General features: G+C 42.2%; 54 protein-coding genes, 1 tRNA gene and 4 pseudogenes (1 of these 59 only partly in view). 37 read left to right on the top strand and 22 right to left on the bottom strand.

Annotation, left to right across the window (positions count from 1 at the left end):
- Positions 1 to 94: 94 nt before the first annotated feature.
- On the bottom strand, positions 95 to 295 hold the full coding sequence (locus V7K85_RS16715) for a hypothetical protein (RefSeq protein ID WP_334814740.1): 201 nt from the start codon (positions 293 to 295) through the stop codon (positions 95 to 97).
- A gap of 358 nt (positions 296 to 653) precedes the next feature.
- Positions 654 to 842, bottom strand: a complete 189-nt coding sequence (locus V7K85_RS16710; RefSeq protein WP_334814739.1) for a hypothetical protein — start codon at positions 840 to 842, stop codon at positions 654 to 656.
- Between the two features lie 254 nt (positions 843 to 1,096).
- Between V7K85_RS16710 and V7K85_RS16705 the strand changes: the two genes are divergently transcribed.
- The 6 genes and pseudogenes from V7K85_RS16705 to V7K85_RS16680 all read left to right on the top strand — a co-directional run bounded on the left by V7K85_RS16705 (position 1,097) and on the right by V7K85_RS16680 (position 10,302).
- Positions 1,097 to 2,911: an NACHT domain-containing protein gene (locus V7K85_RS16705; protein WP_334814738.1), complete on the top strand. Its 1,815-nt coding sequence runs from the start codon at positions 1,097 to 1,099 to the stop codon at positions 2,909 to 2,911.
- Between the two features lie 123 nt (positions 2,912 to 3,034).
- A complete protein-coding gene (locus V7K85_RS16700) occupies positions 3,035 to 3,520 on the top strand; it encodes an NACHT C-terminal helical domain 2-containing protein (RefSeq protein WP_334814737.1) in 486 nt (161 codons plus the stop codon).
- Between the two features lie 433 nt (positions 3,521 to 3,953).
- Positions 3,954 to 4,667: a conjugal transfer protein TrbI gene (locus V7K85_RS16695; protein WP_334814736.1), complete on the top strand. Its 714-nt coding sequence runs from the start codon at positions 3,954 to 3,956 to the stop codon at positions 4,665 to 4,667.
- A gap of 1,654 nt (positions 4,668 to 6,321) precedes the next feature.
- Positions 6,322 to 6,957: pseudogene (locus V7K85_RS16690) on the top strand (S-layer homology domain-containing protein); the annotation flags it as partial.
- Between the two features lie 317 nt (positions 6,958 to 7,274).
- A complete protein-coding gene (locus V7K85_RS16685) occupies positions 7,275 to 8,738 on the top strand; it encodes a right-handed parallel beta-helix repeat-containing protein (RefSeq protein ID WP_334814735.1) in 1,464 nt (487 codons plus the stop codon).
- Between the two features lie 322 nt (positions 8,739 to 9,060).
- Positions 9,061 to 10,302: an S-layer homology domain-containing protein gene (locus V7K85_RS16680; RefSeq protein WP_334814734.1), complete on the top strand. Its 1,242-nt coding sequence runs from the start codon at positions 9,061 to 9,063 to the stop codon at positions 10,300 to 10,302.
- 42 nt (positions 10,303 to 10,344) lie between these two features.
- Here V7K85_RS16680 and V7K85_RS16675 read toward each other — a convergent pair whose 3' ends face one another.
- Positions 10,345 to 11,700 (bottom strand): GAF domain-containing sensor histidine kinase, encoded by a 1,356-nt coding sequence (locus V7K85_RS16675; RefSeq protein WP_334814733.1) that lies wholly within the window; start codon positions 11,698 to 11,700, stop codon positions 10,345 to 10,347.
- 283 nt (positions 11,701 to 11,983) lie between these two features.
- Between V7K85_RS16675 and V7K85_RS16670 the strand changes: the two genes are divergently transcribed.
- On the top strand, positions 11,984 to 12,301 hold the full coding sequence (locus V7K85_RS16670; protein WP_041566316.1) for a DUF3155 domain-containing protein: 318 nt from the start codon (positions 11,984 to 11,986) through the stop codon (positions 12,299 to 12,301).
- A gap of 449 nt (positions 12,302 to 12,750) precedes the next feature.
- Here the strand turns inward: V7K85_RS16670 and V7K85_RS16665 are convergent, their stop codons facing one another.
- Positions 12,751 to 13,281, bottom strand: coding sequence for a cofactor assembly of complex C subunit B (locus V7K85_RS16665; protein WP_334814732.1), 531 nt, complete (start codon positions 13,279 to 13,281; stop codon positions 12,751 to 12,753).
- Positions 13,282 to 13,333: 52 nt separating this feature from the next.
- Entirely contained in the window at positions 13,334 to 13,681 is a 348-nt protein-coding gene (locus V7K85_RS16660) for a PadR family transcriptional regulator (RefSeq protein WP_334814731.1), read from the bottom strand.
- 736 nt (positions 13,682 to 14,417) lie between these two features.
- Between V7K85_RS16660 and V7K85_RS16655 the strand changes: the two genes are divergently transcribed.
- The 5 genes from V7K85_RS16655 (at position 14,418) to rpsN (ending at position 18,927) form a co-directional block, all read left to right on the top strand.
- Positions 14,418 to 14,996 (top strand): DUF3611 family protein, encoded by a 579-nt coding sequence (locus V7K85_RS16655; RefSeq protein ID WP_334814730.1) that lies wholly within the window; start codon positions 14,418 to 14,420, stop codon positions 14,994 to 14,996.
- 354 nt (positions 14,997 to 15,350) lie between these two features.
- Positions 15,351 to 16,631 (top strand): serine--tRNA ligase, encoded by a 1,281-nt coding sequence (gene serS, locus V7K85_RS16650; protein WP_334814729.1) that lies wholly within the window; start codon positions 15,351 to 15,353, stop codon positions 16,629 to 16,631.
- 110 nt (positions 16,632 to 16,741) lie between these two features.
- Positions 16,742 to 17,842, top strand: coding sequence for an RIP metalloprotease RseP (gene rseP, locus V7K85_RS16645; RefSeq protein WP_334814728.1), 1,101 nt, complete (start codon positions 16,742 to 16,744; stop codon positions 17,840 to 17,842).
- Between the two features lie 34 nt (positions 17,843 to 17,876).
- Positions 17,877 to 18,548: an endonuclease III gene (gene nth / locus V7K85_RS16640; RefSeq protein WP_334814727.1), complete on the top strand. Its 672-nt coding sequence runs from the start codon at positions 17,877 to 17,879 to the stop codon at positions 18,546 to 18,548.
- A 76-nt stretch (positions 18,549 to 18,624) separates the two neighbouring features.
- Positions 18,625 to 18,927 (top strand): 30S ribosomal protein S14, encoded by a 303-nt coding sequence (gene rpsN, locus V7K85_RS16635; protein ID WP_334814726.1) that lies wholly within the window; start codon positions 18,625 to 18,627, stop codon positions 18,925 to 18,927.
- Between the two features lie 62 nt (positions 18,928 to 18,989).
- Here rpsN and V7K85_RS16630 read toward each other — a convergent pair whose 3' ends face one another.
- On the bottom strand, positions 18,990 to 19,319 hold the full coding sequence (locus V7K85_RS16630) for a hypothetical protein (RefSeq protein WP_012410384.1): 330 nt from the start codon (positions 19,317 to 19,319) through the stop codon (positions 18,990 to 18,992).
- A 111-nt stretch (positions 19,320 to 19,430) separates the two neighbouring features.
- Between V7K85_RS16630 and aat the strand changes: the two genes are divergently transcribed.
- The 6 genes from aat to V7K85_RS16600 all read left to right on the top strand — a co-directional run bounded on the left by aat (position 19,431) and on the right by V7K85_RS16600 (position 22,365).
- On the top strand, positions 19,431 to 20,006 hold the full coding sequence (gene aat, locus V7K85_RS16625) for a leucyl/phenylalanyl-tRNA--protein transferase (RefSeq protein WP_334814725.1): 576 nt from the start codon (positions 19,431 to 19,433) through the stop codon (positions 20,004 to 20,006).
- 70 nt (positions 20,007 to 20,076) lie between these two features.
- On the top strand, positions 20,077 to 21,246 hold the full coding sequence (locus tag V7K85_RS16620; protein WP_334814724.1) for a toll/interleukin-1 receptor domain-containing protein: 1,170 nt from the start codon (positions 20,077 to 20,079) through the stop codon (positions 21,244 to 21,246).
- 42 nt (positions 21,247 to 21,288) lie between these two features.
- Positions 21,289 to 21,426, top strand: a complete 138-nt coding sequence (locus tag V7K85_RS16615) for a BrnT family toxin (RefSeq protein ID WP_334814767.1) — start codon at positions 21,289 to 21,291, stop codon at positions 21,424 to 21,426.
- On the top strand, positions 21,389 to 21,667 hold the full coding sequence (locus V7K85_RS16610; RefSeq protein WP_334814723.1) for a BrnA antitoxin family protein: 279 nt from the start codon (positions 21,389 to 21,391) through the stop codon (positions 21,665 to 21,667). The genes V7K85_RS16615 and V7K85_RS16610 overlap by 38 nt, the downstream gene beginning before the upstream one ends.
- A 138-nt stretch (positions 21,668 to 21,805) precedes the next feature.
- The gene (locus V7K85_RS16605; RefSeq protein ID WP_334814722.1) at positions 21,806 to 22,030 is read left to right on the top strand and encodes a DUF433 domain-containing protein; all 225 of its coding nucleotides are present in this window, start codon (positions 21,806 to 21,808) and stop codon (positions 22,028 to 22,030) included.
- Positions 22,027 to 22,365, top strand: coding sequence for a DUF5615 family PIN-like protein (locus tag V7K85_RS16600; RefSeq protein WP_334814721.1), 339 nt, complete (start codon positions 22,027 to 22,029; stop codon positions 22,363 to 22,365). Before V7K85_RS16605 ends, V7K85_RS16600 begins: the two co-directional genes overlap by 4 nt.
- Before the next feature lie 69 nt (positions 22,366 to 22,434).
- Here V7K85_RS16600 and V7K85_RS16595 read toward each other — a convergent pair whose 3' ends face one another.
- A complete protein-coding gene (locus V7K85_RS16595; protein ID WP_334814720.1) occupies positions 22,435 to 22,998 on the bottom strand; it encodes a Uma2 family endonuclease in 564 nt (187 codons plus the stop codon).
- 100 nt (positions 22,999 to 23,098) lie between these two features.
- Here V7K85_RS16595 and V7K85_RS16590 point away from each other — a divergent pair, with 100 nt between their 5' ends.
- Both V7K85_RS16590 and V7K85_RS16585 read left to right on the top strand, forming a co-directional pair.
- Complete coding sequence (locus tag V7K85_RS16590; RefSeq protein WP_334814719.1) at positions 23,099 to 23,260, top strand: hypothetical protein; 162 nt, start codon at positions 23,099 to 23,101, stop codon at positions 23,258 to 23,260.
- Positions 23,261 to 23,318: 58 nt separating this feature from the next.
- Entirely contained in the window at positions 23,319 to 23,537 is a 219-nt protein-coding gene (locus V7K85_RS16585; protein WP_334814718.1) for a type II toxin-antitoxin system HicB family antitoxin, read from the top strand.
- 64 nt (positions 23,538 to 23,601) lie between these two features.
- On the opposite strand, the gene V7K85_RS16580 is transcribed toward V7K85_RS16585, so the two are convergent.
- Positions 23,602 to 24,408, bottom strand: coding sequence for a DUF3598 family protein (locus V7K85_RS16580; RefSeq protein WP_334814717.1), 807 nt, complete (start codon positions 24,406 to 24,408; stop codon positions 23,602 to 23,604).
- 50 nt (positions 24,409 to 24,458) lie between these two features.
- Positions 24,459 to 25,361, bottom strand: a complete 903-nt coding sequence (locus tag V7K85_RS16575) for a cell division protein FtsX (protein ID WP_334814716.1) — start codon at positions 25,359 to 25,361, stop codon at positions 24,459 to 24,461.
- Between the two features lie 337 nt (positions 25,362 to 25,698).
- On the opposite strand from V7K85_RS16575, the gene def reads away from it, so the two are divergent.
- Positions 25,699 to 26,262: a peptide deformylase gene (gene def / locus V7K85_RS16570; RefSeq protein WP_334814715.1), complete on the top strand. Its 564-nt coding sequence runs from the start codon at positions 25,699 to 25,701 to the stop codon at positions 26,260 to 26,262.
- Between the two features lie 10 nt (positions 26,263 to 26,272).
- Positions 26,273 to 26,476 carry a hypothetical protein gene (locus V7K85_RS16565; RefSeq protein WP_334814714.1) on the top strand — a complete coding sequence of 68 codons (204 nt, stop codon included), beginning with the start codon at positions 26,273 to 26,275 and terminating at the stop codon, positions 26,474 to 26,476.
- A gap of 64 nt (positions 26,477 to 26,540) precedes the next feature.
- Here V7K85_RS16565 and V7K85_RS16560 read toward each other — a convergent pair whose 3' ends face one another.
- The gene (locus tag V7K85_RS16560; protein WP_334814713.1) at positions 26,541 to 30,113 is read right to left on the bottom strand and encodes an NB-ARC domain-containing protein; all 3,573 of its coding nucleotides are present in this window, start codon (positions 30,111 to 30,113) and stop codon (positions 26,541 to 26,543) included.
- A 564-nt stretch (positions 30,114 to 30,677) separates the two neighbouring features.
- On the opposite strand from V7K85_RS16560, the gene V7K85_RS16555 reads away from it, so the two are divergent.
- The 5 genes from V7K85_RS16555 to V7K85_RS16535 all read left to right on the top strand — a co-directional run bounded on the left by V7K85_RS16555 (position 30,678) and on the right by V7K85_RS16535 (position 35,628).
- Positions 30,678 to 30,917, top strand: coding sequence for a hypothetical protein (locus tag V7K85_RS16555; RefSeq protein ID WP_334814712.1), 240 nt, complete (start codon positions 30,678 to 30,680; stop codon positions 30,915 to 30,917).
- Between the two features lie 115 nt (positions 30,918 to 31,032).
- Positions 31,033 to 31,260: a hypothetical protein gene (locus V7K85_RS16550; protein WP_334814711.1), complete on the top strand. Its 228-nt coding sequence runs from the start codon at positions 31,033 to 31,035 to the stop codon at positions 31,258 to 31,260.
- A gap of 103 nt (positions 31,261 to 31,363) precedes the next feature.
- The gene (locus V7K85_RS16545) at positions 31,364 to 32,176 is read left to right on the top strand and encodes a PD-(D/E)XK nuclease family protein (RefSeq protein ID WP_334814710.1); all 813 of its coding nucleotides are present in this window, start codon (positions 31,364 to 31,366) and stop codon (positions 32,174 to 32,176) included.
- Positions 32,177 to 32,229: 53 nt separating this feature from the next.
- Positions 32,230 to 32,892: a GNAT family N-acetyltransferase gene (locus tag V7K85_RS16540; RefSeq protein WP_334814709.1), complete on the top strand. Its 663-nt coding sequence runs from the start codon at positions 32,230 to 32,232 to the stop codon at positions 32,890 to 32,892.
- A gap of 264 nt (positions 32,893 to 33,156) precedes the next feature.
- Complete coding sequence (locus V7K85_RS16535) at positions 33,157 to 35,628, top strand: single-stranded-DNA-specific exonuclease RecJ (protein ID WP_334814708.1); 2,472 nt, start codon at positions 33,157 to 33,159, stop codon at positions 35,626 to 35,628.
- A 375-nt stretch (positions 35,629 to 36,003) separates the two neighbouring features.
- Here V7K85_RS16535 and V7K85_RS36545 read toward each other — a convergent pair.
- Positions 36,004 to 36,279 (bottom strand): annotated as a pseudogene (locus V7K85_RS36545) (two-partner secretion domain-containing protein); the annotation flags it as partial.
- A 301-nt stretch (positions 36,280 to 36,580) separates the two neighbouring features.
- Here V7K85_RS36545 and V7K85_RS36540 point away from each other — a divergent pair.
- Positions 36,581 to 36,835, top strand: a pseudogene (locus V7K85_RS36540) (IS982 family transposase); the annotation flags it as partial.
- Between the two features lie 104 nt (positions 36,836 to 36,939).
- On the opposite strand, the gene V7K85_RS16525 reads toward V7K85_RS36540, so the two are convergent.
- Positions 36,940 to 37,284, bottom strand: coding sequence for a pentapeptide repeat-containing protein (locus tag V7K85_RS16525; RefSeq protein WP_334814707.1), 345 nt, complete (start codon positions 37,282 to 37,284; stop codon positions 36,940 to 36,942).
- Here V7K85_RS16525 and V7K85_RS16520 point away from each other — a divergent pair.
- Positions 37,277 to 37,591, top strand: coding sequence for a hypothetical protein (locus V7K85_RS16520; protein WP_334814706.1), 315 nt, complete (start codon positions 37,277 to 37,279; stop codon positions 37,589 to 37,591). The genes V7K85_RS16525 and V7K85_RS16520 overlap by 8 nt on opposite strands.
- Before the next feature lie 381 nt (positions 37,592 to 37,972).
- On the opposite strand, the gene V7K85_RS16515 is transcribed toward V7K85_RS16520, so the two are convergent.
- Positions 37,973 to 38,644 carry a cadmium resistance transporter gene (locus tag V7K85_RS16515; protein ID WP_334814705.1) on the bottom strand — a complete coding sequence of 224 codons (672 nt, stop codon included), beginning with the start codon at positions 38,642 to 38,644 and terminating at the stop codon, positions 37,973 to 37,975.
- Between the two features lie 637 nt (positions 38,645 to 39,281).
- Here V7K85_RS16515 and V7K85_RS16510 point away from each other — a divergent pair.
- On the top strand, positions 39,282 to 39,749 hold the full coding sequence (locus tag V7K85_RS16510) for a Crp/Fnr family transcriptional regulator (protein WP_334689736.1): 468 nt from the start codon (positions 39,282 to 39,284) through the stop codon (positions 39,747 to 39,749).
- Between the two features lie 372 nt (positions 39,750 to 40,121).
- Here the strand turns inward: V7K85_RS16510 and V7K85_RS16505 are convergent.
- The 4 genes and pseudogenes from V7K85_RS16505 to V7K85_RS16490 form a co-directional block, all read right to left on the bottom strand.
- Positions 40,122 to 41,529: pseudogene (locus V7K85_RS16505) on the bottom strand (HlyD family secretion protein).
- A gap of 6 nt (positions 41,530 to 41,535) precedes the next feature.
- Complete coding sequence (locus V7K85_RS16500) at positions 41,536 to 43,752, bottom strand: peptidase domain-containing ABC transporter (RefSeq protein WP_334814704.1); 2,217 nt, start codon at positions 43,750 to 43,752, stop codon at positions 41,536 to 41,538.
- Positions 43,753 to 43,884: 132 nt separating this feature from the next.
- On the bottom strand, positions 43,885 to 44,046 hold the full coding sequence (locus tag V7K85_RS16495) for a cysteine peptidase family C39 domain-containing protein (RefSeq protein WP_334814703.1): 162 nt from the start codon (positions 44,044 to 44,046) through the stop codon (positions 43,885 to 43,887).
- Between the two features lie 308 nt (positions 44,047 to 44,354).
- Complete coding sequence (locus tag V7K85_RS16490) at positions 44,355 to 44,645, bottom strand: hypothetical protein (RefSeq protein WP_334814702.1); 291 nt, start codon at positions 44,643 to 44,645, stop codon at positions 44,355 to 44,357.
- 451 nt (positions 44,646 to 45,096) lie between these two features.
- On the opposite strand from V7K85_RS16490, the gene V7K85_RS16485 reads away from it, so the two are divergent.
- Positions 45,097 to 45,657, top strand: coding sequence for a helix-turn-helix domain-containing protein (locus V7K85_RS16485; RefSeq protein ID WP_334814701.1), 561 nt, complete (start codon positions 45,097 to 45,099; stop codon positions 45,655 to 45,657).
- 41 nt (positions 45,658 to 45,698) lie between these two features.
- Here the strand turns inward: V7K85_RS16485 and V7K85_RS16480 are convergent, their stop codons facing one another.
- Complete coding sequence (locus V7K85_RS16480) at positions 45,699 to 47,087, bottom strand: cobyrinate a,c-diamide synthase (RefSeq protein WP_334814700.1); 1,389 nt, start codon at positions 47,085 to 47,087, stop codon at positions 45,699 to 45,701.
- A 230-nt stretch (positions 47,088 to 47,317) separates the two neighbouring features.
- Between V7K85_RS16480 and V7K85_RS16475 the strand changes: the two genes are divergently transcribed.
- The gene (locus tag V7K85_RS16475; protein WP_334814699.1) at positions 47,318 to 47,950 is read left to right on the top strand and encodes a glutathione S-transferase family protein; all 633 of its coding nucleotides are present in this window, start codon (positions 47,318 to 47,320) and stop codon (positions 47,948 to 47,950) included.
- A 616-nt stretch (positions 47,951 to 48,566) separates the two neighbouring features.
- Here V7K85_RS16475 and opcA read toward each other — a convergent pair.
- From opcA to fbp, 4 genes are all read right to left on the bottom strand, one after another.
- Positions 48,567 to 49,943: a glucose-6-phosphate dehydrogenase assembly protein OpcA gene (opcA, locus tag V7K85_RS16470; protein ID WP_334814698.1), complete on the bottom strand. Its 1,377-nt coding sequence runs from the start codon at positions 49,941 to 49,943 to the stop codon at positions 48,567 to 48,569.
- Positions 49,944 to 50,133: 190 nt separating this feature from the next.
- Entirely contained in the window at positions 50,134 to 51,663 is a 1,530-nt protein-coding gene (zwf, locus tag V7K85_RS16465) for a glucose-6-phosphate dehydrogenase (RefSeq protein WP_334814697.1), read from the bottom strand.
- Positions 51,664 to 51,861: 198 nt separating this feature from the next.
- Positions 51,862 to 53,007, bottom strand: coding sequence for a transaldolase (gene tal / locus V7K85_RS16460; protein WP_334814696.1), 1,146 nt, complete (start codon positions 53,005 to 53,007; stop codon positions 51,862 to 51,864).
- Between the two features lie 337 nt (positions 53,008 to 53,344).
- On the bottom strand, positions 53,345 to 54,394 hold the full coding sequence (fbp, locus tag V7K85_RS16455; RefSeq protein ID WP_334814695.1) for a class 1 fructose-bisphosphatase: 1,050 nt from the start codon (positions 54,392 to 54,394) through the stop codon (positions 53,345 to 53,347).
- A gap of 745 nt (positions 54,395 to 55,139) precedes the next feature.
- On the opposite strand from fbp, the gene V7K85_RS16450 reads away from it, so the two are divergent.
- The 5 genes from V7K85_RS16450 to V7K85_RS16430 form a co-directional block, all read left to right on the top strand.
- A complete protein-coding gene (locus V7K85_RS16450) occupies positions 55,140 to 55,718 on the top strand; it encodes a Uma2 family endonuclease (protein ID WP_334814694.1) in 579 nt (192 codons plus the stop codon).
- A gap of 565 nt (positions 55,719 to 56,283) precedes the next feature.
- A tRNA-Val gene (locus V7K85_RS16445) sits at positions 56,284 to 56,355 on the top strand.
- A gap of 143 nt (positions 56,356 to 56,498) precedes the next feature.
- Positions 56,499 to 56,759 carry a DUF928 domain-containing protein gene (locus tag V7K85_RS16440; RefSeq protein ID WP_334814765.1) on the top strand — a complete coding sequence of 87 codons (261 nt, stop codon included), beginning with the start codon at positions 56,499 to 56,501 and terminating at the stop codon, positions 56,757 to 56,759.
- A gap of 242 nt (positions 56,760 to 57,001) precedes the next feature.
- The gene (locus tag V7K85_RS16435; RefSeq protein WP_334814693.1) at positions 57,002 to 57,475 is read left to right on the top strand and encodes a hypothetical protein; all 474 of its coding nucleotides are present in this window, start codon (positions 57,002 to 57,004) and stop codon (positions 57,473 to 57,475) included.
- A 166-nt stretch (positions 57,476 to 57,641) separates the two neighbouring features.
- Positions 57,642 to 57,671, top strand: the 5' end (the start) of a protein-coding gene (locus tag V7K85_RS16430; protein WP_334814692.1) for an S-layer family protein. It continues 2,691 nt past the right edge of the window; only the first 30 of its 2,721 coding nucleotides appear in the window; it begins with the start codon at positions 57,642 to 57,644; its stop codon lies beyond the right edge, outside the window.

Genomic DNA, 57,671 nt, shown 5'->3' with positions numbered 1-57,671 from the left:
CTGTTAACCCGCCCACACAAATGGCTCCATCCACACAATTGAGAACCGCTATAAACCTCGTATTCCATAGTTATTGATGGCAATTGAATAAATTTTAACCCAGCACAAGAATTGCTGCGATCGCATCAAAAATTTCTAGCACTAACCCTTTCAAGGTGACTCGTAAAATCTCTTGTTTTTTCTCAGCGCTTTCAGCGCCTCTGCGGTTTAATGTCCTAGTGATTGCTTCCAGAAGAGAAGATTTACCCGCACCATTGGAACCACACAAGCCGTGTGCAAAACGCCAAAATCTCAAGTTGCATCACAGTAACAGAGGAAGTTTGTGAGGATAAGTTGTACTGGGATCATTCACGCTATAGCGTCACATTTACTTTTAATAATTAACAGTACAGATGCACTGTTTGTTAGTTTAGCTATCTAAATATCAGGTTTCTAGTCTTAAAGACTTCAATTTTACAAAAATTTATAATTCTCTGAGTGAATTTTTCTTGTTGCATGAATAATTTTTGCTGTATTCAGAGAAAAACGAAACTTCCGTGGAAGGATAATAAAAAATTAAAACCCGCACTGGCGGGTTTCGTTTCTATAATTGTCCGATTTTGAGTCGCCAAGACAGAATTTTAGTTTGGCTAGTTGCGTAGGCGTAGCCCGTCCTAGACATCGCTTGACCTTGGCCGAGGTATCAACAATCCAATATATGTACCGACAGCAAATTTTGTTAAATCGAGAAATGGAGGGCGACTCTTTTCGTCGATAACTGCAAGAGTTAAAGAACCAATCACCATAATCAGCGTTACAACAGCCAGCACTTCATCTCTTGAAGGAAATTTCTTGGATAACATTTACCTACTCCTGAATTAATTGATTCAATACATTTACTGTCTCAACTGTGACTGGGAGATTTCGCTCAAACTTAGGCTGACATACCCTAACATTGCCTTACATATCTGTAATCTTTAGGTATATAGGACTTACGCAAAAAACCTCTCAAACTCTTATTCCTCCGTGTCCTCTGCGTCCTCTGTGGTTCGATTTTCCGTTACCTGTGCGTAAGTCCTGGTATAGACTGGTTTTTAGGTAATTGTGAGATTAGCCAATGCAACCGTTACAGCGTAAATTTTTGACTGATGTAGCTCGTAAGTATGAGCTTTCTCCAGAGCAGGAGAAGGCTTTTATAGAACTATATAGTAGGGAAAATAAAGATGAACGAGGGGTTGCAGAAGCTCTCTATATTTCTGACAATGCTTTTCGCACTCGCATGACTGGTGTTTATAGCAAGTTCAGTATTCGCGGCAAGGGCCCAGGTAAATTTTCTAAACTGCGCGATTTTCTGATTCAGGAGTACCAGAAATCTAATATTTTAACAATTCCATCTACTTCCAAACCCTCTGCTCCCAAAATAGATGTATATGCACTAGTCCAAGAGGTACGCGAAAAGATAAAACCCATCATTCAAGAACGCTGCGGCACAATGCGGGTGCTAGATATGAGTCAACCCATTGGATTGAATGACATTTACACCAGCGTCAATATATTAGAGACAATCACTGGACAGCAACGATTAGGAATTAATGAATTATTGCAAGAATGTACAAAAGAGGATTTTGACCGCTTTACACTGACGAGGATCACTGCAAAACGAGTGCCAGGACTAGAGGCGGTTGAGAAATATTCCAAGCTGATGATATTGGGTAAGCCAGGGGCAGGTAAAACCACATTTCTGAAGTATTTAGCGATTCAGTGTATTGGAGGTGAGTTTCAGGCTGAAGGTGTACCGATTTTTGTTACCCTCAAAAACTTTGCAGAAGCTGCAAACAAACCTGGATTATTGCAACACATCACTGAAGAGCCGATAAATCATATCTCTTCTATCCGAGATGTACTAACCTATGGCAAGGGATTAGTTTTACTCGATGGGTTGGATGAAGTTAGAGAAGAGGAAAGTAACCGTGTATTAAAGGAAATTCGTGAGTTTTCTGATCGTTTCCCAAACAATCAGTTTGTCATGACTTGCCGGATTGCAGCACGGGAGTATACTTTTGAGAAGTTTACAGAGGTGGAAGTTGCTGATTTTGACGATGACCAAATTTTCCACTTTACCAATAACTGGTTTAAGGATAAAGCTGTAAAACCAGAGACTTTTATCAAACGTCTCAAAGAAAATAAGCGCATCAAAGAACTTGCAGCAAGTCCGCTGCTGACGTTACTTTGTTTAGCATTTGAAGAGTCAGGGGATTTCCCTGCAAATCGTTCTGAGTTATATAAAGAAGGACTGGATGCGTTATTGAAAAAATGGGATGCCAAGCGGGGAATTCAACGCGATCAGATTTACAAAAAGCTATCAGTTCAACGCAAAGAAGATTTACTCAGCAAAATGGCGTTGACTACCTTTGAGAGGAGTGAATATTTCTTCAAGCAGAAAGTAGCAGAACAATACATTACAGAATACATCCGCAATTTACCCGATGCTAATACTGACGAAGAAGCATTGCAACTTGACAGTGAGCAAGTTTTGCGTTCAATTGAACATCATCATGGACTACTGGTAGAACGGTCAAGGAGTATTTATTCATTTTCCCATCTGACATTTCATGAGTATTTTACTGCTAGAGAAATCAAAGAAAGGTCTGCCTTGGAAACTTTGGTAGAGCATATCACTGAGAAACGATGGCGAGAAGTCTTTTTTCTAACCGCAGGCATGATGTTGAAAGCTGATGATTTAGTGCTGTTGATGAAGCAAAAGATTGATGGTTTGTTAGCGCTTGACAAAAAGCTACAGGAGTTTATGCTGTGGATAGATAAGAAAAGCAGGTCAGTTGATACTCCTTACAAACCTGTTGCAGTTCGAGCTTTATACACATTTGATTTAATAGATTATATTCATTTTCTTGATAAAAATCTCAGTTGGTAACTTGCTCTTAACTACGAAAATGCTATCGATCCAGATTATGAAAAGGGTTATGATGATTGGATACAACAATTACAAGAAAGGAGAGCCTTTGGATTTGGAAATGATGACTACAATGACAATTCGATGCCTAATCCTAACGAAATAGATAGAACTCCCTTTAACTGGGATCTTGCAATTGATTTTGAGCTTAACCAGATTTTTTCTCAAAATTTAAACTTAATTAATTATGAAACCCTTACTTTTCAACTTGACGAGGCTATTTACCATACTCTTGATTCCCAGTTACAGCAGAAATTGCAAAGTTTGCATATACAATTATTAGATTTTGTAAGTAATACTTGGGAGATTTGTGAGGATTTGTTGCAGGGAAACGGTCAAGTATGGACTGAACAACTTAGAGATATCATGATTGAGCATCGTAATATCGGTCATGATTGGCAGTTCAGTAACGAGCAAGAAGAATTGCTTCAGCAGTATTATGATGCCAATAAATTACTGATAGATTGCCTAAATAGCGATTGTTATGTTAGCCGTGAAGTACGACAGCAAATAGAAGATACTTTGCTATTACCGATCGCAGAGATTAAACAGCGTCAGCAGCAATCTTAAATACACATATAGCAGATAGTTGATCTTTCAGTCCCACAGGTAAATCATTCGTTAAGAAAACGAAAACATTTTCCAAGTCCTAGCAAATCAATCTAGAATAAAAGTAATAGTTCGCAGTTAGTCCATTCGCCTCGATTCAATGGCTTAGATATGGGGACATAAGTAATAAAACAGCATTTGGGAACAAGATGATACTCGTTTTGCGTCCGATGAATATCTCGCCTCTGATTTTAGTGACGCACATTAGCAGGATACAAATTCTGAGGAGCGATGTCTACGATGGACTATTCGGCGTTGCGATGCCCAGACTCCCCATGATAATAAATACTTTTCTCTTCGGAATACGCCTATAGACAGGTTAATAAACAGTCAGAAACAAACTCAGTGAATCTCCGTCATTACATACATCACATACACAAAGGACAACCCTCTTATGACTCGCCTACATCAATGGAAATCTGGAACTGCTGCACTTATGGCAATAGCAGTTACTACAAGCGTCATTAGCCCCCTATTGGGCTTTGCTCCTGCTAATGCACAATATAGAAATGGGCAATACGGAAACGGGCAATACGGAAACGTTACCATTCCTTCTGGGGTTGCTTTTCCTGTTACCTACGAAAAAGAGACAATTACTATTGCTCCTGGGGAAAGTAAATCTCTAACCTTGAGAATTGCCAATGACATTCTCGACAGAAATAGAAATGTCTTAATTCCTGCTGGTACTAAAGTAAATGGACGGCTAGAACCTGTTGACTTAGATAGTTATTCCAGAGATACAGATCAGAACAAAGGAAAAGGCGTCCGGTTTGTAGCTCAAGAATTAGAATTTTCCAATGGTCAGCGTCAATCGATTAATGCAAGTTCTCGGACATACACCACAACTCAAAGAGTTTCACAGGGGCCTAGCACGAATCAGGTTTTAACTGACGCAGCTATTGGTGGGGGTGCTGGTCTTTTAGGTTCATTAGTTACTGGTAACCGCAGAATTGACGATTTAAAACCTGTTCTGGGTGCGGCTGCGGGTGCGGGTGCGAGTGTCCTGTTGCGGAAAAAACAAGGAAATGCTTTTGTCCTCAGACCTGCACAGGATTTGAAGCTCACACTGAATTCTAACTTGAATTTAGTACCACAATCCCGTTACTAAATTTAACTCAATTCAAGTTGTGACTTTAATCACCTCCGATAGGCGATCGCCACTTTAACTATAGTGGGCGATCGCCTTCATTTTTAACAGTAGAAAATTATATTTAACAGCAACTCTTCTACCTCTATATCGTCTGAATCAGTACTGATATTTATGGGAATACTTATTTAATTGCGTTATCGGTGGAGCTAGGAAAATCGGCTCTATTATATTCTCTATTTAAAAAAGTATTCCAAATTACGGAATATCCTGATATTTTTGTTAAGTAGTAGCGATAAAGGAGCATTTTCTTGTGGTAATTCAAGGTTTCAGTTTAAGTGCATATCTTGCAATTCCCGTAGCGTTAAGTCTTTTGGCTCAGGGAGAAAGGATAAAAGTATCTTTAGTTGAAAATGTCCGTCAGGTATTCACTAACAAGGAAATGAGTCTATCCAACGGCCAGCCAATCGGCACTAAGGCGACTCCGAAAACATACTATGTTAGTGGTACTGGAAACGACGAAAATAATGGAGTTTCCTCTTCATCCGCCTTTAGGACAATTCAAAAGGCAGCAGACCTTACCAACCCTGGCGATACAGTATTGATTATGAATGGAGTCTACACAAATCTAGCCAAAGCTGGGAGTGTAGTAAGTATTAAACGTTCTGGAACTGCAAATGCATGGATTAGGTATAAAGCATATCCTGGGCATTTCCCAAAAATTCAGCATAATACATGGAACGGTATCCTGATCTCAAGTGGAGCTTCATATATCGAGATCAACGGGCTGGAGGTCATAGGGAACAATGCCAATATAACCCTTGATTATGCGATGAGTCAGAAGACTAACAAAGTAAACCCACTTACGAATGGAAACTGCATCAATATTGATGGACGAACCAACGCTCATGTTCATCACATCCGTATTCTGAACAACAAAGTGCATGACTGTGGAGGAGCAGGTATTTCAGCGATTCAATCGGACTATGTGACAGTACATAATAACGTGGTGTTCAATAATGCCTGGTACAGCGTTTTTGGTTGCAGTGGCATTTCAATGTTGAGCAATTGGAATTCTGACAACAACCGGGGATATAAGATGTTCGTGACCAACAATAAGACCTACAACAATCGCATGTACATCCCTTGGATTGCAGTCGGAATGATCACAGACGGTAATGGCATTATTATCGATAGTTCAAAAAATAGTCATAACTCAAAATTGAGTGCATATACAGGACGTACTTTAGTTAAAAGCAATCTTACATTTAAGAATGGTGGATCAGGTATTCATGCATTTTTAAGTGAGCATGTTGATATTGAAAATAACACCGCTGTTTTAAATAATCAGAGTCCAGAAATTAACGATGGACAAATATTTGCTAATATGTCATCTGATGTAAAAATTTCCAATAACATTCTTTACGCTTCTTTTGACAAGGATATTAACAGTAACAATAAAAATGAAAACGTTATTTATCATAATAATGTTTACATTAATAGTTCTAAGATAAATGTTAAGAGTCCTGACGATATTGTTGCAGACTCAGAGTTTTTAAGTAAGCATCCCACTCTAGAAAAAATATCTAGCGATTGGAAATCGCGGCTAGATAAACAAAATTCGCCAACACTGACTTATCTAGAGCCTAAGTCGGCAGATATTGTTTGTGAGCAAATGACTTATCGTTTGCAAGGCAAACTCATCAAAGTCGGATGCTCCCCGCTATCTACTACTTTTTCTGATGTTTCATCTAACTATTGGGCAGCAAAATTTATTCAACAATTATCTGAGCGGGATCTAATTGCCGGATTTCCTGATGGTAGCTTCCGCCCTGAAGAACCGGTGACACGTGCTCAATTTGCGGCTATGGTCAACAAAGCTTTCCAAAATCCACAGCAACGGCAGGCAATCAATTTTACTGATGTGCCCAGCAACTATTGGGCATCCAGTGCGATTGGGCAAGCTTATACGATTGATTTCTTATCAGGTTATCCCGGAAATCGCTTTGAGCCAAACCAAGCTATTCCCCGCCAGCAGGTTTTGGTTTCCCTGGCTAACGGTCTGAAATATAGTCCTGGCGGCAATAGCGAAAGCACTCTGCAATATTTCAACGATGCCTCTAATATCGCTAGCTATGCCCGTAGCTCGATCGCAGCAGCAACTAAAAAGCAAATAGTGGTGAACTATCCGAATGTGAAGTCCCTGAATCCAACCGCAACTGCTACTCGCGCCCAGGTAGCAGCTTTTATCTACCAAGCATTGGTTAGCTCTAATCAAGCCTCAGCAATAAATTCGCCCTATATCGTCTCAAGCCCCAGCAATTAACTGCCCTATGTCGTAACTCAATTCAAGTCGTGACTTTAATCACCCCTGATCGGCGATCACCACTTTAACTATAGTGGGTGATCGCCTTCATTTTTAACCATAAAAATTTTTATTTAACAGAAACTCTTCTACCTCTATATCGTCTAAATCAGCATCGATATTTATTGGAATACTTATTTAATTGCGCTATGGGAGGAGCTAGGAAAGTCAGCTATATTATATTCTCTATTTAAAAGAGTATTCCAAATTATGGAATACCCTAATATTTTTGTTAAGTAGTAGCGAGAAAGGAGCCTTTTCTTGTGGTAATTCCAGGTTTCAGTTTAAGCACATATCTTGCAATTCCCGTGGTATTAAGTCTTTTGGCTGGGGTAGAAAGGATAAAAGTATCTTTAGTTGATAACGTTCATCAGGTATCCACTAACAAAGAAATCATCTTAGCCAACCACGAACTAATCAGCACTCAGGCGACTCCGAAAACATATTATGTTAGTGGTGAGGGAAACGACAAAAATAGCGGAATTTCTACTTCATCCGCCTTTAGGACAATTCAAAGGGCAGCAGACCTGACTAACCCTGGCGATAAAGTATTGATTATGAACGGAGTATACACAAATTTACCCAAAGCTCTGAGTGTAGTAAGTATTAAACGTTCTGGAACTGCAAATGCATGGATTAGGTATAAAGTATATCCTGGGCATTTCCCAAAAATTCAGCATAATACATGGAACGGTATCCTAATTTCAAGTGGAGCTTCATATATCGAGATCAACGGGCTGGAAGTTATAGGAAACAATGCCAATATAACCCTTGATTATGCATTAAGTCAGAAGAGTAACAGATTAAATCCACTTACAAGCGGAAACTGCATAAACATTGACGGACAAGTCAATGGTCATGTTCATCATATCCGTATTCTGAACAACAAAGTGCATGACTGTGGAGGAGTAGGTATCGGAGCAGGGCAGGCTGATTATGTGAAAGTGGATAATAATACTGTGTTCAATAATGCCTGGTATGGTGTTTATGGTTGCAGTGGCATTTCGATCGGGAGCAATTGGAATTCTGACACCAACCGGGGATACAAGATGTTTGTAACCAATAACAAGGTATATAACAATCGCATGTACATCCCTTGGATTGCGGTGGGACAGATCACAGATGGTAATGGCATTATTATCGATACTACCAGGAATAATGAGAATAACTCAAAATTGGATGCATATATAGGACGGACTTTAATTCAAAACAATCTGACATTTAATAATGGTGGTTCAGGTATTCATACATTTTTAAGTGATCATGTTGATATTGTCAATAACACGGCTGTTTTAAATAATCAGAGTCCAGAAATTACAAGTGGACAAATATTTGCCCGTGCATCATCGGATGTCAGAATTTTAAGGAACATTCTCTATGCTTTTCCTGGCAAGGATATTAACAATGGCAATAATAAAAATAAAAATGTTATTTATGATTATAATATCTACATCAATAGTTCAAAAGTAAGTGTTAAGGGAACTAACGATATTGTTGCAGACTCAGAGTTTTTAAATAAGCATTCCACTCTAGAAAAAATATCTGGCGATTGGAAATCGCAGTTAGATAAACAAAATCCGCCAACGCGGACTTATGTAGAGCCTAAGTCGGCAGGTTTTGTTTGTGGGCAAGTGACTTATCGTTTGCAAGATAAACTCATCAAAGTGGGATGCTCCCTGCTATCTTTGACTCAAACTACTTTTTCTGATGTTTCATCTTACCCCTGATCGGCGATCGCCACTTGAACTATAGTGGGCGATCGCTTTCCTTTTTAACTATAAAAAATCTATTTTTCAGCAACTATTTTAACTCTATATTGTCTTAATCAGTATCGATATTTATTGGAATACTTATTTAATTGCGTTAAGAAGTAGTAGGAGAATTATACTACTTCTATTGCCTACTTAATTTGATAGAGATTTGGGAATTATGACTGCATGACTAAAGTAATGGTTCTTACAAAAAGAAGAAACAATTGGGAACCTAATACTTCAGTAAATGTCTAATTAGTTAACAGTAAAAAAACTAATTGTGCTGGAGTAAAAAATAATGTTTACATTAAATCATTGGCAATCTAGAACAGCTGCACTCATGGCTTTGAGCGTCACAGTCGGTACTGTAGCGCCTTTCATTACAGCTTCACCATCTTTAGCTCAAACTACTTTTTCTGATGTTTCATCTAACTATTGGGCAGCACAATTTATTCAACAATTATCTGGGCGAGGTGTAATTGCCGGATTTCCTGATGGTAGCTTCCGCCCTGAAGAACCGGTGACACGTGCTCAATTTGCCGCTATGGTCAACAAAGCTTTCCAAAATGCACAGCAACGGCAGGCAATCAATTTTACTGATGTGCCAAGCAACTATTGGGCATCCAGTGCAATTGAGCAAGCTTATACAATTGGTTTCTTATCAGGTTATCCTGGAAATCGCTTTGAGCCTAACCAAGCTATTCCCCGCCAGCAGGTTTTGGTTTCCCTGGCTAACGGTCTGGAATATAGTCCTGGCGGCAATACCGAAAGCACTCTGCAATATTTCAACGATGCCTCTAGTATCGCTAGCTATGCCCGTAGCCCGATCGCAGCAGCAACCCAAAAGCAAATTGTAGTGAACTATCCTAATGTAAAGTTCCTGAATCCAACCACAACTGCTACACGGGCCGAGGTAGCAGCTTTTATCTACCAAGCATTGGTTAGTTCTAATCAAGCTTCAGCAATTAACTCCCCCTATGTAGTAGCTGTCGGGTCTACTACCCCAACGCCTGTATCAGTCACAATTCCCCAAGGGACTGCTATTGCTGTGAAGTATGACAAGGCAGAAAAAATTCTGGTTACAAAGGATGAAACAGCACCTTTGACATTGACAGTATCCCAAAACGTAGTTACGCAAAACGGATCTGTAGTGATTCCTGCTGGTAGTCAGGTTATTGGTCAACTCAAACCTGCTACAGGCGGTTCTCAATTCGTTGCCGAGAAACTAGTTTTGGCCAGTGGTCAGGAGTATCAGCTGAACGCTACTTCTGAAGTGATTACCAAAACTGAAACCGTCAAGAAGGGTATTAGTACTGGTTCAATTATCAAAAATACTGTATTGGGCGCAGGTGCAGCAACTGCGATATCTGCTGTCACTGGCGATCGCGCCATTGCCACAGAAGAAGTCTTGGGTGGCGCTGGTATCGGTGCGTTGGTTGGTCTGTTCTTCGGTAAGAAGAGTGTTGACTTAATCGCCATTGACCCAAATACCGATTTACAAATGACGATCAATCAAAACTTGTTAGTTTCATTTAGATAGTTATTGGTCATTGGTTATTAACGAAGGACGAATGACTAATGACTAATTCTCAACTTCCGGTAACCAAATAATAAATGTAGTTCCCGGCGTGTCGGGTGAAGTTAGCTTAGAGTTGATTGCAGGGCTGAAAACCTCGATTTCGCCCTGCATTTGCTCTATTAATTGTTTAGCGATCGCTAACCCCAAACCTGTACCGGGTATTTCTGTTTGCGCTTGTACACCCCGATAATGCCGTTCTCCAAGATGCTCTAAATCCTGGGGTGGAATGCCAGGCCCGTTGTCACTGATCACAATTCCCTGAAAATTAGCTTTTTCTTGCCCCGCCTGAATTAAAATTTTGCCACCAGTGGGAGTGTATTTCAATGCATTATCGATGATGTTAGTTAACACCTCTCGTAATGCTTTGACGTTAGCACGTACTAAGGGTGAATTCTGTTGAATTTCAGTTATTAGTTTTAGCTTTCGCTCTTGGGCGATTGCTTTGGCTGATATTAATAATGGTTCTAATATATCTGCTAGTGAACAGTCAACTGCTTTATCTCCCGTTCCCGGCAATAATAACGGTGGTTTAGCAGATTTTTGGATAGTTGCTTCTACAAATACTTCATTTTCTGCCAGATGTAGTGGTGCTAAATCTGCCTCTGTCATATCAATTACTTGATCAAATTGTTGCAGCAATTCTTGGAGGCGATCGCTTTCCCGCACGATACTAGTTGCCACATCCCGGTTGGCATCTCCTGCTCGCAACCTTTTCAATAGCAGTTTGCCAAAAGTCCGCAATGCCGTTAATGGGTTGCGAAACTGATGCAATAGGTTATCCAGCAAATCCCGCTGTTTTTCTTGGAGAATTTGTTGCTCATGCAACTGCTGCTCAAACCATGCTCGCCGCTGATCTAAAATACAAGCGATCGCCAGTGTTTGGGCTATCAGTTGAATCTGACTTTGCTCGTGTTCATTCCATGCGCGGTCTTCCCTACCTGTCACCAGTAACCCCATCATCACACCCTCATAAACCAGAGGTAAAACAATTTGGTTCCCACTAAGTAGGTATTCCTCTTTTAGATGGGGTTGAGACGCATCTGGTATCTCAGACTCCCGTGACGAGGTTGGAGATTCTGACCCTGCTATCAATAACCTTCTCTGATGATTGGGTAATACAAACACATTTCCAACTTGAAGTTGCTTGTGTACTGTCGCTTCAGCAGTCTCCTCCCCTGGCGGTAATAATGCTGTTTCCGGGTAAATTACCACAGGAATCAGTTTGGCCTCACCTGAAGGAGTCTCTACCAATTCTTGTGTTAGGTACACAATACTTAAAGTTGCTCCCAGCCCTTGGGTTAGCAGCGCTATTTGCTCTCGACACAGAGCCAGAAAATCGGAACTGGCAGACATTAACATTTTTTAGCTCTTGCTCAAGATTACAGATTTTAAGGCATGATTAAGAGAGGATACTGAGTTTTTACCTCACTCATTTAATAAAGCTTAACTAAAATCTTCTTAGTCATGGTTTGTACCAAGGGATTATATTTTTAGCTGCTTTTGTTTATTTATCTCCAAAGATATTAATTTTCTTGCATTTAAAGGTTAAAAGCTATTGATATTTTGAACTAGAACTTATATAATGACGACGGATTTTGTAGCTATGACTACAATCTATAGCTTGAAAGAGGAGGACAATAGGTTGGCAAGGAGACGCAAAAGGAAAAGTCGTCGTCGTCAGGAAGGACGGCGGATTCTGGAACATGTGCCTCAATATAGCATCGAAAGTGGCGAAGAAAAACCTGTGACAGCAGCGAGAAGATTCATTCAAGCTGAAGGTATTTTGCCACCTGCGTTGCTACTCGTAAAGCGAAACGAACACACCACAGACCGTTATTTCTGGGCAGAAAAGGGGCTGTTTGGTGCTCAATACGTAGAGGAAAACCATTTCTTGTTTCCCAGCTTGAGGGTGTTAGAACCTTCGCCAGGTCAAGAACCTCTTGCTTTAGCTAGTCGGTGAACCAGAAATGGTCATCTTACTCATTAAATGTGGCTCCTGACTATTAAACTGGCAAAATTGCTAAGTTTATGCAAAATTTAATTTTTTTTTAGTTTGGAGCTGATTTGCTTTTTAAGGCTAGTCCAGGTAGTTGGAAAGTAAACTTGTCTCAAACCACGCTAGGTTGCATGGGTTGATACTATTTTGATGATGCAGAAGAGAGTAGGTATAGAGCCAAGCGCGTCCAAAAGCGCTAGTGAAGTTGCGCTCTTATGCCGTAGATGCTTAATCAAGCTCTGTCAACAAATTTAAGTTAATGAATTTAAATTTTTTCCCCACGACTTATATCGTGGGGAAAACTGACAAAGCAGCAGTCTTGATTTCCTCCTGACTACTTTCCATTACCTAAAGAGTAGGTCAGGTCAGAAGTCTGCATATCATAGTTAAAAGATGGTCACAAAAACCAACAATTATTCCACAGGCTTGAGCTGTAGAGTCCTCTGTAACTCACTGAGTTCATCTCGATGGGCGACTACAGTGATCTTACTTGAGGAGGTTTGTTCGCTCTGAGTTGTTTCTACTTTGAGCGACACCTTCTCAAGTCTTCCAGATTTTTTCCAATAAAATAGACCACTTAAAGGAGACAGCAGTACCATAGCCAGAACAAGGGTACTGAGGCTAGGAGAAAGCAGGGATACGACTAGTGATAGACAAAGAATACCAGTAGCTGCTAGTAGAGTTAGAAATATAGCTAAGAACCAGCTAGGTCTAACAAAACCTTCAAAAGTCACCTGGTTTTGTTCTCGGTCTACCGCTGCCACTCGGTAAGACCGCGAGCAAAAATATTCTTTTAATTGAGACATTAAAGCAGCTTCGTCTTGCTCAGATACCAGTTTTGCTGTTTCTGTGCGGTCTTTAGTCGAGGCACGAATAAAGAAAAACAGCCCAACCGATAACAACAAGGTTAGCAGAAACGTAGATGGCAGAATAGCAGTATCCATAACTAATTGTTAGTGTTTGACTCCAAGAGACTTATTCATTATCAATTATTCGTTACTTTGTCCTCCCGTTGATGTAGTGTTGCCAATGAAAAGCTAAATCCTGCGCTTGAACTTGCCATTCTGGAGAAACTTGGTACATCCGCCTGGGGCGTCCCCGTCCTTCGAGTTTCTTCCAATATCCAGTGATTGCCCTTTGGTCTTCCAGAAATTTGATTGCACTATAAAGTACGGTATCCGAAAGCCTATAGGTGGGATATTCAGTTTCTAATCGCTCAATCAATTCGGTTCCGTAGGATTCACCTTGTAACAAAACAGTCAGTATGTAACAAACTGCTAGTTCCTGACAAAGGTAAGTTGGCGGAGGATTCTCAAAGAATTGATATATATCCTCAAGTTTCATGGTTAGTGAATGGCTAAAAAAATGCCTTAGGTTAAGGTCTACAATCCTTGTATTCAGTATACATTGCTACTACTAAGTGAGTAATATATATAAAGCTACTTAGACTAGATTTCCAAAGCGTAAACACCAAATAATTACCCACGCCTGTAAAGTTGTGGGACGAGTTTGCGAGTTTTAGGGGCACAAAATAGTGTACCCCTACCCAAGCTCGATACGGTGTGGTGAGGAGCGAACAGACAGTGGCGAAGTCACTATCTTGGTGTTAAGTGATGCCGAGCTAGTTAGAACTGCTTAAGCAATAAAATGCCATCGAAGAAATTTTACAGGTAAAATGCAATTTTGTCTGTAAAACTTAAGAAACACTTTGTTTTACAGTGATTTTCCCAATGCAGATTCTAAGAGCTTAACAAGAAGGCATATGTCTGGGTTAAAGTTGCTACGCCTGTGGACACACCTAAGCAGTAACTATTTCTGATTTCCTGGACTTGAGAATCTCTTATCCCATTTGGCAAGTGTGATAGTAAATTTATCAAAGAAGACGCAAATATTAAGAAAGGGAGAGACGCAAAGTGCGATACTTCTCAACAAGGCTTTCCCTGTCCCCCGTACCCCTACTATTAAGCAAGCTACGCGTAGGGTCTCCCTTTGGAGAAGTTCTGTTCGGCGGAAGTTGCCGCTCAGACTTCTCTTTGTGTCTTTGTGTCCTTTGAAAGCCCCCAGCACATTGGTGATCAGTATGTCACAAACTCCCGATGCCCCATCATCTTCTTCAACTCTTAGGGCAATTGCCCAAACTTTTCGGCTTACAGGTTGGATTAGCTTCTGGATTCAGCTAGTACTAGGCGTTGTTTCTAGCATAATTGTGCTGCTGTTCGCCTTCTTTAATCAAAGAACTGGCAGTCCTAGTAATAATCCTGGGACTGGCTTTGGCGTATTTTTAGCAGTTTGTGGACTGGTTGTTTTGGGTGGGGGGATTTATTTAGCTTACCGTTACACTAGAATTGGCAAGCAATTAGAATCCTCCAATCCCAGCAACCGTCCTCGGAAAAGCGAGACTGTGCAAGTATTACGCTTAGGACTATGGGTGAATTTAGGAGGAACGCTGGTGACTCTTTTGGGGGCACAAGCCATCGTTGGGACGCTGGTAGGAAGATCCATATCTCCCCAAGCTATAACTACCCAATTTTTTGACCCCACCCGGATTATTAGCGGTCTAGATATGCTTGTGGTACAGGCAAACACTAACACTGTTTCAGCGCACTTTGCTGGGGTTGTTGCCTCACTTTGGTTGCTCAATCGCATCAACAGACCTTAATGTCAGCGCAGAGTCAGGGAGAGTAAATAATTTCCCCTTATCTTTTTTTATTTAGCAAATTAATCGCATAGTCCGATCCTACTTTTCCATAACAAAAATGGTAACTCTCAGAGTCTGGCTCAGGTTACTGAAACGACAGTGACTCAAGATACCAGATCATGATTTGTTAAACGCATTATCTGCTTTCGTAGCCCTGGCAGTGATGCTAGGGTAGAATTTTGATCATACGTTAAGACTGATTTTTCTAAAAAACTTTGTTTTTCCAGTCACAGCAAACCAAAATTACTATATGCTGGATGCTTATGTGTTAACTGTATTTACAGGAAGATTCTAAGCTAGAAACTAAGAAAATCTGTGCTGGATATTAAGCAAATACGGGAAAATCCGCAATTAGTTCAAGAACGATTAAATAGTCGTAGTGGTAAATACGACATTGAACCGATATTACAGTTAGATCGGCAACAACGGGAACTAGAGGGGACGCGCAGTCAACTCCAAGCTCGTAGCAACGAAATCGGTAAAATTGTCGGGCAAAAGATTAAATCTGGGATCAATCCTCAAGACCCAGAAATTCAAGTTTTGCGGGATGAAGGTAACTCTGTTAAAGCTACGTTGAGCCAACTGGAACCCCAGGAAAAAGACCTCAAATCTGAAATTGCCCAACTTGTGTTGGCACTTCCCAACTTACCAAGCGACTCTACACCTCTTGGAAAAAATGAGGAAGATAACGTAGAAGTGCGCCGCTGGGGTGATGAGTACATTCCCCAAAACCCGAATATTCTCCCTCACTGGGAAATAGGCGAAAAGCTAGGTATTCTGAATGTTGAGCGAGCTGTAAAAGTAGCCCAAAGTCGCTTTGTGACATTGATAGGCGCTGGTGCGGCATTGGAAAGGGCATTAATTCAATTTATGCTGACTCTCCATACTCAAGCTGGGTATGTGGAAGTCAGTCCGCCGCTGTTAGTGAATACCGAGTCTTTGACGGCGACCGGTCAGTTACCCAAGTTTGCTGAAGAAAGCTTTAAATGCGCTGATGACGACTTGTGGCTGATTCCCACGGCAGAGGTTCCAGTTACAAATCTCTATCGGGGTGAAATTATCGCTGCTGAAGACTTGCCTATCTACCACTGTGCTTTTACTCCCTGTTTTCGCCGCGAAGCTGGTAGTTATGGGCGCGATATGCGGGGATTAATTCGCCTGCATCAATTTAACAAGGTGGAAATGGTGAAATTTGTCGAACCCACTACGTCTTTTGATGAACTGGAGAAATTGGTGGGAAATGCAGAAGCAATTTTACAGGCGTTGCAGTTGCCTTACCGAGTCGTAAATTTAAGTACTGGAGATTTGGGATTTGCCTCTACCAAAACTTATGATTTAGAAGTTTGGTTGCCCTCTTCTGGCAAATACCGCGAAATTTCTAGCTGTTCCAATACTATAGATTTTCAGGCGCGACGGGCTGATATTCGCTTCAAAGAGGCGGGGAAGAAAGGTACCCAGTTTGTACATACTCTGAATGGTTCGGGTTTGGCGGTGGGACGGACTATGGCAGCAATTTTGGAGAATTATCAACAACCTGATGGGAGGGTGAGGATACCAGAAGCCCTGCAACCTTATTTGGGACGTGAAGTTTTGTAATTAGTCATTAGTCCTTTGTCTTTTACTAATGACTAATGCCCAATGCCCAATACTCAATGCCCAATTAGAATGGAGATAACTATAGCTTAATATCTTCACTAATTTACTCTATGTCAGTTTTAGCAGCGATCGCAGTCTTGGCTGTTCTGATCTTGGTACACGAGTTGGGACATTTTGTTGCAGCACGTTCTCAAGGCATTCTGGTTAACCGTTTTTCTTTGGGTTTTGGCCCAGTTCTTTTTAAGTACCAAGGTTCACAAACCGAATATGCTGTCCGTGCCTTTCCCTTGGGCGGCTTTGTGGGCTTTCCCGATGATGACCCCGATAGCGATATTCCACCCAATGACCCGAATCTGCTGCGTAATCGTCCAGTTTTAGACCGGGCGATCGTCATCAGTGCCGGAGTGATCGCAAATTTAATATTTGCCTATTTGGTGTTGGCTCTGCAATTAGGTATTGTCGGCATTCCCAAGGAATTAAACTTTCAAGCTGGTGTCCTTGTACAGCCTGTTAATCAAGAATCTGTTGCCTACCAAGCAGGAATTCGGGAAGGAGATATTATTTTGGCTGTGAATGGTCAGGAACTCCCTGCTTCTGAAAAGTCAACGGCTTTGCTGACAAAAGAAATTCAAACTCATCCTAATCAGCAAATCGAACTGAAAATTCAGCGTGAAAACCAACAACAATCCCTGAAATTAACACCAAAACTGGGAGCCGATGGCAAAGGTGTAGTTGGTGTGGCACTTAGTCCAAATGCTACAGCAGTTTATCGTCGTCCTAATAGTCCTTTTGAAATTTTCGATATTGCTGCTAACAGGTTTCAACAATTATTTGTTGGGACACTCAGCGGTTTTGGGCAGTTGATTACCAATTTTCAACAAACTGCTGGACAAGTTTCTGGTCCAGTTAATATTGTCAAAATAGGTGCAAAATTAGCTGCTGATAATAGTGCAAATCTGTTGTCTTTTGCCGCAATTATCAGCATTAATTTGGCTGTGATCAACATTTTGCCTTTACCAGCTTTGGATGGCGGACAACTCGCTTTTCTGCTGATTGAAGGTTTGCGTGGTAAGCCTGTGCCTGCCCGTATTCAAGAAGGTGTCATGCAAACCGGTTTGGTATTACTCTTAGGGTTAGGAATTTTTCTGATAGTTAAAGAAACCACCCAATTAACTAGCGAATTGCAATGGGTGCAAAGATTGTTCCAGTGAGCGTTAACTGAAAATAGGGAGTGGGGAGTAGGGAGTGAGGAGTAGGAAAGAGAAACTTTCACCTTTAAGGCAACGATCGCTAGAAATTTCAGCTCGTCTGAAGCGTCTTTATCCAGATGCAACTTGCTCTTTGAACTACTCAACGCCAGTACAACTGTTGGTGGCAACTATTCTTTCTGCTCAGTGTACTGATGAGCGCGTGAATAAGGTAACACCAGCTTTATTTAGTCGGTTCCCTGATGCTGCTAGTTTAGCGATCGCTGACTTGGTAGAATTAGAAAGCTTGGTGCGTTCAAGTGGGTTTTATCACAATAAAGCCAAGAACATTCAAGCCGCCTGTCGGATGATTGTCACTGAGTTTAACTCTGTTGTCCCCAACCAAATGGAACAGTTGTTAAAGCTTCCAGGTGTGGCGCGGAAGACAGCAAATGTAGTTCTGGCTCATGCTTATGGCATTCATGTTGGGGTGACAGTAGATACTCACGTCAAGCGCCTGTGCGAACGTTTGGGTTTAACTCAAGCAAAAGACCCGGTTCGGATTGAGCAAGATTTAATGGGTTTATTGCCGCAGCCTGATTGGGAAAATTGGTCAATTCGGCTGATTTATCACGGTCGTGCTATTTGTAAAGCCCGCTCTCCCGTCTGCGTTGCTTGTGAGCTTGCCGATTTGTGCCCTGCTGCGAATAAGCCAATGGTTATAGGGTAAGTGACACGAGTAACTCCAGAATTGATGGAGAGACTGTAGAATGGAGAATGGTGTCTTTAAATAAATTAAAAAATGTATGGCAAAAAAGAGCTTGATTGAGCGCGAGAAAAAGCGCACCAAGTTGGTAGAAAAGTATGCTGACAAGCGGGAAGCTCTTCTGGATGAGTTCAGAAGTGCAGAATCTCCTCTGGATAAGCTGGAAATCCACCGGAAGATTCAACAGCTACCCCGGAATAGTGCGCCCACCCGCCACCGCAACCGTTGCTGGCTGACTGGTCGTTCTAGAGGTGTTTACCGCGATTTTGGGTTGTCTCGGAACGTGCTGCGAGAATGGGCGCATGAAGGTCTTTTGCCTGGAGTTGTTAAGTCTAGTTGGTAGTCATTGGTCATTAGTCATTAGTCATTTGCAAAGGACAAAGGACAAATGACTAATGACAAAAATTATTGACCACAACATTTATCAATTCCCAGACTCTCTAAGAGTAGATCGCTGACGGCGTTGGCGATCGCAAACTCTCCATAGAAGCTATTGGAAAAATCATACGACTGCATCTCTGTGACAATGGCAATTACCAGAGAACCAAGGTCGTTTTCTCCTTCCATCCGTTGACGCACAAAAATCTGTGCGGCTCGTTGGGCAATATTTTGGTTGACTGCTTCGGGGATAAATTCTGTATCTAGCCACCGTTGTAAGCGCTCTCGTAACCATTCACCTTCGAGTAGGGGGTTTTCAGGCGGTGGTAGGGTGATGGGTGGAATTGGTTGAGTCATCTTTTTTATCTTAAACGCAGAGGGACGCGGAGGGAAACGCAGAGGAACGCAAAGAATGATTGTTAGCATCAAATTGCGTTTCTAAGAGTGTTTTTTTATATTTATTTATTTATGCAATATGATCTCGCCGCTATTGTTGAAGGCTATGCACAAGGCTATTTTCTCATGGCTGATGAGCGCGATCGCCTGAGTTGGTACGGAAGTCGCGATCGGACTTTTATTCCTTTGGATGAGCGATTTCGTTACCCCAAGTCTTTACAGCGCGTTCTAAATCAAGAACGGTTTACTGTGGATATTAATCGGGACTTCCAAGCTGTGGTAGCTGGGTGTGCTGACAGAGAGACAACTTGGATTTCACCGGAATTGCAAAAGATTTATTGGCTACTTTACCAGAATGGTTATGCTTATAGTTTTGAAACTTGGCAGGGTGACGAATTAGCTGGGGGAATTTTAGGGATTATCATTGGTGGCGCTTTCATTGGCGAGTCGATGTTTTACCGCATTCCCGAAGGTTCAAAGGTAGCGATGGTGAAGTTGGTGGAAAGATTGCGTCAGAGGGAATTTGTGTTTTTTGATGCCCAAATGATGAATCCCCATTTGGAGAGGTTTGGTGCTTATCGGGTTGGGGATAAAGAATATCAAGTTTTACTCAAGCAAGCGTTGCAATGTCGTTGTAACTTAATATAAAAAGTAGATACAAAACTTTTAACTTGATATAACTGAATCAAAAGTAATACACCTTTTAGCAGATATGCGAGTGGAATCTAAAGAAGTTTTTCTTTCCTATGCTTGGGGCGGTGATAGTGAGGAATTTGTCAATCGATTGGATCAAGCATTTCAGGGAAAGGGCATTACTATTGTCCGTGATAAACGTGACTTAGGTTATAAAGGGCTGATCAAAGAATTTATGAAACGTATTGGTTGCGGTAAATGTGTAATTGCAGTAATCAGCGATAAATATTTGAAGTCACGCAACTGTATGCTTGAACTCGTAGAAGTCTCAAAAAACGGTCAATTTTACGATCGCATTTTCCCAATTATCTTCCCAGATGCCAAGATTTATGATCCTGTTGATCGAGCAGACTATATCATTCATTGGGATAGTGAAATTAACAAACTAGATTCCAAACTCAAAATGTTGGTTTCAAATGCTAATTTGGCTAGCTTTCAACAGGCAGTAACTCAATATACAGAGTTCAGAGCAACATTTGATATCATCATTTATATGCTTCAAAATATGAATACATTAACTCCAGATATTCATAGTGACTCAAATTTTGAGGCATTATTTGAGGCAGTTGAGCACAAGTTATCAGATTCAGATCTAACTTCCAATGCGGTTTGTTCAAACTCAAGCGGCTTAACTGCTAAGACGTTAAGTACAAGTGGCAGAATTACAGACCAACAATTTGTTGGCAATCAGGCTACTATTGTCGATCAGCTTGCCTTTTTCGTTCAGCAGATTGGCTTTCAAAGCCCAAGGCAAGATTATACTAGATCCCAATTTGAGGCTTATTGCAATACTTGGAAAAGCCTACAAAGATTGCGATTAATAGGAGATGACCTATGGGCCAGAGTGAGTGAGGATACCCTTATTAAGTTTGCTGAACAACTAAAACCAACTAAACAAGTAGCGCATGAAAATGAAATTTTCTTTGAAGAGTTAGATCGTACACAGTTGTTTTCAATCTTAGAGGAATTTGAAAATTTTAGATTAGGAAAGCGGTGTTTGATCGAAATCCGTTCTAGAGACGATTTTGAGGAGTTTTTGCGTGAAGGTTCTATTCATTTAGAGAAAATTACTAAGCAAATTGAGCGAAACCAAAAGTATAAATGGGAGTATGAGCAAATCCTTGACAAAATACGAGTATCCTTTCGAGAAAAACTATCAGGTAAACCTAGCGATGCCGTCCTAGATGCAGGCTGATAAAGCTCTGATGAGCGTTTTGATTATGGCGAAGATCGCTGGATCGGAATCGGCTTTTTAGGCAACGGTGTAGCGGTTGTCGTTTGGACAGAACGACAGAACAACATAGTCCGCATTATCTCAGCACGAAGGGCAAACCGATATGAGCGTCAACGACTTGAACAATACCTCACGTACTGATTGGGCTGGATTAGAGGCAATGACGGATGAGGACATTGATTACTCAGACATTCCACCGTTGAGCGATGAGTTTTTTGAAAATGCCACGCTGAGGATTCCGGCAACACAAGCCAGTGATCTGATTCAGTTAGATTCAGAAGTAATAATGTGGTTTCGTGAACAAGGTGCAGAGTACAAAACACTGATTAACTCAGTTTTGCGCCGTTACATTGAAAACAGTGGCGATCGGGGTGCAGGCTGACAGCGGATGCAAAAGTAATGATAAATAGATACAGCATATTGTTCAATGATCTGATGAAGATCACTTTTTCTACTCACAATTCCAGAGTTTGCCTACCTTACATATACTAAGTTAAAGACTATCTCCGAGTGAAACCTTATGTCAGACTTACTTGGAAGAATTACAGTTAATCCTAAACAATGTGGTGGTCGTCCCTGTATCCGGGGCATGAGAATTCGGGTATCAGACGTACTCGACTTGTTTGCGGCTGGACTGAGTGCCGAACAAATCCTAGAAGAAATGCCCGATTTGGAAGCGGATGATCTCAAAGCATCACTTGTGTACGCTTCACGTAAGCTCAATCATCCCGTTTTGGTTGTATGACGATCTGGATAGATGCACATCTGTCACCTGCAATTGCAACTTGGATCACCATCACATTCGGCATAACGGCATTAGCTTTGCGTGATGTTGGGCTGAGAGATGCCGAAGATCCTGAGATTTTCGAGGCAGCGAGGGCTAAAGGAGTCATCTTCATGACCAAAGACAGTGACTTTGCTGACTTAGTAGATCGTTTTGGAACACCGCCACAAGTTATCTGGTTGACGTGTGGCAATACGTCAAATGACCGATTGAAAGAGATTCTGAATTCAACATTGCCAGAAGCATTAAAGCTTTTGCAATCTGGCGAAGCGTTAGTCGAAATCAGAGGGGATTAAGGGTACAGGTTCGCCGTAGACTAGGTTTCCTAGCATCAACCCAACATCTTCTTCCACATTCAAAAACAGTCACTCCCGCAACCAACTAAATAAACCTTCTACTGTTAGGCTGAAATCTTTAGCAAATTCCGGGACTGGTAATTGTGTTCCTAGTTCTTCATAAAAAGTGGTTGGTTGATCTGGCAAGTAGACAAACACAGATTGTTCTTCAGGATCAATCAGCCATCCCATCTGAGTTCCATACTTCAGGCAATGCAGAATATTCTTGGTAACTTTAGTTTGACTTTGATCAGGAGATAAAATTTCAATTGTCCAATCTGGGGCAATTGAAAAGACATTAGCAACCCCACCATTTTCTTTACGGGGAATTCTGTCGCACATAAACACAGAAATGTCAGGTACAATTGAGCGTTCGCCAAAGGTACAGCGCAGCTCACAGAAAGCCCGTGCAATCTGTTTGGATTTGACGACCAAGTTAATTGCAGGTGCTAACTCGGTCTGAATTGCGCTGTGTTCTCCTTGCGGCATCGGTTTTTGGATGATACGCCCATCAATGTATTCACTAGCAGGTTTTGTCTCTGGCAGATCCAGGAATTCACTTAGAGTCAGGGGTTTAGCAGGGGTCTGTACCATTTAAGGTTTCCTTACTAGGGGTAAGTTGTACTACTGCTATTTGTTATTCTACAGATGATCAATCAGTTAAGAAAATAGGGTAGAGAAATCGACAAAATCGATGCCCAGGAAAATTCGAGAGTTAAAAGCCCAGATTGTGCATGAAGGGTTCGTTTATCTGTCTAAGCGTGGCAAAGGTAGCATGAGCGTTGGCGACATCCTTTCTCAAAAAAACACTGACAATTTCGGGCAAGGATGGAGACAATGTGCCAGTGTTACTTAGAAAAGCAGTTAGCAAAGTTATTAACTGAACTCGAAGAATTAAGGGAGGACGAGGATTTATGAGTCGATACACCATGATTATTCAATGGTCTGATGAAGATCAGCTTTTCCTAGTCACGATTCCAGAGTTTGCTGATCGTGTTATCATGCCTTGCACTCACGGCAAAACTCGTGAGGAAGCTATTTATAATGGTGAAAAAGTGATTGAAATGTATTTGTCAGCTTGGCAAGCAGAAGGTGAATCTATCCCTGAACCCAGTACGCTTCAAATTGCCTGATTACCATTCCAATACCGGTTGGTCGAAATTACCGGGGATAAGCGATCGCAAGCTAACAAATCCCTTACACTTTTTCTTCAGTAACTAATGTCAGACTAACCCATTCGCCTTTCTCGTTGTAGCTGCGAATCATCCGCTGGCGCAGGTTTGGTTGGATTAACCAACCCACTTCTAAGAATAAGGGTTGACGTAACTGCACCTTGAGTGGTGAAGTTGCAGAAGCACCATCAGGTAACAATAATACTTGTACCTGCTTTTGGGGATCTTGGTCAAAGAGAATGATAGAACCTTTGATGGTAGCAGTTGAGGTAATTGTGCGTCCCCCAAAAGAGGTACTTTGAATTAATCGCCCAGGATCATCAAGTTGTAATTTTAGGGTTGTAGAGTAAGTATCAGTCCGCAAATCTCGATATATTGTGACTGCTTGGCCTTGCCATTCTCCCAACAAGTCATTTATCTGGAAGGGTGGACGTTCTGCTGTTTGTGTTCCAGCTAAATGTTCTCGAATTAAGGTTAGTTTACTTAGATTACCAGTCTGATCAAACAGTTGCACCAGACGCAAGCGGCAATTTTCATGAACAAAAGCCAGTTCTGCACCGAATTCCGAAAATGGCCCTAGCTGAATTAAACCTTCAGAAAATGAACCTTTTTCAAAAAACAGCAGACCTCCTCCCACAGAACTAAATTCTCTAATCATATCATCTCGTTCCGGACGGCTCAGAGTTAAGCGCACTGTCTGGTTATTGTTTAAACCTTCTAGAGAAAGACGGCTAGGAGTATCGTTGAGAAGTGTCCCTTGGGGAGAAAAATTGGTAAATGAACCTTCCCATACACCAAGATTTTGCAGAAAACATTCCCATTGCGATTTCATAGCGATTTCTTCCTTTGTCCTACCAATGCTCAATGCCCAATGCCCAATGCCTAACCTTTAGCAAAACGTTGGACAGCAAATAAGCTCCCCATTAATCCTACAGCTGCACCGAAACTCAAAAGAATCAGGGGCAATAATAAAATTTGGGCTGGAGTGAGTTGCACCCTGTTGGTGATGACTTGGATAAACTCAGGTTGATTGACTAGCAACTTACCGAGAAACTGTTGAATCACAGAAATGAAACTCCAAGCGATCGCACCACCAACTAAACCAAAGGTAATTCCTTGTAAAATAAACGGCAGGTAAATCCAAGCAGAAGTTGCTCCCACTAGTTGCATAATTTCAATTTCCTGGCGTCGCGCCATGACAATCAGGCGAATTGTGGTGGTAGTGACTGCGATCGCTGTTAAAGTCAGAATAATCGTAATTGTTAAACTAATCCAGTTTAGACCTTGGTGCAACTGGGCAATACGTTTGACTGCTTCATCGACATATTGCACCGCATCAACTCCCGGTAACTTAGCCAACTGCGTTGCTAAAGTTGGTACAATTTGAGAATTACGGGCTTTTACCTTCATCTCGTCAACCAGAGGATTCTCACCTAGCTGCTGGGTAGCACCCTCAATATCAGAAATTCTCATTTCTTTAACTAACTTAGTCCAAGCTTCCTCTTTAGTAATGGTTTGTATCGCCGCCACCTCTGGCATTTTTGCTATCAGTGGCTGAATGCTTTCGACTTGCGTATCCGGTTCGAGAAAAACTGATACTTCTAACTGGCTACCGAACTGGTAAAGGAGTTTTTCGACTTGCCAAGAGGTTTGCAAACTCAAGCCAAATAAAAACAGTAACACTGTAACAGTACTTACTGCTGCCCAATTCATCCAACCTCCCCGCAATAAACCGAGGAAAGTTTCTTTGAGCAGGTAGTCAAGTTTTGTGAGAGATTTAAACACACATCACCCCAATAAGTAATTCAAAATTCACGCATTCAAGAACGCAATCACAGCAGTTTATTGGAAATTAGCTCTGTGTCTGAGACTTTCCGCCGTGCCTCTGCGTGAGATAACACCACCATTTATACTCGACAGTGCAAACTTTGGGTGGGTCAAGCCCCAAAAACATCATCAGTAGTGAGGACAACTGACTAGTGACCGAAGAAAAGGGGATTAGGCAACTAAATTTATTTATGAGGATTGTTAATGCGTGAATTTTGAATTCAAAGCGAAGCGACATGACGAGCTTGATAGAATTAAAGTAGTAGGAATTTTCACCATCTAGCCATCGAGACTCATGCCCTCTGAAATTGCTGTAGAGAAAAAAAAGTTAAAAAATCCACCTTTGGAGCTTCATTATTTAGGTAATCGGGTGCTGCGTCAAGCTGCAAAGCGGATTTCTAAAGTAGATGACGAACTCCGCCAACTGGTGCGCGAAATGCTGCAAACTATGTACAGCAAAGATGGCATTGGTTTGGCTGCACCCCAAGTGGGAATTCACAAACAACTAATTGTCATCGATCTGGAACCAGAGAACGCAGCTAATTCGCCCTTGGTATTGATTAACCCCACTATTAAACAAGTAAGCCGCGACATCTCTGTTGCCCAAGAAGGATGCTTGAGTATTCCCAATGTATATCTAGACGTGAAGCGCCCCGAAGTCGTGGAAATTGCCTATAAAGACGAGTATGGTCGTCCCCGGATATTAGAGGCTAATGACCTCCTGGGACGCTGCATTCAGCACGAGATGGATCACCTTAACGGCGTGGTATTTGTAGACCGTGTAGAAAACTCCTTGACTTTGGCCCAGGAGCTATCTAAGAATGGCTTCTCGTATCAAGCGGTGAAACCAATAGCATAGGGGGCTAGTAGTGTATTTAACTCCAAAAAGCGGTTTATTTTTGGGTGGTTGTTGTGTAAGTGCGATCGCAGCCGTAGGTTCGATTTTTGAACTCAGTTATGGACAACCAGATTTAGGCTTCCAAGTCACGGCGATTATCCTGGTATTGAGCATTCCACTCACAGGATTCTTTTTCTTTGCCGCAGTGAAGGACGCAAGGGCTAACATGAAATAAGCATCAGGTACATAAAAAAGGTAAAGGGGATGAAAGAAAAACCTAAAGTTCACCCTTTTACCTTTTATTTTTGCTCTCCATCTTCCACTGCCCCTAAAGCTTTTAGCGTCACTAACTGCGCTGCGGTTAACCCTGTCACCCCGGTGATATTCATTCTTTCATAGGGTCTAGGCGATCGCAGTGTTTTCCAACACTCCCCTGTCTCAATATCCCACAGTTTGATTGTTTCGTCTTGGCTACCACTAGCTATATTTCTACCATTCGGACTAAATGCGACTGACCAAACTCCCATTGTATGTCCGAACAAAGTCATCAAGTCTTTGCTGGTATTCACATTCCAAAGCTTGACTGTTTGGTCTACACTACCACTGGCCAGTTGCTGACCATCGGGACTGAATGCTACAGACCATACCCAATGGCTATGAGATTGAGCAATTCCTAGGCTTTTTCCTGTGTCCACTTCCCACAGTCTTACTGTTTTGTCTAGACTACTACTCGCTAATATCTTACCGTTAGGGCTAAAAGTAACAGATCTCACAAAATCTGTGTGTCCAGAAAAACTTTTTTCGCATCTACCTTCCGAAATATTCCATAGTCTGATGGTTTTTTCGCTACCACTGGCGAGGATCTGCCCTTGAGGATGAAACGCCACTGACCTGACAAAATCAGAATGCCCAGAAAAAGTGGCTAGGCATTTACCTGTATGAGTATCCCATAACTTGACAGTGCGATCGCCGCTACCACTAGCTAGTAATTGACCATCGGGACTAAAAGCTACTGACCACACTCCTGTGCTGTGTCCCAAGAAAGTAGATAGGCATTTACCCGTATGAGTATCCCATAACTTGACAGTGCGATCGCCGCTACCACTAGCTAGTAATTGACCATTGGGACTAAAAGCTACTGACCACGCTCCTCTAATATGTCCCTGAAGAATTTTCTGGCATTTGCCCGAGTCAACATTCCATAACCTAACACTGGCATCATCGCTACCACTGGCAAGAATTTTACCTTCAGGATGGAAGGCTACAGACCAAACCCGACTAGTGTAACCTTGGAAGGTCTTTTGACATTTACCCTCAATCACATCCCATAATCGTAAACAAGAGTCGTCACTGCCACTGGCAAGCATCTTACCGTCTGTACTGAAAGCCACAGACCAAACTCGACTACTGTCACCTTGTAAGGTTTTCCAACACTTAGCGATCGCAACATTCCATAATTTTATAGTTTGATCGTCACTACCAGTGGCAATAGTTTCTCCATCAGGGCTAAAAGCTACCGAGCAGATACCCAAAGAATGTCCTTGTAAAGTTTTCTGGCACTTACCGCGATCGATATCCCATATTTTGACTGTTGTGTCATCGCTACCACTAACGAGGATCTGCCCATTAGGACTAAAAGCCACCGATCTAACACCGAGCGAATGTCCCTGTAAAGTTTTTTGGCACTGACCGTGCTGAATATCCCATAGCTTAATAGTTTGGTCATCACTACCACTAGCTAGCAATATACCGTCCGGACTAAAGGCAACTGACCTGACAAAGTTACTATGAGAGAGCAAAGTTTGACTACACTCACCTGTATGGACAGCCCATAATTTCACGGTTCTATCATCACTACCACTAGCTAACAACGTACCATCTGGACTGAAGGCAACTGACCTTACAAAATCGGTATGGGAGAACAGAGTCTGGTTACATTCACCTGTGCAGATATCCCAGAGCTTAATAGTTTGATCTTCACCACCACTAGCTAGCGTAGGTTCAGTCGGATGAAAAGCAATTGACCAAACCCAACCCGTATGTCCTTTTAATGTGAAAATTTGTGTAGTGTCACCCACTCGCCACAATCGAATTTCACCATTAGTATCACATGTAGCTAAAATTTTTTGATTTGGACTAAAAGCTATTGATAAAATACTCCCAAAAGTTTCTGTAAAAATTGATTTTGATAAGTCAGAACCAGTAAAATTAACATCATGTAAATTCACACCTTGTAAATATGCTTGCCACACTGGTAAATAAGAAAAGTTATAACAACTTAAATCTATGTTTAATTGAGTTAAAAAATTAACAATATTACCACTTAAGTATCCTGGCTTATTGACTAGTCTGTCTCTTTGTTTGTCTAAAATTTGAGTTAGCTGATATTCAATATTTTTAGGAGTGAGAAAAATATTAACTAATCTTTCAAGCAGTGGTTTAATAATCAAGCGGATTTGAATTTCATACACATAATCTTTGGCAGTAGCTCCCATCAGCGCATGGCTGTTGCATAGATTAATTTTACCGTTAATAATCTCTTGACAAATTTCCTCTATTAATAGGTCATTAATGTATTCCATGACCACAGGTTGCAAGGTAAAAAATGTAGATTTATCGCCGCTTTTTTGCTCAATTAGCGAGCGCCTACGTAGAGATTCTAAAGCTTCTAGCAATTTCCGTTTTGGTAGAGGATGTACAATATCATCTAGCAATTCGTCAATGGAAACTAACTCTCGCTTGATTCCTAGCCAATAAATAATTTCTTTTTCTAGGTCAGAGGTGCGCTCAAATTGCTGATCTAATAAATTACGAGTGTCACCAAAAATAATCTCTCCCTGCTCAATAAAGGTAGCAATATTTCCGGCAAATAATTCTCTTATTGGCTCAGAAACTAATTTTAATGCTAAGGGATTACCTGAATAATTATCAACTAGCTTTGCCCAGTCTTGCTTTGAGCCAAATATGCCTTTATCTTTAAGAATTTCTTGCCCTTCTATTTCTCCTAAGCCAGGTAATAATAGCGTTCTGACTGGTGATGTTTCTCCCTCTAAAGGAGCAAATTCTTTAGGTTTTTCACGAGAATTCAATACCAAACAACTTTGATGCGCTTCTTCCCCCACTCGTTTGAGTAGTTGACCATAAGCCTCATATCCTTCTCTATATTCCCCAGCGCGATCGCCTCCTTGTAAAATAGTCTCGGCATTATCCAAGACCAAAAGACAACGCTGTTTTCGTAAATATTTAATCAGCAAGGTTATTTGACTATCTACGGTTTCTGGTAATTCAATTTCTTTTTCATCAGATAAAAATAGGATCGGGTTAGCCAAGAGTTCTTTGAGAGGTGGGGCATTGCGGAGCGATCGCCAAATAATATACTCAAAATCATACTGCACTTCCTCTGCTAGTTTTACAGACAAAGTGCTTTTGCCAATTCCTCCCATTCCTAATAGTGCTACTAATCGGCATTTATCCTTGACAATCCATTGCTTGAGGACAGATAGTTCTGCTTCTCGTCCGTAAAAGTTACCACTGATACTAGGTGCTTCGCCCCAATCTGGAGGCTTGCCGGCAATGGGTTTCACACTAACTAAAGATGCTCGATACTCACTTTCAATCACTTGCTGTAACTTAGTGAGTTTTCCCGGACCAGCACCACTGATGTGAAATTTTTTGTAAACTTCGCTCAATCTTTTACGTACCGCTTCGGCGCTAATACCCAATTCTTTGGCGATCGCATTTGGCGATTTGTCTTGAACAGCATATAACAACACCTCTAGCTCACTGCTAGACACACTCCGTTCTTGGGCTAAAGCCAAAAGAAAATCTTCGGGAATCTCACTCATACTCACACCAAGACAAACTACACTCACATTTTAGCTCACTAGGTGAGAAATAATTCTGCTCACAGTGACGCTTAAACTATTGTCTGATAATGAAAATGCGTTGTTGAGTCAGTATCTTGAAATAATTTTTTCAATTTTACTTGACTAGGTAACTAAGTTACTTTATAGTAAGTTTAACACAGGCGATTTTAATAACTTAGTAAGTTTGCGGTTGAATTACCCAAACTTAGTGAGTAAGGGGTAAAGGCAAAGGCTGGAACCGTTAATCGATTTTGAAAAAGACAAGCATTCAAAGTCTGTAGGAATTGCATTTTAGGGGTTGATGCGCGTGGTGTGCGTTCTGCATCATCACGAGCATTGAGCACCTAAGTTTAATTTCAAAATTATCTTTGCAATTCATTTAAAAGTTTACTTTCACCATTTGTAAATACCAAAACCACTGTTGTTGGTGTTCAAACTTGATTCAGGTTTGGTATGCCTGCTGCGTGCCTTGACTAGCTAAAAGCAACGCAAATATTGGCTCCTTTTTTAGGACAGTCGAGGTAGCCGTAGTTGCTGCTTAGATTTAACTCTCAAAACAGGACAAAAACTATGAAAATCAATCTCAAAGATGATGAAAATCTACTATTCAAGTGGTTTTGTCAGGGACTCAAGTATTTTCTGCTGACTCTGCTTGGTTTGGCGATCGCTCTTGTTTTATCTCACGTTTTTGGCGCTGTCTCAATAGCAGGGATGCTGTTATCCACAAGTCTATGGATATGGTTTATGAGGATAGCAGTATCTCTGTTCTGTCTATTTGCGATCGCCATGATAATTGAGTCTTGGAGTTGATTCCTCACTCAATTATCAGCAACAAGATTGCAATTTTAGGTTCGTAGTGAAGTTTAATCAACTTTCTTGGGTTAAGTGCAAGTTAAGCCAATACTTTTCACTAGGAGATTATATCATGCCAAACAACAGCAACGGCTCTGGGGGAGAAACACTTTCGCCACTTTTAGTCATCTTAGTGGCAGGGTCTATTTCTTTGGCGATCGTTAACAAAGCTAATCACCCAGCATATTTTGATATCGTTAAAATATCTATGGTCTACAGCTTTGGCTCAATCAAGTCCCAAGAAAAAACTAGACAACATTCCAATGACCAGGATGATATAGATAAGGACGAGTTGAAATAGCAGACATGAGAACTATCTGTGAAGACAGTAAAAAATACCTGTTTTTCACAGATAGCTTGCCAAAGGTGAGTTGCAGATTATAATTTGCTTCTAAAATAGAAGAATGCTGTCAACTCCCACTCAACTCCTGCGCCTGTCTCAAGGACAACTGAACTTACTAGAAGCTTGTCCGCGTAAATTTCAACATACCTACCTAGAACAACTCAATTCGCCCTCAAATCCAGAACAAGAAGAACGGCAAACTTTGGGTAGTCGTTTTCACTTGCTAATGCAACAGCGAGAAATGGGTTTGCCAATTGATAGTTTCCTGCAAGCAGATGCTAAACTGCAAAGCTGGATGCTAGCTTTTGCCGATGCAGCCCCAGAAATTTTAACGGCTGCATCTGATAATCAAACTTTTCGTGAAAGTGAACACTTCCGCACTCTGCAAGTTCAGGACTATTTGCTGACGGTTGTCTATGATTTATTGATTGCAGATAACCAACAAGCACAAATTCTCGACTGGAAAACTTATCCTAAACCACCCCATAAACGCAAGTTAGAATCCAACTGGCAAACACGGCTTTATCTGTATGTATTGGCAGAAACTAGCGACTATTTGCCAGAATATATTTCGATGACTTACTGGTTTGTCCAATCTGAGGGCAAACCGCAAAATATTAAGTTTAATTACAATACTGCTCAACACACATTAACAACAAAGAAACTTAATAAACTATTAAGCCAGTTAACTACTTGGCTAGAAAATTACCAAAATAACCAGCAGTTTCCCCAAGTGGTGGAGGGTAGCAAAACTTGTGATTATTGTCAGTTTGCTAAACGGTGCAATCGCACACAAACTACTGAAGAAGCAGTGAAAGACTCATTGCCAAATTTTGACAGCATTCAAGAAGTCTCACTCAACCCTATACATTAGAGGATGTTTGTAAAATCCAATAGAGGTATAAATAAATTACAACTTCTAAATTTATGTCAAGTTTTGACGAAACTGAAGCAATTTATGTAGGCGAATTAGGAATTGATGACATTGCTCCCATTTACCACTTGGGAGAAGGGTTATTAACCAGCGATTTATATCCTTATTTATACCGCACCTGGGACGAATGGGAGGTGATTGGACTTTACAACACCGATCCAGAATATTGTCTTGTGGCCGAAACAGACGGAGAATTAGCCGGATTCATTTTGGGAACGATCATCACCAAAGCATCCTGGACTTACGGATACATTTTATGGCTAGGAGTTAGTCCGAAGTTTCAGCGTCGGGGAGTAGCAGACAAGCTGGTTGATAAAGTCGTCGCCCGGATGATTGAAGATGGGGCGCGGTTTATGCTGGTAGACACTGACCCTACCAATACTTCAGCATTAAAGTTTTTTAACCGCAAAGGTTTTGGTAATATTCGCCAGCATATTTTCTTGTCGATGAATTTAAGCAAGCACGAATATTATGGCAGATTAATTGATTACGAACACCAAAAAGCTGAAAGAGCAGGTTACAGGCGATGTCTACGACGGGCTACGCCTACGCGTCCAGCAATTCGTGCCCGGAAACCTGATAGCGTCGCCAATGAAGTAGTCCTCAATCCCCTAGTCAATGAATCTCAAACGACCGAGGAGCAATCTCCAATTTAAGAAAAGTTAGGAGTTTGGAATTTGGAATTAGGAGTTTGGAGTTAAAATTCTTAAGAGACCATTTATAAAATGCTCTAATTCCCTCCTTTTTAAGGAGGGTTAGGGAGGATCAAGCTTTAACTGATCCGTATATATCTATAGTCACCTTTTGCTGTAACACACCCTACTTAATATTTTGTTTATAAATAACCTCTAACTTTTTAGTTTCCAATTTTTAACTCCTAACTCCTCACTCCTCACTCCTCACTCCTAACTTAATTTTGTATGCCAGAACAACAGCAGTGGACTATAGCAGCAACCGAACAACCCCCGGAGTGGTTCATCCAAGCGGTGAAACAGCATACACCTGCATCAAGTGGAATATATGCAGCGAAATTGTTGTGGCAACGGGGAATTAAAGATGATCAACAATTAACAGCTTTTATCAACCATAAAGCTTATCAACCAGCAAGTCCCTTTGAGTTTGGGCAAGAAATGCACCTAGCGATCGCCCGGTTGCAACAAGCATATAACGCCAGAGAAAAAATTGCCATTTGGGGAGACTTCGATGCTGATGGTATTACCGCCACATCTGTACTTTGGGATGGATTGGGGCAGTTTTTCAAACAAAATACCCAGTTGATTTACTACATTCCCAATCGCCTCAAAGAATCCCACGGACTTAATAATCAAGGGATTGATAACTTAGCAAAACAAGGTTGTAAATTAATAGTTACTTGCGACACAGGTAGCACAAACATTGAGGAAATTGTCTATGCTAAACAACTAAGCATAGATGTAATAGTTACAGACCATCACACCTTACCCACCGAACGTCCACCCGTCGCAGCGATTATCAATCCCCGTTATTTGCCAAGGGAACATCAGCTGTTTCATCTTTCTGGGGTGGCGGTAGCTTATAAGTTGGTGGAAGCACTATATCAAACCCTGCCTAATGTTGCAAAATATCCGTTAGAGGATTTATTAGATTTAGTAGCAGTAGGATTAATTGCCGACTTAGTGCAGTTAAGTGGAGATTGTCGCTATTTGGCACAGATCGGAATTCAACGACTGCAAGCAGATTTTCAACAGCCAGCCGCAGCGCGTCGGCGTCCGGGGGTGGGGCGATTATTAGAATTGTGCCAGAGAAGTGGCGATCGCCCCACAGATATTTCTTTTGGTTTGGGTCCAAGAATTAACGCCGTCAGCCGCATCCAAGGTGATGCCAGTTTTTGCGTTGAATTATTAACTAGTCGCGATGCCAAACGTTGTCATGAACTAGCCGAAGTTACAGAACTCGCAAACGCCCGCCGCAAATCTTTACAAAAAGATGTGCAAGCGCAAGTAGCACAAAAACTTACTCAACTAGACTTATCAACCACCAGCGTCATAGTCCTACAAGATGCCCAATGGCCTGCGGGTGTATTGGGCTTAGTCGCCGGACAGGTAGCACAAGAAACAGGTCGTCCGACTATTTTGTTAAGTACGGAAGGAGCAGGGGAGGCAGGGGAAGCAGGGGAAGTAGGGGGAGAAATTACTCCTTTATCTTCTAACTCAGAACTCAGAATTCAGCACCCAGCACTCGCATTAGCTCGTGGTTCTGCTCGTTCGGTGAATTCCGTCGATTTATACCAACTGGTGAAAGACCAAGCACATTTGTTACATCGCTTTGGGGGACATCCCTTTGCAGCGGGTTTGAGTTTGTTGGTGGAGAACATTCCTTTATTTACAGCGGCGATTAATCAGCAGTTGCGGCAATCTTTAGGTAGTACAACCCTAACGCCAACCGTGCAAGCAGACTTGACGGTAACAGTAGCAGACTTGGCCAAAGAGTTATTTTTGGAACTGAAACTGCTAGAACCTTGTGGAATGGGTAACCCTGTTCCGAAATTGCTAATTCAAAACTGCTGGTTTGAAAATTCTTGGCATCGCAATCAGCAGGATTGGCAAGGGAAAAAGGTACAGTACATTAAAACCGAGTTTGATATTCGGGATGATTCCAGCAGAAGTGCTTTTCCTGGTATATGGTGGGGACACTACAAAGATGAATTACCTGTAGGAAGGTGTGATTGCATAACAGAACTAGACTACAACACCTTCAAAAAACGTTATGAAATCAGATTAATTGCCGTGCGTCCTAGTGTTAACTCAGCACTCAACACTCGGAACGGGTTAAACCCTAGCTATCCGCTAACACCACTCATCTTAGATTTACGGAATCAGGAACACTCAGGAATCAGGACTCAGGACGGGCTAAACCCTAGCTATCCGCTAACAGCATTGATTATTGAAGATTGTCCCACGAATTGGGATGATTTACGCGCATGGTTGCGGCGATGTCTAACGACAAGCGGCTCTACGTCTGGGCTTGACAATCAGCAACAACTAGCGATCGCTTGGTCTAAACCCAACCTCCAACCACCCAATCAAATTTGGCTGACTCTTGTCGGAATTGCCAAATATCTCAGTCGCACAAATCAACTAGTTACCCGCGTCCAACTTTTAGAGAAAATCGGCATCAGCGACCAAACCTTACTTGTAGGAATCAAAGCTTTAAAATATTTAGGGTTCACAGTCAAACTACAAGACCGTTATTTGCAAATCACCTGGCATCAAAGCGATAGTGCAGAAAACTTTGCCGACGCAGCAGTTGCAAGATTTTTAGCTGCTGTGCGAGAAGAACAATTTCAGCGACAGTATTTTGCCGAAGTGCCTTTATCTACTATTGTTGCGATCGCAAGCTCCGACAATTATTAACCCAAGTTGTGCTCAATTGGTGGACACTAACATCTAAAAAGCACGGCAAGATACAGGGTTCTGCCAAGAACTATGAGACCTAGTGGGTACATTCGCTGTGAGTTCCAACTCCCCTTTGGCATTTATGACCCAACCTGTAGCTTCTACAATGGGTTTTGATGTAGCGGTAGTTGGTTTGGTAGTAACAGATGGAATCTTGGGGTTGTCAATGTTTGGGTCGAGAGTTACCCAATCGACCAGAACAGCATTAGGAGAAAGAAGGTCATAGGGATTGCGGGGTAAACCGCCACGTCCAGTGATGATAAATGAACTAGCTTTTTGCTTGCTTCTGGGGTTACAGCTAGTGTCAATTTGTTGGGACGCATGAACTAGATTTGTGAGCGTCAAGAAAGAACCACCGATATTTAGCAAAGCATTAGGCCCAAAAATAATCCCCGACGGATTAATCAGAAACAGGTTGGCTCTACCATGCTCAAAACTGTGAAAAAGATTACTTCCAGCTTGAGTTCCTGCTTGAATAATTCTGCTATTCCCCTCTAATTTAACAGTGGAATTATTGGGTAAAGTGCTATCAGGCGTAATTTGAGCAACAGCACAATTTGCAAAGAATGCGTATGCACCACCCAGGGCAATACAATTAGCCGCAAACATTGAAGTTATGTTCATTACGATTGCAATTAACCCAAATCCCTATTATGAATTGAAACTGGAAACTCCCAACAATGACAATACCACAATTTCTAATTGCAATTAAGCAAAATTCCTATTAGGGATTGAAACCCGTCAGCCAATCTCAACACCACTACTGAATAATATTGCAATTAACCAAAATCTCTATTAACCCAAGTTGCTAGTTATTTGAGAATGCGATGTCTACGACGGGCTACGCCTACGCAAAAGCAATAAAATCTCCTCCAGTCAGAAAAAACGGACGAGAGTATGCGTTTAGGAAATAATTACCGTCTATACTATCCTCGATGATTTGTTAAAGGCGATTGGGTATAGTGAAGACTGTCAAATAGAAATGAGCGATGCAGAAATTATTACAACGGTAATAACTGCGACGATGTTCTTTAATGGCAATCAGAATAAAGCTTGCAATTAGATAAAAGACCATTATCTCGTTGCCAATATATGAGAAAAATCGCGCTTTAATCGGCGATTACACGGTATATCAATATTGATGAACGATTTGTTTGCTCAAATATGCGATCGCCGCGCTCCTTCAAATATTAAAATAAAGCCTGTATTCATTACCGAACCAGGCTTTTGAGGTTTTTTAGTAAATTTGCACGCAGAACTTCAGCTTAATCACTGAATAGTGAATCCTTCCGGTCTGATTGCATCTTCCAAATCAACCCCCATCAGGTTAACCCCCTGCATGTTTGCATTTGTAAGATTTGTCTTTTCCAAGTCTGCGCCCTGTAGGTTAGCTGCTTGCAGGTTTGCTCCCAGGAGGTTGGCTTTTTCTAGGTCTGCATCAAATAGGTTTGCTCCCAATAGGTTTGCTCCCAAAAGGTTTACCTTGCCTAAATCTGCACCTTGAAAGTTAGCCCCTTGTAAGTTTGTTTGCTGTAAGTTAGCCCTTTCTAAATCTGCATTTTGTAAATTAGCACCCTCCAAGTTTGCCGCTTGCAGGTTTGCGTCCTTGAGCATTGCTCCAGTTAGGTTACACCCGACACATTCATTGGTTTGTAATAAACGTCTAACGTTTGCTGCTACAGATACTATTGGTGATGCAACCGGAGATATTACCGGGGAAGTTACAGACTCCATTGGTGATGTAACCGGAGGCATTACTGGGGAAGTTACAGACTCCATTGACGATGTAACCGCAGGCATTACTGGACCTAGTTTTTCCGTAGGTATGGATGGTGTTAGTGTTAAAGCTCTAACGCTGGGCTGGTCAAGCAGAGAAAATCCTGCTACAAGTACCAGAAATACTGCTGTTACAATCCACTGAGTTAATTTTTTTGGATTTGGTTTATTCATTAGTTCCTTCCGATCATCATTCGTAGTGGTAAGCTTGCTTTTATAAGAGCGCTCAATAATCTGCTTTATTCTCACTTTAGATAGATTGATTGATAACATCAAATATTATTTTGATTCAAATTGATAAATTGAAGTGATAAAAAAATATTTTTGGATGGGAAACGATAGGCTGATTTTTTGGTTATATGAGGGACATAGCATCCATCAATAATTTTCAGTAGCTAATTGCATAGACGCGTAGTAGCTTGTCGTCAGACATCGTATCCCTAGGTAACAAGTTTTCAGGGCAGGTGCGATGGTACGGAGCGCCCACCGTAGGCGTAGTTTACCGCCGTAGGCGATCGCCTCATACCTAATTGGAAATCATTGCCAGACTAGGTAAAAGTCGATATGTTTCACTTTTAATCAAGATTGAAAGTCCCAAGTAAATTAAGACAAACGGGAAGACTTTTCGACCATAGCGAGTTAAAACGGGAGTCATCAGAGGATTACGAGTCAGGTTATAAGAGAGTAAGCACCACGCCCCAACACTGAAATAGCAAGCACACAGAATTACACCCAAACTTGGAAGATTGCTACTGGCAAACAAGGGTACATAGATCCCAATGTTGTTTCCTCCATTGGCAATGGTGACAGCGGAAACGCGGTAAGTTTGAGGATCGCGGATGGTTGCTAATAGTGATTTCTTCTGGTGTCCAGATTTAGTAGCAGTTAAGTCAACTGACACAGCTTGCACTGTCTCTGCTTCCTCTTCTCGACTGATGAGATTACTGATACCAATGGCGATCGGAAGCAAACCTAGCAAACCAATCCAGGTACTTGGAATAATCAAACCGCCGAAGAAACCAGGGAGACTAGCACATACTAAGGTAGTGAATCCCAGAAATTCACCGAGAACAATATGCTTAGGACGAAAGCTGCGATTAACTTTTCCGAAGAAAGCTGTCAAGTATAAATTGTCGTCAAAGGTGGTTGCAAAAGCCGCAGAGATTCCAATAAGAAATGTACTAATTAGCCAACTCATAATTGTTGCTCACGATAATTCAATGCTGTTTGTCCTAGTCCTTCTGTGCTTCTCGATGTGAGGGCAGTTCAGGAGATTTTGTGACTGTTATTACCTAACGACAACTGATCGAGGTTCGCTAGTCATCAGCCAGTTCCCCAGTTTTTAGAGGCGATTGCCTCCAATCAAATTGGTGAATTTTTTCTCAGCAAGGTACCTTGGGAGCTCATGAACTCAATATTATGGCTTTCAACCAAATAAGAGCAAATACTCTTGTTTTTTGAAATGATAAATAAAAGTGATTGATAACTTTACCATAATGTTATTATCGTTCTTATGCTCCACATGGAAACGAGAGAGTACCTAATACTGAGCTATTAGATATCTCCGACAATGAATATAGAGACGTTACATGTAACGTCTCTACAAGGGTTTCAGGTAACGCATCATTAATTTCTGGAGATGTCTATTGTTTGAGAAGCTTCTGTGCGTAGTTTACCGCCGTAGGCATCGCTCCTATTGAAGAGATACTAAGTGGTTTTCTATCGGTAAATTTTGAGATATTTTTGGCGGCTAGCGTTCAACATCGGTTAATATAACTAATTGCGTGGCTTCGGTTTTAAAATTTACAGTAATGTTTGATGTTTAACTTGTAATTATGCTAACCAGTGTTGACCGTTTATTATTTGTTCGGCGAGTCCCGATTTTTAAGGAATTGCGGGATGATTTTATTGTGCGGCTGACTTCAGTAATGAACGAATTGTCATTTCCAGCTAATTACACCATCTTTCGACAGGGAGAAGAAGGGCGATCGCTCTATATTGTTGTGTCAGGTCGAGTTAAAGTTCACATTGGAAATAAACAACTTGCAGAGGTGGAACAGGGAAAATACTTTGGTGAGATGGCAGTATTTGATACTCAACCTCGTTCCGCCACCGCAACGACTTTAGAACCTTGTGAATTTTTAGAACTGACGCAAGAGCAACTTTATGATGCGATCGAAGAAACTCCCGAAATTGCGGTGAATATCATTCGTGAGTTATCCCGTTTGATTCGCAGATTGAATGACGATATGAATGTAACGAATTCTCCACGAATAAATCTGGGGGCTTTTAGTAGAGAGTGAGAAATAGCGGTTTGGTTCGTATGCAGGTTCCAAAACACTACTAAGTATAGTTTCGCGTAAAAGCAGACAAGGCAAATTTTGCCGCCATGCACAGCCTGAAACCCTTGCTGTGAAAGAGCTACAAAAATAAATTTTCTATGAATCACTAAAAAACGGGGAAAAAGCTTGTTTTGGCTGTATCAATAAAACTCTAAGTTATTTAATACGGCATTTGAAAACGTAGCCACAAGGGTTTCATAAATTACGTGCGTTTGCCCTGAAGTAAACCGTAGGTAGTTACGACAATGCGATCGCAGTGACTTTTGCTCACTTTTTTTGAACTTGGACGTTGCCTATCGCTACTCTTTTTAAGAGCCTAATTCATCGATAATCTTACAAGTCTGCGATCAACCGCGCTTTCCTGAGAAAGAATTCCAGCACAGTCTCTTCTCTAGAAATAATATCGACTGTACCCTCCATTCCCAATTGGATAGCACACTGATGTTTGTCCCTACCTAGAGAAAGGCTTTCTGGCTCAATTGTTACCCCATAGAAGCCACCAACGGCTGCCATCTTTTGACTGCCAGATGTTGCGGCGGTAGCATTAGCACCATTCCCTTGAGGTGCGAATGCCTGCGGCACGGCTGTGCCTAATGCATCCGGGGAAATCGTCTTAACCTTACCTTTGAGAGTACCGTAATCTGGATAAGGACAGGCTGAAACCCGCATTTGTACTGTTTGACCTTGTTTCAACTTATTTTTATCCTGAAGTCCTACCACTGCCTTAACCTCCAGGGGAACGTTACTGGGGACAATCTGAGCAATCTCCTCTCCAGCAGGCACAGTTTGACCGGAGTTTCGCAGGTTTAATTTAGAAACGATACCATCTGCTGTGGCAGTAATCACAGTCTGGCTGAGGTCAATATTTATTTGTTGGAGTTCACGGGTGTCGCTCTCTAGCTGTTTTTGGATTTCAATTCGTTGCTGGATTAGGGCAAGGCGTTCTTTATCTAAAGTAGCAATGCTAGCTTGACCTGTAGCCTTTTCTTGGGCAATGCGTTGAGAAGCGATCGCAACTTGTGCATTACTGGGATTGAGCGCAGTTTGGACATTTTGCAATTTAGCTTTAGCTGCCTGAAGAGCTTGTGATTGCTGGCGAACAGCTAGTTGTGCTTCCTCAAATTGATCTTGAGACAAAGCTCCTGCTTTGGCTACACTCTCATAGCGATTTCGTTTGGACTGGGCTGCTTTTAAACTGGCATCCGCAGCATTTACATTGGCAGAAGCTTCTTCAATATCAGTAACAGTGGTAATTTGCTTATCTTGATAGTCACGGCTGCGACCGCTTAATTCAGCTTCAGCACCAGCAATAACACGTTTGACGCGCTCAGTTTCAGCTAAAACTTGGTTATTAATGGAATATAATCTGGGCATTAATTTGAACCAGTTGTAAACGACTTTGCCCAATGTTACTTTGCAGTTGGCTCTTTTTGGTTTGCAGCTTTGAGTTATCAATAGTGGCAATGATATCCCCTTTTTTGACAACTTGATTCTCTGCAACAAAAACGCGCATCACCTGACCCTCCGTAGCCGCTTGAACCAGCCGCAATTCACCAGCAGGACGGACAACAGCCTGTCCTTTAACTGTCACTTTATATTTGGTAACAGAGGCGAGTGGAACGCCTAAACCCACAGCACAGACAAGAACTAGTCCGCCCAAAGTAGTCCAACGACCAAGTGGCGGGAGAAACTCGTTGTCTTGAATTGGGGGCAAGTAGTCTGAGTTGGAATGGCTAATCATCCTGTTTTATTTACTGATTGTGCTTAATTTGCCGTTAGAGTTAGAAGATTTAGGCACTAAACCATTTGTGAATGGGTTAATACCGTCTAAGAAGTCTAGGTGTTCGCCAGCTTGATGGCGCAGAGCCTCTGGAGTGCCTTGGATTTTTAAGCGCCCTTCTTTTAGCAGTACAATCCAATCAGCCCGCCCGATGACTTTAGGGCGATGGCTAATCATAATTGTGGTTTTGCCCTGCCGATGGGACAGAAGTTGATCTAGCACTTCGGCTTCACTCACTGGGTCGAGAGCGCCAGTGGATTCATCTAAAATTAATATCGGCGGATCAGTAACTATAGCTCTAGCGATCGCTAATCTCTGTCGTTGTCCACCAGAAAGATTCGCGCCAAATTCGCCTAAAACAGTTTGATATTTATCGGGCAGTTTACTAATAAACTCATCTGCACCAGCAATCTCGCAAGCCCGAACAATTTGTTCAAACGTAATTTGGGGATAGCTGAAGCGGAAGTTTTCAATAATTGAGCGACTCCAGAAGTGAGGTTCTTGAGGTACTAGCACCACCTGTTGCCGCAGACATTCCATTGAGAGGTCTTGCTGATTATAGATGCCATAGCGGATATTGCCAGATTGGAGGAAATATAAACCAGCAAGCAGTTTGGCAAGGGTGCTTTTACCACAGCCGGATTTACCAATCAAGGCTATGACTTGACCACCAGGGATAATCAGCGAAAAATCTTGCAGCAGATCAACTCTACCTGCGTGATGGAAATTAAGGTTGGTGCAAGTAATATCTATATTCCCCTTAAGTTCTGCCCAAGGCTTTTTCTCGTCTTTTTCGTCTTCTGGAGTAGCATCAATCACCTCCGTCAAGCGTTGGATGACAATCTGGGCAGTGATGAACTCATCAACTAAGCCGATGACTGAACCCAAAAAGCCAAGAAAGTTGCCACTCATGCCAGTAAACGCTAGCAACTGACCGATGCTTAAAGTGTTATTAATCACTAAATATGACCCTAACCACAGTAAGGCAATACTAGTAAAAGTAGAAATAATACTGGTGATTGTGCCGCTGTAAAGCCCCAGCTTCATCGTACTCCAGCCCAAGTTAGCAAGCCGACCATAATTTGCCTGATACTCTTGCCAAGCTTGGGGAGTGGCTTGGGTAGTCTTTAGCACCTGGACACCGCGAAAAGTTTCAACGAGAAAGCCTTGATTTTCTGTACCCAACACGATCGCGCTGCGGGTTTTCTGGCGCAAAGCTGGGAGAAAAAGCAGGTTGACGAGGGTGACAATAATAAAGGCAGCCAGGGAAACCAAAGTCAGTCCCCAACTGTAGAACAGCATGAAGCCCAAGGAAACCAAGGCGATAAAAAATTGGCTGGGTAAACCAAGGACAATTTGGGAAACTAGCTCATTGATGTGATCTACATCGGCAATCCGGCTGACTACTTCTCCACTGCGCCGCCCTTCAAAGTACGAAAGGGGCAAACGCAACAGTTGTCGCCCGTATTCTAGAATCAGTCCTAATTGCAGTCGTTGACCAAAGTGACCAATTAGGTGAGACTGGACTAAACCGATCGCACTGCTAAATAGATTCATCGCGATCGCTCCAATTGCCACCACGGTTAGCAGCTGGGTATCTCCCCGCACTAACACGTCGTCGGTGAGCAATTGCATCATTAAGGGAGAGACAAGCGAGAGTAGCCCGATGACAATGTTAATTGCGATCGCTTGAATCAGAATAGCGCGGTAGGGTAAAACCCGCATCAGATAACGCCCAAAGCCGCCAATTTTATCATCTGATTGCTGATAAAAGCGGCTGTCGTCTGGCGTTAGCAGCAGCATGATGCCATTGCCCCACCCTTCGAGCAACTCCTCGCGGGTGAGATAGCGGATGCCTACACCAGGGTCAGCAATTACATATTTTTTCCTTTTTTGCCCGTATAAAACGGCCCAGTGGTAGCCTTTCCAGTGAATGATGGCGGGTAGAGGGGCTTTATTTAATTGATCCAGTAGTTGTGCAGAGGCTTTAACTTGACGCGTATTAAATCCTAAAGTTTCTGCACCCCGTCTTAAACCCAGCAAACTGGTTCCCCGCGAACCTGTACCAACTACTTCCCGCATTCGATTAATCGCAAAAGTGCGTCCGTAGTGTTTGGCAACAGTGGCAATGCAAGCAGCACCACAGTCTTCTTCACTGTGTTGCAATACACTTTGGTAGCGCATTTTTCTTAAAGACCTATCCTATTTTGTTTTTGAGCATAAAAAATCCCATGTAGGAGCGATCGTTGTACGCCCCTACAGGTTTAATGTGTATGATCTTAGAAACTGTAATCAGGTTGTTTGCTCAGATTAAAGCTAAGGTTCAGTGACCGTAAAAACAGTCGTGCTGCACGGTTTCGGTTCTCTGTATTCGACTAATGGCAAAGGTGCGGTGCGTCTGTAGTGTTTGGCAATAGTAGCAAGGCAAGCAGCACCACAGTCTTCTTCGCTGTGTTGAAGTACACTTTGGTAGCGCATTTTTCTTAAAGACCTATCTTATTTTGTTTTTGAGCATAAAAAATCCCATGTAGGAGCGATCGTTGTACGCCCCTACAGGTTGAATGTGTATGATCTTGAAAAGTGTAATCACATTCTTTGCTCAGATTAAAACTAGTAATTCATGTCATTAGTTTTAACGGGTTGTGAAAGTTCGTAGTAAGTGACTTTAGCGCTTGAAAATTAGCGATAAATCGCTCACTATAAACCTCTCAAATTTAATGACATGAACCACTAATGTTCAGCTTTTAACTTAGATTTATAAACCTGTGGCTACTCAAGAGAGCTGCCTATGCCGGCTTGATGTACCGCGTCGATACCCATGCACTCAGAGAAGAACCGAATTTACGGAATCCGTTCTTCACGATAGCTGGTATCTGCAAGTTGTAGCGCTGACCGGGATACCAGCGCCCAATACTAGGGTAGCCGATGCCCGGACCAGAACGAATATTTAGGTAACTAGAGACACCCTTAGTTGTGTACGTTTCATAAGAGACCCCTCCCTGCATAATTTCTGCTTCTTCAGGTTTCAATTCAACAATTAGGGATTCATCATGAAGATAGTTGAGCGTTTCCATCATTTTCTCCTTCTCTGTTATTAGAGTTTCTTAGATTGATGTTGATATGGAATTAGTGATGTATTGTCTAACTCCATCTAAATTATCTGAGATTAAATCTATAAAAACAAGGGTTTTAAACTAACTTTTTACGCATAAATCAATGACTTATGTTTTCATTATTCAAATATTTTAAATTAAATAAAATACTTTGGTTTTCTAAACTAAAGTCTTATAACATCCTTTGACTATTCCGAATCATGAAATTTAAAACACAGACTATATCTTCGTCCTTTCTGGTTGTTTACTACGCCAAGGCTTAAAAAGCTGTACTTATGCTAAGTCGCTTGATAATTATGAACTTTTGTAACTATTTGTGGAATTCATAGACTTTTGATTCCGATAAGTAAGCAGAGGTTCGCCAATAAACTAAACGAACTTCCAAAGAGTGCAAGTTCTACTAAGAGGAATCGTTATGGAAAATCCAGGTTTGTGCTTAACACCTTTTCAGCGCAGATATCTAATGAAAAGCTTAGAAACCGACTTACGTGCAGAATACCGTCGTCGGATTGAAATTATGCTACTCTTCGATGCAGGTCAATCCCAGACTCAAGTCTGTGAAGCTTTGGGATGTTCTCAAGAGACAGCACGCTACTGGATTATGATCGCCCAAACAGGACAGGCTCACAAATGGAGCGATCGCTTGATTGGACGACCTAAAACTGTGAATCAGCAATATTTAGGTCGCTTAAAAGAATTAGCAAGTCATAGCCCCCGTGATTATGACTATTCATTTGAACGCTGGACAGCGCAATGGTTAAGCAAGCATCTGGCAAAAGAATTGGGGATTAAGGTTAGCAGTTGCCACGTTAACCGTTTGCTTAAAGAGATGGGGCTTTCCATTCGACAGGTTAGCGAAACTGCCAAGAAAAAGACTTATAGCACTAAAGATTCCGGCATTACTATTGGCGATTTGCAGTCTTTTTCAGAGTTTGATTCCCTATTGTCGCTGAATCTTATCAAAACTAGTAACTAATTATGCCGTTAAATTTTTAAGGGACGGGGTTGGGGGATCTCTTATGCGTAAGTTCTACATTCTTTAAGAAACTGCTGGGGAATTTCTCCACTTTCTCCCCAGTGCAAATGCATATAAGAAGCATGAACATTTGCAGGTAAACCCCATCCTTCGCATTCCATATTTTCCTCACAATCGTAGCGAGAAGTTTCAAATAGGGGCTGAGTGGGAGTTAAAGTTAATTGGGAACGATGAAACTCATGTCCGTAAACAGTTGTATTTGCCTTAACTAACAGATTATCTTGCAAAGCTACTGCACGACGATAGCCCAAAGTTAAACGCCCACCCATCACAGCGGATGTTGGTAGCACTCCCGCCATCGACCAAGATTTACCCTCAAAATCGATAATTTGCTCACACAAATACATCAATCCTCCGCATTCGGCAACTGTGGGCATTCCTTGAAGAATTGCCGTTTTCACTGCATCACGAACGCTGGTATTTTCTGCTAATTGCTGGGCAAAAACTTCCGGGAAACCACCGCCAAAATACATTCCCTGCACATCTTTTGGAATGTCAGCATCTTCTAAGGGACTCCAGAAAACTAGTTCTGCACCAAGCTGTTGCAGCAAATCGAGATTATCTTGATAGTAAAAATTAAAAGCGCGATCGCGGGCAATGGCAATTCTGACGGGAGAGGAGGATGAGAGGGATGTAGCTTTAGCTTCCCGCAGGGTGGGAGAATAGGGGAGCAGTTCTGATTTTAACAAAGGTAATAAGCGTTGCCAGTCGAAGCAAGTATCTCCTAAATCGGCGAGTCGATCAATTAAAGCATTGAGTTGAGGAAGTTCTGCTGTGGGTACTAAACCCAAATGGCGATCGGGAATTGTGATGTTATCTTGACGCCGCAGTACGCCGAGAATGGGTAATTGTAAGGCTTCTAAGGAATCTTTGAGTAGAGAGAGATGGCGATCGCTCCCCACGCGATTTAATACTACCCCAGCTATTTTAAGCCGGGGATCAAAAGACTGGTAGCCGTGAGCGATCGCAGCTACAGAACCAGATAAACGACTGCAATCAATCACCAACACTACAGGTAAATTTAAAAGCCGCGCGATGTGTGCCGTACTCGCAAAGTCAGGTGATTTTTGCTTTTCTTGCCCATGCCCAATTCCGTCAAATAATCCCATCACCCCTTCCACTAGGGCATATTCACTCAGTTGGCTATGACGGGCAAAACATTGCTGAACGTAGGCTTCAGAAGTCAGTACTGGGTCTAAATTCCGACAAGCACGACCAGTTACGTGTTGATGAAACATCGGATCAATGTAGTCTGGACCAACCTTGAAAGATTGCACCAGGCGATCGCGACGACGTAAAGATGCTAAAAGGGTGAGGGTGACTGTTGTCTTACCCACTCCACTACGTTCCCCGGCAATGACTAAAGTCATAAATGAAACAAATGGATAATTGACTATTGCCTGGGCGTCTATCGTCACTTTTTGCAAAAGCGGATGCGCCAGTTTGTGATTTATCTAAAACCAACTAACTCAAATTTATACCAATTAGAAACAAGAAAACCAGCCAATTAGGGGAGTTACGCACAAAAAGTCTGTCTAATAATATAGTTAGAGATTAGTCGAGATCGAATCGCAATAAGCCACTATAAGAGGAAAGTTTTATGATCGTTGTGCATCATCTTAACAACTCGCGATCGCAGCGTGTGCTGTGGCTGCTCGAGGAATTAGGTATCGAATACGAAATCAAATTTTATGAACGCGATCCAAAGACGATGCAGGCACCGGAGTCGCTGCGTCAAGTCCATCCGCTGGGCAAGTCACCAGTGATTACAGATGCAGACGTCACAGTCGCTGAGTCGGGCGCGATCATCGAATACCTAGTTGATCGTTACGGCAATGGTCGGCTAGTCCCGGCATCCGGTACGCCGGAGCATCTGCGCTATACCTATTGGCTGCATTACGCCGAAGGCTCTGCAATGCCACCGCTAGTGATGCGGGTAGTCTTGAACAATTTCGGGGCAGGGGACAGCAGCGTCGTTAGCGGATTCGTCGCGCCCCAGATCAAACTTCACTTTGACTACATCGAAGGCGAACTCCGTAAAAGTACGTGGTTTGCGGGCGAGGAATTTACCGCCGCCGATATCCAAATGAGCTTTCCCCTGGAAATAGTCGCCACGATTCCCGAAGAGGTCGAGAGCCGACCAAAGCTGAAAGAATTTATCGATCGCATTCATGAGCGACCTGCTTACAAACGCGCGCTTGAGCGTGGAGGCACATACGACTTATCCTTTTAATAATTTGGGGAATAGCAACAACAAAATATTCGATGACTACCCCAGTGGGTGAAGTATAGCGGTTCTCAATTGGGTTAAAAGGCCGTTCGTAGGGTAGCACAGCTGTCATTGGTGTCAACTTAACGTGAAAGCCTGTCTAGATAAGTCCTTCAGAGATTGCCTCGTAAAATCTCGTAATTTCGTTAAGAGTCTGAGACTGGGAATGCCAGTTCGCAGGCTCCGCCTCCCTCTTTTGGCGGCAGACCCGCCAGGGTATGCATTTCCAGCCAGAGACTGGAAACGAGATTTTACGAGGGTTTTAGCTGAAGTTGACACCAATGCACAGCTGTACGCCCCTACAGCGTGTTGCATCCAAACAAGAATCGCTATCTTGCTTTTTCCTTAATGACTCAGATGAGGAATTATAGATCCAAACTGTTAAGAAGCGATCGCGCTCAACAGGGCAACTGTACCAATACCATTACTTGTCCAAACTACTGACTTCCTAAGTTCAAAGCTTCTCTGCTAAAACCAAGGAAAATAGAAAAACCCTCCAGATTATTGAAATATCCAAAAATCTGAAGAGCTTGTGTTTGATTTCCGCAATTTTGGTAACTTTTATTCTTTCCAGGTGAAGCTAATTACTTGTTTCCAATTTGAAAATATTCGCACTCACTCCCAGGCTTTCTTCAAAAAGGGACTCGCGGCCCCAACGTTGTACCTGCTGACTTAGCAATGCTTCCGCCTTTTGTTCCGAAAGTGAAGTCACTTGTTGAAACAGACCAGCAGATTGGGCGCCGCCGTGTGTTTCCATCCGCATACAGCCACCAGTTTCCGAGCAAATAACTGTACCACAGTCTGCCTGCGGATTTGTCGAGCTGAGGCGCAGGGCAATCAAGTCGCCGATAATTTCACCCACATCAGCAAGGGGAACACCCGCTAATTCGGCTTCCACTTGCCGTTGGTCTTGGGCAATGAAGCGAATGCGAGTGATGTCGTAATCTCCGCTTTCCTTTTCATAGGAAACTGGCTGCCATTGTAGACGACTTGCCAGCCAACCCAAAAACAGCAATGCCTGTGCGGGGTTGCCTTTTTCATAATCAATCGTTACTCGGTCAACTTCCTTAAGAGCAGCCCGACGGTGAGGTGAGTCGTAGGCTTCAGCTGTTAATTCTTGCCATGCTGAGAGGCGACGCCAGTTGAGGTCAGCTAGGGGAATACCACTTTCCACCAATTCTTGTAGGTGGAGTAAATCACTTTCTGGCTCGTTAAAGCGGCAAGAATCCACAATAACATTGTTAGATATTGCAGCCAGCCGCTTGAATAGAGCGTTATTGGGGTCTGGTGTTGCTTTCCACCAAAGGAATTTTGGTAAGCCGCCAATTAACAATGCTGGAATCATCCCCCCTACCCGTTCCAAGGCAGCAGCAGTTCCACTGAGAGTTATATATTCGCAGCAGATGAGTGTACTTGACGATTGCTTTTGGATGGGGCAATAGGCAGAAACTTGAGCCTTGACCCCTTTATCTTCGCCAGTAATGGGAAATAGGGCAATGATTCGGCAAGGGTTGCGGAGGGCGATTTCATCGGCAATTCTGGGACTTGGGGCATTTAAGCTGGGAATACCAACAGAACCATTATCCCCCGTAGCCTCGATTCCTTGACGTTTGGCGAATTCTTCTCTCAAGATAGCCAGGGTTTCAGGTGTTGCTTTTCCAGTCTCTGGCAGTGTATATTTATTTTGCACTTGCCGCAGCGCAGCTTGCATCTGAGGCCCTAAAATCCCGTCAAGCGGGCCGTTGTAAAATCCTAAAGTGGCCAAAAGATACTGGGTTTCTTCCGGTTCGTAAACCACTAAAGTAAATGTAGTGGCCCGAGTAGCAGCCGGAAGCCCACCGTTATCGCCAGTAATGCCGTAGCTTTGCCAAATTTGATTCAGTTCCGCATCTAATTCGTCAAGCGAAATATCTTTTGGTGCCTGAAGTGAAAAAATTGTAGAAGATTGGGGAGCCATAGTATTTTTGGGTTGTCAGCTTTGTTTGTTGAATAAGTTAGGAGTTAGGAGTTAGGAGTTAGGAGTTAGGAGTTAGGAGTTAGAAGAACTGAAATTCTTAATTCAAAAACTCATAATTTATAACTCATCACTCATAATTTATCACTCATAACTCTTAGTTCATCACTCCTAACTCTTAACTCCTAACTTTCTACAGTCTGCGCCAGCGACGGCCATCCTGGTTAATTAAGAATTCTGCTTCTGCTGGTTCCCAAGTCCCGGCTTCGTAATGGGGAATAGTATTTGGATCGGCGGGTGCATCCCAAACGGAAAGGGCTGGCGTTACTACTTGCCAGGCTGCTTCTACTTCGTCCGCCCGTGTAAACAATGTTTGATCGCCCATCATACAATCAAGGAATAGGCGATCGTAGGCATCGGAAGTTGCTTGGATACCAAAGGAACCATAACTAAAGTCCATGTCAACGGAACGGGTGCGGAATTCTGCCCCCGGCATTTTGACATCAAAACGCAGGGAAATCCCTTCATTTGGCTGAATCCGCATTGTCAAAATGTTGGCGTTTACCTGTTGGGCAGCAGATTGGAACATCCGAGACGGAACTTCGCGGAAGTGAATCGAAATTTCACTGACTTTTTTCGGCATCCGCTTTCCAGTACGCAAGTAAAAAGGAACACCTTTCCAACGCCAGTTGTCTACCAAAAACTTCATCGCTACATAGGTGGGTGTGGTGGAGTTGGGATTAACGCCTGGTTCTGTCCGATACCCTGGCACTGCTTGACCCTTCATCCAGCCAGCACTATACTGACCGCGTACTGCTGAACGTGATAAATTGTGAACATCAGCTAGACGAGTAGCTCGGAGTGCCTTTACTTTTTCTGTGCGGATGCTGTCGGCATCCATTGCGTTGGGTGCTTCCATCGCCGTTAAGCAGTAAAGTTGCATGAGGTGATTTTGCAACATATCCCGCAGTGCGCCGGCACTTTCATAGTAACCAGCCCGGTCTTCCACTCCCACGGTTTCTGCCACGGTAATTTGCACGTGGTCAACAAATTGACGATTCCATAACGGCTCAAAAATCGCATTGGCAAAGCGAAACACCAGCAAATTCTGGACTGTTTCTTTACCCAAGTAGTGGTCAATGCGGTAAACTTGGTTTTCTTTGCAAAATTTCTGTACTACTTGGTTAAGACTTTGGGCAGAAGCTAAGTCCCGACCAAAGGGTTTTTCAACTACTAGACGATGTTTGTAGGGATCTTCTAGCATCCCGGCGCTTCCTAGCTGCTTAATCGCTTCGGGAAAGAATGAGGGGGCAACTGAGAGGTAGAACATTCGATTCCCTCGCGTGCCCCGTTTTTCGTCTAATTCACTCAATAAGCTTTTCAGCTTCTGGTAGCCTTCGGGATTGTCTATATCCCCAGGACTGTAGAACAGACCTTGAGAGAAGTCTTGCCAGAGTTCCCCTAAATCGATATCAGGATGCGCTTCTTCCATGCCTTTTTGCATCTGTTCACGGAAGTAATCATGGCTCCACTCTCGACGTGCTACACCGACAATGGTAGTTTCGGGTGGAATACGCCGTTCTCGCCGCAATTTGTAAAGTGCTGGCACTAGTTTGCGCCAGGTGAGATCACCAGAAGCGCCAAAAATGACTATAATCTGGGGATCGGGCATCCCTTGCTGTTGCAGACCAACGCGCAAGGGATTTTCTAGCAGACTGACCATAACAATTTTGGATTTTGGATTTTGGATTTTGGATTTTGAGATTGGGCATGGGGCATGGGGAAGCCACTGCGTTGGGCGGCTTTGCCGACTTGTTCGCTCTTAGCGTTCTCGCAGGGTAGCAAGTGGCGTCATGGGGCATTGGTTTTTCTCCCCCTTGTCCCCTTGTCCCCTTGTCCCCTTGTCCCCAATACCCAGTCCCTACACTGGCGACAATACCTTGATCTTTTCTTCTAAAGAGTTCATCAAGGACTGGAAGGGCTGGATAAACTTGTCAATACCTTCGACTAACAGTTCATCCATTACGGCATCGATATCGATGTTGATGTCGGGATCTTTGAGGTTTTCGATCAGCGTGTAAGCTTTATCTACATCCGTTTCTAAGCGATCGCCTGCGTTACAATGATCGGCACAAGCTTTGATCGTCGCTGGTGGTACGGTGTTAACGGTATCTTGCCCAACCAACTCCTCGATATACATCACGTCGCGGTAGTTGGGGTCTTTGGTGCTGGTACTAGCCCAAAGTAGCCGCTGTACTGTCGCCCCTTTTGCTACCAAGGCTTGCCAACGATCGCTCTCGATAATTTTCTTGTATTCTTGGTACGCAATCTTGGCGTTAGCGATCGCTACTTTCCCTTTAACAGCTAAGAGCTTTGCTTCCACGGCAATATCATCAACGCCTTTTTTCAACTTAGCATCTATTTTGCTGTCAATGTTGCTATCGATCCGGCTGAGGAAGAAGCTGGCGACTGAAGCAACTTTACTGATGTCGTTACCTTCAGCCAGCCGTTTTTCTAAGCCCCGAATATAAGCCCAAGCTGTGTTTATGTAGCTTTCTACAGAAAACAGCAGCGTAATATTGACATTCATCCCTTCGGCTATTACCTGTTCTACTGCTGGTAAACCAGGTTCTGTGCCGGGAATTTTAATCATCAAATTTTCCCGACCAACTTCTTGGAAATAGCGCCGGGCTTCGTTTATTGTTGCTTCAGTATCTTGGGCGATGGTTGGCGGGACTTCAATACTCACATAACCATCTAGTCTATTCGAGGCTTCATAAACAGGGCGTAAAATATCACAGGCATTACGGATATCTGCAAAAACCAGCGATTCGTAAATTTTGTATGTCGGTAAGCCAGCACGAACTCCGGCTTCGATATCGGCATCATAAATGACGTTACCAGCGATCGCTTTTTCAAAGATTGCTGGGTTAGAGGTAATCCCAGAGATCCCTTGATTTTCAATCATGTCTTTAAGTTCGCCTGATTGAATAATGTCACGGGTCAGATTATCCATCCAGATACTTTGACCGTATTGCTTAATTTCTAGTAGATGATTGGTAGCCATAGCTCTAATTTGTTTCAGTCCTGTATAGTGATGTTTCGTAGTGAAGTTGGTAAAACCCATCAAATGTTGATGGTTACTTTTGAATTGTGGCGTTGCCAACCACTTATCGCATCCGCCAGCTGAGATAATCTTTAATACATCTTCAAGAAGTGCTATTCTGTATTCCCAATCCTAAATCACCATGATTAACTTTTAGTTAATGCCATAGGCTAGACGCATCCTTGATGCTTTTGTCACTGTCTTATAGTGCAGTATGGCAAAAATAACTATCCAGTTGAAAAAAGTTAAACAGCTTTATCTACAAGCTTTATTTTCTGCTGTCTTCTGCCTTCTGACACTAGTGTCCGTTTTGAATAAAAGACTCCACTTTTGCTACATCCTCTTTGCTACCAATAATTAAAGGGGTGCGCTGATGCAGTTTTTTCGGCACCACATCCAAGATATTTACCAATCCTGTAGTAGCACGACCGCCTGCTTGCTCAATCAAAAAGGCTAGAGGAGCGGTTTCATAAAGCAAGCGCAATTTCCCTTCTGGGTTCTGAATTGTGCCTGGGTAGAGAAACACGCCGCCTTGAACCAAAATTCTATGGATGTCACTCACCATTGCGCCGCTATAACGAGCGCTGTAGCCTTCTGTGCGATGAACGTAGCGGATGTATTCTCGAATCGATTCTTCCCACTGCCAGAAGTTACCTTCGTTCACGCTGTAAACAGAACCGTGAGTAGGAATCCGAATATTTTCTTCTGTGAGAATAAACTCTCCTAAGCTGGGATCAAGGACAAAGGAATGAACGCCCTTACCTATAGTATAGACCAGCATCGTGCAGGGGCCATACAGGATGTATCCGGCAGCGAGTTGCTTACGTCCGTTGGTGAGCAGATCAGTTGCCTTACCATCGCTATCAGTTCCTTCTTGTTGGCGAATGGCGAAAATGGAACCTAAGCTGAGATTATTATCAGTGTTGGATGAGCCATCAATTGGGTCATACAGCAGGGTATAGCGTCCAATGGGGCAATTTTCCGGGATGTAGTAGGGATTTTCCATTTCCTCAGAAGCTAGGCGACAGACTAAGCCGCTTTGCTTAAACACTGAGATAAACACATCATTGGCATAGACATCCATCTTTTTGACGGATTCTCCTTGCACATTAACTTCCCCAGTAAATCCGAGAACGCCTTCCATTAAACCGGCGCGACTCATGCGACGAGCAACCAGTTTGCCGGCCAGGGCGATGCGATTCATCAGCGCACTTAAATCCTGTGCATCTGGCGAAAAACTCTGAAGTTGCTGGAGGACGTGACGGGATAAGGTTGTACAATCACGATCTAAAGCTCTGTCTGTAACTTCATTCATAGATAAATCTAAAGATTCTGGCGCTTTAGCCATTTTTACGTTCTCCGCAGCCACTAGCTGTTAGTTGGGTTGTAGTCATGTATGGCAACTTATAATTGCTGCTTCTATCTTAGGAAGGTAATTTGATAACTTAGATGCGACTTTAGATAAACTAAAGAAATCAAATTTCAGTGACTCCTGCACTCAGAGCCTAAATACGTAGTAGCTTGTCTAACACATCACTAAGATTGAATTAGTAATTTACCTAAATCAAGCGATTACAGAAAGTAATCAAGGCAACCAACCCACTAAGTATTATGTGCAGCCTGAGCTACCCTGAAATTAAGTAGGACTTACGCAAGAACTCTCTGAAACTCTTATTTCTCCGTGTCCTCTGCGTCCTCTGCGGTTCGATTTTCCGTTACCTGTGCGTAAGTCGTGTTAGGGTAAAATCTAACGTTACTTTTATGAGAATTTGGTCTAGCGATGCCTACGGCGGGCTGCGCCTACGCTTCCTATTACTAAAAAGTTCCGATTTTAATTGGAGTCGTAACTAAAAAGAGATTTTTATGTGCTGTTCAACCCTTTTTACCCAATAAACCAAAATCAAAGTGGATAAAGTTCCAACTCCCCAATAAAATTCAGTACTTTATTCATTATTTTGTCCCTGGTGACACTTTCTGTAACACTACCCCTTATTAGGGCGGGGGAAATTATAAAGTAGAGGTAGAGGTTTAGTCTTCCCTATTGGCAGCGCATGGGTGTAACGCAACTAGGATTTCATGGAGCGGAATTAATTATGACTGCTTTAACTTTACAATTACCTCCTAATCTCAAATTTACGGATGAGGAATTTGAACAGATTGTTGCTGTGAATAAAGAGTTGCGTTTGGAATTAACTGCTGAAGGAGAATTGGTAATCATGTCACCCACTGGAGGAGAAACAGGAAACCGTAATTTTGATTTGTTAGGTCAACTATGGTTTTGGAACAGTCAAAAGAATTTAGGAAAAGCTTTTGATTCTTCTATTGGTTTTAAACTTTCTAATGGTGCAACTCGTTCTCCTGATGCTTCTTGGGTAAAGATGGAACGGTGGGATGCTCTCACACCACAACAAAGAAAAAAATATCTCCCCTTGTGCCCAGACTTTGCAGTAGAATTGGTTTCTGAAACTGATGATGTCGAGGACACTCAAGCCAAGATGCTGGAATACTTAGCAAATAGTTTACAACTTGGTTGGTTAATTAATCCCAAAGATAAACAAGTAATCATTTATCGCCCTAATCAAGCACCAGAAGTTTTACAATTTCCTACAAGTTTATCTGGTGAAGATGTTCTCCCTGGTTTTATTTTAAATTTACAGCCAATTTTTGCGTAGATGAATCGTTATTTTGATTGTTAATGCAAGCAAGTCCTAATGCCATTTGTAAATAGTCCACCATTCAGACATTTAACTTTTTCTACCAGGTATATTTGCTGATTACTTTCTCAAAATGCCTAATTGCTTTATCAAAATGTCTGTTTACTTTCTCAAAATCCTGAAATGCTTTCTCAAAATGGCATTTGACTTCTTTAAACCCCAGTTTACTTACTCATTTTGGTGTTTTCTGCAAGCAAAATGACATTGGAAAACTTCGTTATTTTGGTATTTGGTTTTAGATATTAAAGGGTAAGGTGGGGCTTTTGAAAGGATTTTTACCATCTATCTGGGATAATTAGGCGATCGCACTGAAATACCTTAAGTTGTCAGACAGAATTAATTACATAATGTCATTGCGAATGTTGGCGCACTTGTGCTGAGCGTAGCCGAAGTAGCCTCTCCAAGAGTTGCGGAATGAAACAATTCGCTTGCGGCTGGGATTGCTTCTCTTCTCTACGCGCCTTGTTTAAATATATTTCTGCAACCGGAAATCTGAGTAAGTTATGATAATATAAAAAGTCTTGGGCGATTAGCACAGGGGTAGCGCACATCCTTCACACGGATGGGGTCACTGGTTCAAATCCAGTATCGCCCACTTAGATATACTAAAGGTTTCAGCTAATTAACTAGAATCTCCTTCAATTAGAATATGCCATTTGATGCCATCTTCTAAAAGGAGATTGTATAAAGTTATGTAAAGTATTGAGTAAATATTGACAACTTACTTAAACCAGTGGTCTGAAGCAAGACTTCAAATATCAATGGTACTTCAAAGTTTATTGTGGCGATCGCCAAACCACATCTGAGTATTTTTACGTTAACGCATGGGTGCAACGGATGCCGCTAACGAGCGAGCTTGAAAGTCAGTTAAAGATGGCAAAATTAAAACCATATACTGCCTATGCTGTCAATTATATTTGGCAGGATGCTGTAACTAATTTAGGTTTGCGAGTACTTGGTGATGATTGGGCTAATTTGTTAACAGCTGTTGGCTTGTGAGAATTTGCCTGTGCGCCTTTGTTTTGCGTTATGGTTTGGAAAAATAATTGCTCCCCAGCTAAAGCGGTTAATAAACAGAGGATAACTCAATACTGGCAGTGTTAATGCTGGAGGTTGGTGTTAGAAAATTTGTGAATGGTGGAGGAAGCGCCTTGTTTTGTTTCTTAACCAATTTTATCTGTAATGCTAATTGCTAGTTAAGATCAACAGTAGAAACACTTATTTATGCGGGAGTAACGAACGTGGCAATTATTCAAGGCATCCCTGGAAACGACTATCTAACTGGGACTCAAGGAAAGAATCAAATATACGGCTATGAAGCCAATGACACTCTAATAGGTAGGTCGGGTAACCACTACTTAGTTGGAGGAGGTGGTGAGTCGTCAACCTCTAGGTCAAGGTATAAAACATTAATTCTACAATCTCTTGTGTGCAACAGCACTACTGCTGGCGGAAGTTCTCCCGACCAAATATCACTGAGAGTCGAAAACCAAATTGTTTGGGGTTATTCTATGAACGCTGGAGTTCGAGACAATCTTCCTGCTCTGAACGAGATTTTTCATACAAAAGTTTACATAGAACTATTTGCTGGGTCTACGAGTCTTGGCGGTCAATTTATCTGGAATGATGGAAACGGGTTGCTCCCATTCACCATGGGTCAAGCTAGCTACACGCTGACATATCTGACATCTAATACTGGCTCTCCTGACTTTTGACTTCCGTCTCGCGGTACTAGTAGTCTGTCAAGTTTAAATTGAGGGGTAAGCAAGTTGATAGTAAGGACTTTAGTCCTTATTTTCTAAGCACTAAAGTGCTGACTACAAACCCTTAAAACTAGCTTGATAAAACACTAGGCTGATTCTTAATTATTCTCAGTTATCAATGAAACAGCACATTCACACATTCTGGTTT

Origin of the sequence: Nostoc sp. (assembly GCF_036917615.1) — a bacterium.
Classification (GTDB): domain Bacteria; phylum Cyanobacteriota; class Cyanobacteriia; order Cyanobacteriales; family Nostocaceae; genus Nostoc.
The sequence above is the reverse complement of the archived record's forward strand: the minus strand, read 5'-3'. Positions and strand labels throughout refer to the sequence as shown.

Excerpts from the sequence above, each read along its gene's own strand:
- V7K85_RS16710 (WP_334814739.1), bottom strand. The coding sequence starts at position 842 with ATGTTATCCAAGAAATTTCCTTCAAGAGATGAAGTGCTGGCTGTTGTA.
- V7K85_RS16705 (WP_334814738.1), top strand. The coding sequence starts at position 1,097 with ATGCAACCGTTACAGCGTAAATTTTTGACTGATGTAGCTCGTAAGTAT.
- V7K85_RS16700 (WP_334814737.1), top strand. The coding sequence starts at position 3,035 with ATGCCTAATCCTAACGAAATAGATAGAACTCCCTTTAACTGGGATCTT.
- V7K85_RS16695 (WP_334814736.1), top strand. The coding sequence starts at position 3,954 with ATGACTCGCCTACATCAATGGAAATCTGGAACTGCTGCACTTATGGCA.
- V7K85_RS16680 (WP_334814734.1), top strand. The coding sequence starts at position 9,061 with ATGTTTACATTAAATCATTGGCAATCTAGAACAGCTGCACTCATGGCT.
- V7K85_RS16675 (WP_334814733.1), bottom strand. The coding sequence starts at position 11,700 with ATGTTAATGTCTGCCAGTTCCGATTTTCTGGCTCTGTGTCGAGAGCAA.
- V7K85_RS16665 (WP_334814732.1), bottom strand. The coding sequence starts at position 13,281 with ATGGATACTGCTATTCTGCCATCTACGTTTCTGCTAACCTTGTTGTTA.
- V7K85_RS16660 (WP_334814731.1), bottom strand. The coding sequence starts at position 13,681 with ATGAAACTTGAGGATATATATCAATTCTTTGAGAATCCTCCGCCAACT.
- V7K85_RS16655 (WP_334814730.1), top strand. The coding sequence starts at position 14,418 with ATGTCACAAACTCCCGATGCCCCATCATCTTCTTCAACTCTTAGGGCA.
- rseP (WP_334814728.1), top strand. The coding sequence starts at position 16,742 with ATGTCAGTTTTAGCAGCGATCGCAGTCTTGGCTGTTCTGATCTTGGTA.
- rpsN (WP_334814726.1), top strand. The coding sequence starts at position 18,625 with ATGGCAAAAAAGAGCTTGATTGAGCGCGAGAAAAAGCGCACCAAGTTG.
- V7K85_RS16630 (WP_012410384.1), bottom strand. The coding sequence starts at position 19,319 with ATGACTCAACCAATTCCACCCATCACCCTACCACCGCCTGAAAACCCC.
- aat (WP_334814725.1), top strand. The coding sequence starts at position 19,431 with ATGCAATATGATCTCGCCGCTATTGTTGAAGGCTATGCACAAGGCTAT.
- V7K85_RS16610 (WP_334814723.1), top strand. The coding sequence starts at position 21,389 with ATGAGCGTCAACGACTTGAACAATACCTCACGTACTGATTGGGCTGGA.
- V7K85_RS16605 (WP_334814722.1), top strand. The coding sequence starts at position 21,806 with ATGTCAGACTTACTTGGAAGAATTACAGTTAATCCTAAACAATGTGGT.
- V7K85_RS16600 (WP_334814721.1), top strand. The coding sequence starts at position 22,027 with ATGACGATCTGGATAGATGCACATCTGTCACCTGCAATTGCAACTTGG.
- V7K85_RS16595 (WP_334814720.1), bottom strand. The coding sequence starts at position 22,998 with ATGGTACAGACCCCTGCTAAACCCCTGACTCTAAGTGAATTCCTGGAT.
- V7K85_RS16590 (WP_334814719.1), top strand. The coding sequence starts at position 23,099 with ATGCCCAGGAAAATTCGAGAGTTAAAAGCCCAGATTGTGCATGAAGGG.
- V7K85_RS16585 (WP_334814718.1), top strand. The coding sequence starts at position 23,319 with ATGAGTCGATACACCATGATTATTCAATGGTCTGATGAAGATCAGCTT.
- V7K85_RS16580 (WP_334814717.1), bottom strand. The coding sequence starts at position 24,408 with ATGAAATCGCAATGGGAATGTTTTCTGCAAAATCTTGGTGTATGGGAA.
- def (WP_334814715.1), top strand. The coding sequence starts at position 25,699 with ATGCCCTCTGAAATTGCTGTAGAGAAAAAAAAGTTAAAAAATCCACCT.
- V7K85_RS16555 (WP_334814712.1), top strand. The coding sequence starts at position 30,678 with ATGAAAATCAATCTCAAAGATGATGAAAATCTACTATTCAAGTGGTTT.
- V7K85_RS16550 (WP_334814711.1), top strand. The coding sequence starts at position 31,033 with ATGCCAAACAACAGCAACGGCTCTGGGGGAGAAACACTTTCGCCACTT.
- V7K85_RS16545 (WP_334814710.1), top strand. The coding sequence starts at position 31,364 with ATGCTGTCAACTCCCACTCAACTCCTGCGCCTGTCTCAAGGACAACTG.
- V7K85_RS16540 (WP_334814709.1), top strand. The coding sequence starts at position 32,230 with ATGTCAAGTTTTGACGAAACTGAAGCAATTTATGTAGGCGAATTAGGA.
- V7K85_RS16535 (WP_334814708.1), top strand. The coding sequence starts at position 33,157 with ATGCCAGAACAACAGCAGTGGACTATAGCAGCAACCGAACAACCCCCG.
- V7K85_RS16525 (WP_334814707.1), bottom strand. The coding sequence starts at position 37,284 with ATGCTCAAGGACGCAAACCTGCAAGCGGCAAACTTGGAGGGTGCTAAT.
- V7K85_RS16515 (WP_334814705.1), bottom strand. The coding sequence starts at position 38,644 with ATGAGTTGGCTAATTAGTACATTTCTTATTGGAATCTCTGCGGCTTTT.
- V7K85_RS16510 (WP_334689736.1), top strand. The coding sequence starts at position 39,282 with ATGCTAACCAGTGTTGACCGTTTATTATTTGTTCGGCGAGTCCCGATT.
- V7K85_RS16500 (WP_334814704.1), bottom strand. The coding sequence starts at position 43,752 with ATGCGCTACCAAAGTGTATTGCAACACAGTGAAGAAGACTGTGGTGCT.
- V7K85_RS16495 (WP_334814703.1), bottom strand. The coding sequence starts at position 44,046 with ATGCGCTACCAAAGTGTACTTCAACACAGCGAAGAAGACTGTGGTGCT.
- V7K85_RS16490 (WP_334814702.1), bottom strand. The coding sequence starts at position 44,645 with ATGATGGAAACGCTCAACTATCTTCATGATGAATCCCTAATTGTTGAA.
- V7K85_RS16485 (WP_334814701.1), top strand. The coding sequence starts at position 45,097 with ATGGAAAATCCAGGTTTGTGCTTAACACCTTTTCAGCGCAGATATCTA.
- V7K85_RS16480 (WP_334814700.1), bottom strand. The coding sequence starts at position 47,087 with ATGACTTTAGTCATTGCCGGGGAACGTAGTGGAGTGGGTAAGACAACA.
- V7K85_RS16475 (WP_334814699.1), top strand. The coding sequence starts at position 47,318 with ATGATCGTTGTGCATCATCTTAACAACTCGCGATCGCAGCGTGTGCTG.
- opcA (WP_334814698.1), bottom strand. The coding sequence starts at position 49,943 with ATGGCTCCCCAATCTTCTACAATTTTTTCACTTCAGGCACCAAAAGAT.
- zwf (WP_334814697.1), bottom strand. The coding sequence starts at position 51,663 with ATGGTCAGTCTGCTAGAAAATCCCTTGCGCGTTGGTCTGCAACAGCAA.
- tal (WP_334814696.1), bottom strand. The coding sequence starts at position 53,007 with ATGGCTACCAATCATCTACTAGAAATTAAGCAATACGGTCAAAGTATC.
- fbp (WP_334814695.1), bottom strand. The coding sequence starts at position 54,394 with ATGGCTAAAGCGCCAGAATCTTTAGATTTATCTATGAATGAAGTTACA.
- V7K85_RS16450 (WP_334814694.1), top strand. The coding sequence starts at position 55,140 with ATGACTGCTTTAACTTTACAATTACCTCCTAATCTCAAATTTACGGAT.